This is a genomic window from Mesorhizobium atlanticum, assembly GCF_003289965.1.
In the GTDB taxonomy this organism is placed as follows: Bacteria; Pseudomonadota; Alphaproteobacteria; order Rhizobiales; family Rhizobiaceae; genus Mesorhizobium; species Mesorhizobium atlanticum.
The window spans coordinates 943209-1000879 of sequence record NZ_QMBQ01000001.1 but is presented as its reverse complement, the minus strand read 5'-3'; the positions used below and the strand labels follow the sequence as shown (position 1 = coordinate 1000879).

Below are 57671 nucleotides of genomic sequence, written 5' to 3'. Positions count from 1 at the left end.
TTCGACCTGCCGTGGTCGCCGATCTATATCGGGGTCATCTTCCTTCTGCATCCCTGGCTTGGTTTCTTCGCGCTTGGCTCGTCGCTGATCCTCATCGCCATGGCGGTGCTCAACGAGTATATGGTCAGGGTGCCTCTGAAGCAGGCCAACGACCTCGCCACCGCCAACTATAATTTCACCGAAATGAGCCTGAGGAATGCGGAAGTCATCCGCGCCATGGGCATGATCGAGGGCCTCGTCCGTCGCTGGGGGCGCGACCGCGGCATGGCGCTCCGCCGACAGGGACAGGCCAGCGACCGGGCGGCACTGATGTCCGGGATGATTCGCTTCCTGCGCCTCACCATGCAGTCGCTGATCCTCGGCCTCGGCGCCTATCTGGTCATCGAGCGGCAGATCACCGGAGGCTCGATGTTTGCGGCCAGCCTTCTATTGGGCAGGGGGCTGCAGCCGGTCGAGCAGATCGTCGGACTTTGGCGCAGCCTTGTCCTGGCACGGGCCGCGCTCGGGAGGGTCGAGAAGCTGCTTGACGGCGGCGCGCAAGGGGAACGCTCGTTCAACCTTCCCAAGCCCACAGGCAAGATTGCCGTCGAACAGCTTACCTTCGCCATTCCGAACCTGCAGAAGGTGCTGTTGCGCGATATCTCGTTTAAGCTCGAGGCCGGCGAGGCGCTCGGCATCGTCGGCCCTTCCGGCGCCGGCAAGTCGACGCTGGCGCGTCACCTCGCCGGCATCATGCAGCCGAGCCGCGGCACGGTGCGGCTCGATGGCGCCGACATGACGCAATGGGGCAGGGAGGCGCTCGGCGACCATATCGGCTATCTGCCGCAGGACATCGAGCTGTTTTCCGACAGCGTGGCTGCCAATATCGGCCGCTTCAAAACCGACGTTGACCGCGAGGTGATCGAGGCCGCCCGGCTCGCCGGCGTGCATGAGATGATCATCCGCTTGCCGCAAGGCTATGAGACGCAGATCGGCGAGGGCGGCGCGGTGCTGTCGGGCGGTTACCGGCAGCGCATCGCGCTTGCGCGCGCCGTCTTCGGAACGCCGAACCTCATCGTGCTCGATGAGCCGAGCTCCAATCTCGACTCCGACGGTGACCGCGCGCTGGCCGAATGCGCGCTGGAGCTCAAGCGTCGCGGCAGCACCGTGATCATCGTGTCGCACCGGCCCTCGACCCTGGCCAATGTCGACAAGATCCTGCTCCTGAGAGACGGAGGGGTCGAGGCCTTCGGGATGAGGAACGAGATTGTCGCGCTGCTCAACCAGCGCGCCGCGCCGATAGCGGTGACAACCCAATGACCGATGTCGCCGCCACGTATCGCAGTCTGCCCGGCGTCGTCGAAGCGGGCGCCGACTCGGACTCAATCCGGGGTCCGGTCTGGGTCGGTTTGCTCATCATCGTCGCCTTCTTCGGCGTATTCGGCGGCTGGGCGGCGATCGCGCCGCTCAACGGCGCCGTGCTTGCCGACGCGATGGTGAAGGTCGAGGGCAACCGAAAGAGCGTCCAGCATTTCGATGGCGGCACGGTGAAGAAAATCCGCGTGAAGGACGGCGACATCGTCAAGGCAGGCGATGTGCTGGTCGTGCTTGACGACACGCGTGCCCGTTCTGAGTTCAACCTCTACTCCCAGCAATATGCCCTACTGCGCGCAACGGATGCCCGCATTCGTGCCGAGCTTGACGGTAGCGCGGCGGTGGCCTTCCCCAAGGATATTTCCGCTGAGCACCAGGGTTATCTGCAGGACGCGATGGCCAACCAGATCGCCGACCTTGAGAGCCAGCGCGCCTCGATGGCAGGTGCTACGAAGATCCTGCAAAAGCGGATCGCCGAGCTCGAAGAGCAGATCGAGGGCAAGGAGGCGCGCGTAGAATCCTATCGCGCACAACTCAAGTCGACCGTGGACGAGAAGGCGGGTCTGAACAAGCTGCTGAAGGCCGGCTTGACGACGCGCACGCGCATCCTGGAACTCGACCGCTCCGCCTCCGACTTGCAGGGCCTCATCGACCAGGCGCTCGGTGAGATTGCCGGCAACCGTCAGAGCAAGGCCGAGCTCGAAAGCCAGATCGCACAGCTCACCAACGAGCGTCGCGCAAAACTGTCGGCCATGTTGATCGACACGCAGTCGAACCTTGCCGATCTGGTGCCAAAGATGTTTGCCGCGCAGGCCACCGTCGACCGCACCGAAGTGCGCGCGCCCTACGATGGGCAGGTGATGGACTTGACGGTCTTCTCGACCGGCGCAGTCGTCACCCCCGGTCAGACCATCCTAGACATCGTTCCGGCCAGGAATTCGCTGATCGTGCAAGCGCAGATCCGCGTCGAGGACATATCCAGCCTCCGCGCCGACATGACGGCCGAAATCCGCTTTACCTCCTACAAGCAGCGCACGACGCCGGTCATCCACGGCCGTGTCACCCGCATCTCGGCGGACCGTGTGACCGACGCCAAGACTGGCTTTCCCTATTATGTCGCCGACATAGCGGTGGATCAGCAGGAACTCGCCGCGGCACCACAGATCCAGCTCTATCCAGGTATGCCGGCGCAGGTCATGATCGTCACGGAGGAACGCACCGCGTTGGATTACATTGTGGGGCCGCTGACGGCTTCGCTGCACACGGCGTTCCGGCAGAAGTAGACCTTGCTAACGTGACCTGAGGGTGTTGGCCCTTGCCGAACATCCGCTTCTGGAAGGTGTCTACTGAAAACAGACCATCCGCTTCCGGCCCCAAATGGAACATCTGTCCCACGAGTCGAACTGCGTAGAAGGGGTGGCAGCAGGTTACCGATTGGTTTGTCCACTTCGCTCGGATCGTCCGGGATGTTTATGGTAGTCGATCTTGCGGCGAAAAAGTGCAGCTATCTGGAGCGGCGACGGTACTTTTCGAGATCAGCTGTGGCGGGGTCGAAAACCACAAAGTGGGAAAAGTTGACCGATTGGCCGCGATAGTTGGTGAAACCGCAAAATTTTTTTGTGGCAATTTTCCCTTTAAAATCAGAAGGCTAACTTTTTGCCGGGCCGTGCGCCGGCTGGCTGTTCTGCAAACAAGGAAAAACCCAGCTAGATCAATGCCTAGCTGGGTTGAAGATAATAGAGTGGGAATGTTGACGGACGCCGCTCTTAATCGTTGAAACCAAAAGAGAAAATCTACGAGGTTGCCGACCGTGACGGCATGTATGTTCGCGTCATGCCCAGTGGAGCGATCTCGTTTCGCCTGGATTACAGGCTCAACGGACGGCGGGAGACGGTTCTATCTGGGCAGGTACGGACGGACGGAATCCCGCTTGCTCGGGCCCGAGAGAAGTGTCTCGACGCGAGGCGCGCCGTCGGCGAGGGACGATCGCCGGCGATCGAGAAGCAACGGGAGAAACGTCGCCTGAAGGGCTCGTGCAGCGTACCGCGCTGGATTATACTCTGGGGCCGCTGACGACGTCCTGGTACACGGCGTGCAACGCGGTGCCAGTAAAGCTGACCTCATCAAGATAAATCAGCGTAAGAAGCCGACGACCGTGCCGAAGTGCTAGCCTCGATCTAGAATGGAAGCCTTGCCTTTGAAGGTGTAGAGCGTCGGCAAGCCGCAGTTGTCAGTCAAAAAGCAACCCCGGCTGCAGAGGTTGGGTGTGACACTGGCAGCCGAGGTCAAATGAGTTTTTCAAAAAATGTGGCCCCGTTTCCGCCAAATCGCAACGTTCCGCTTTTGGGTCGAGATGAGCACGCTCTCGTCCGTTCGATGTAATATAGCGCGTATGCAATTTTAAGTTGTTGTACTTTCGGATATATTAGCCACCTAAGATATAATTACCAAATTGTTAACCGGGATTAATGCGTATTTTCCACAGGATCGTAGGATGCAATCCAGGCTGGGCTACCTCAATGGAGCGGGGATGCCATACGTCGGTGCGTTGGGCCGGCGTATGTCATTACTCCTTGAAGCTATTCTTTTTCAGATAACCTCCAAGCAGCCTGATGGATGAGCGTATCAGTTCATGCTTCTGACTGGCTTTGCAAGGGCGAGCAAGACAAAGGGGGAAGAAAGCAAAGCAAGCGGTGGAGAAGGAGTAAGTAGGGCGATGGGGCATTCTCAAATTTCCGGTTTTTGGAATGACGCTACGGGACCAGTACACAATGGGCATCTGCCGGACCCGACCGGCCTCGGCAGGTCCGAACTTGAGGAAGGGCAATCAAGCGAAGGCCTGGTCGTAATCGTCGATAAGCGAGCACTTGAGCGCGAATGCCTTGCTCGTGGCCTTGTCGAACACAATCCCACTTTGCGCGTTAGTGCCGTGGGGTCGCTCGACGAGATCCGGCGTATTGCCGGCGAGGCGGGTCCAGCTGCGATTCTCGTCATTCTGGGCGCCAAAAAAGTCACCGACCAGAGTGTTCGAGAGGAACTTGTGCGCTTCATTTCCGAAGTTGGCGCCACACCGGTGATCGTCGTCGTGGACTCCGACGAGCCAGGGGAAATACTCGCGGCTCTCGAATGCGGCGTTCGAGGCTACATTCCGACCAGTGTGAAGGTAAAGGTCGCTGCCGAGGCCATTGGTCTCGCCCGCGCCGGAGGGGTTTTTGTACCCGCCAGCTGCGTGTTGGCACTTCGCGAAATCATCCATTCGACCGCAAACGGCACGCGTCCGCCCGCGGGCATGTTCACCGCACGCGAGGCCGCGGTTGTGGAGGCGCTCCGGAAAGGCAAGGCAAACAAGATAATTGCCTACGAGCTCAACCTCTGCGAGAGCACCGTCAAGGTCCACATCCGTAATATTATGAAAAAACTGAAGGCTACGAACCGAACAGAGGTGGCGTACAAGCTTAGACAGATGATGCTTTGAAGGGCTGCCTCGACCGGCCCAAGGAATATAACTGCTTGGCACTATTGCCTTTGCGGGCGTCGGGCCTCGATGAGGTCCGCCGCTCCTTGGCTCAGAGGTTGGATGTCTCCTGCGGGTCCTTGTCGGGAGATGGATACGCCCGGCCGGGCTCGGATCCCGCTGTCACGAGAAATCCGACATTGTTTCCTCCTAGGTCCGCGTCACGGTACGCGGCTTCCGCAGCCTTCAGCCCTCCTATCAGTCTACGGATCTCAGGAGCCGCACCGAGCACGTCAAGTGGCAGGCCCAACTGGCCGCGGCTGGGCCGCTTTGGCGGCCACACGCTGAGGCCGAAGTAGCTGGCGGCCGAGCGGTCGATCCCGCCGCTGAACTGCACCAACTTTGCCCGGCGAGAGTTCCTGGCAATACGACCCAAGCTGTTGATGTCCATTGGCGGTTTGTCGGAGGGCCGCATCGCGACCAGGATCACATCCCATGCATCGTCGGTCAGCAGCGACGGGTGCGAAAAGACGCTTATCCTGGCCCCACGCTCGCGCAGCATTTGCTCGAGGATCGCAGCGCAGGGCGTGTCGCAGACAATGGCGATCCTCGCCGCACGTTGATCGACACCTGCATCGCCGAGCAAGGCGCAGCACAACCGCGCGAACTCCGGCAGCAGGTCTATGGCCGGGTGGCTGAGATTGGGAGCGGCAACTTTGATGCCAGCCTCGTCACAGGCGTCGAAGTCGACAACGCCTGGCTGAAGCTCCCATGGTTCAGCCATCAATGAAACAACCGCATGAGAGGGCAAGAGCTCCGTGAGCGATCTCGAGATGGGCCCAACCTGGAGGCAGTATGTGACGATGTCGACGTCATGCCATTTGTGGCTATCGATGCGGTTCGCCACTTCCACGCGTTCGGCGACATCGGCGTATTTGGCAAATGCCAACGTCGCGTCCGAGGCTGCCGCCGGATGTCTATAGGATGTGCGTGTGAGGGCCACGACACGGCCGGCATTGGCGAGCGCCGCGGCCGCCGCGGTTATCGCTTGGTATCCTGTCGCGGCTCCGACGACCACGGTGAGACCGGAAAGATCAAGATCGAGCAAGGCTATTTGCCTGCGGACGATAGCAAGTGCTTCCCCGCAGTCAATCTCGGGAACATGACGAGCAAACGGCGTTGAGGGGAAATCACCTGATGAAGGCATCGGATTGGGCACTTTCCACTACCAGATAGGCCGGCATACCTATTTTGACGCGGAGCACCTGTGCTGCTCTATCTCGTCCGGGCGCGACGCGCGTGCACTTCACGCAGTGCGTTGACGAATGCCTTTGCGGGCGTGCGCACTCCGCAAGCTTGGTTTCTGACATTCGCTCAATGTCCTCGCCAAGAGAGTGGCGGCCTGAATTTGGCTGGCACTCTCGACCGTCCCTGCACGCGGACCGGTCAATGCATCGTTCTCGCAATACAGCCGAACCGGCCGGGAGTGCTACAGCAGCAAACGGATGCTCGGTGATACGCCATTTGATCGGAAGGCTTATCGACACAACGCCAGCAACGCTCGGATCAGGCTAAGGGGGTAATCGACGCCACGTGGGAGGCTACCTCCTTTGCGGCTCTTGCCGACAATGACCCGCCGCTGTGAAGTTGAGTACTGAAACCACCAGCGTTCCTCGGCGAAACTCGTGACAATCAGCGCATTTGACATAAAGCCCCACGGATCCGGCGTCCGCGCCGACCAAAGCCGTCGTCCACTTGGAGGCCGGTCCAAGAGGATGATGGACGTGACGGTTGCCTTGATCGCGCTCGTCCTCACCGCGCCGGTTATGCTGGCGGTTGCCTTTCTGATATTGGTGACTGACGGCGCGCCGGTGATATTCTTCCACACCCGGGTCGGCTTCAACGGCAAGCGTTTCGCCTGCTACAAGTTCAGGACCATGGTCGCCAACTCCGAGAAGGTTCTGGCCGACTACCTTGCGAGCAATCCCACGGCCGCCAAGGAGTGGGAGGAGAACTGGAAATTCAAGAACGACCCGCGCATCACATTCCTGGGGCACATTCTCAGGAAGTCGAGTCTGGATGAGTTGCCTCAGCTCATCAACGTGATGCGCGGCGAGATGAGTTGCGTCGGCCCTCGACCGGTCGTTCCCGACGAACTGCAACGCTACGGTACCTGTGCCACGGACTATCTTCAAACCCGGCCGGGGCTTACCGGCCTGTGGCAGGTGGCGGGCAGAGACGCAATGGACTATCCCAGCCGCGTCTCTCTCGACAGCCGTTACGTGCGAAACTGGTCCATATGGGCCGATATAGTCATTCTCTGCCGGACGATCTTCGCCGTGATGAAATTCGACCGGGCATCTTGAGCCAAGGCATATTCCGTCGACGGATCCGGATGACGCACTTTGAGGGTCATCGCTCACGGGTCGCGGTTCGGCGCCAGATGAGGCCAACGAAGAGGCCCACCAAATAGGCACATTGCAGCGTTACGACCAGAAGCAGGATCGAAAGTAGGCGATGCCGATCAAACAAGCCGTTCGTATTGCCTATGACGGCCCCGGCCACGACGATCACCGCTGTCGCAACGATAAGCGCGGGGGCGCGAACGCTAAATCCCAGCAGGATGCCGATCACGCCGGCTGCGACAAGGCTCCAAAGCACGGCGATCTCCTATGGTCTGGAAGAATCAGTGTGCCGCACCCCAAGTCTCCCACGTCCGCAACACCGTACCAACGCCTGACAGCAGGCCTTTGATCATTTTTTTGACCACTTGCCGTTTGTGGTTCGCGTGGTTCGTGGGGGCCCGGAACCCTTCGCACAAAAGGCGTAGGGCGACCTGTCCCAATGGCACCCTTCCGCTCATTTTCTTATCCGCCGGCTGAGCTTACGCTGTTTGTTGAATAGGCACGCGGAGTATTCACCCGCCGTGCGGCAGCATGCCTTGAATCGCCCCGCGCGTTAGCGCCGGGCGCCTGTCTCCCGGCATCCGACAACCCATTCACAGCCCCGCCGGGAAGCACAAAGTGGCCGCCCTCGGCGGCACAATCCAAGACCATCCCAATGCTACAAGCATCCATTCTTCTGCTTATCCTGTCGACCTGGTTCCCAGGCGCCGCTCGGATTGGCGGAGCTGACGGCTCGATTTCCTTCTTGCTGGCCTTGTTCTGTGCTTTGGTAAGCGTCACCTCCTACAGCGAGATAGCAAGACGCCTTCATCGGACTGAAGCGGCCTTGGCAACCGCTGTGCTGACGACATCTGCCCTAATCATTGTATTTTCCCTGCTATCGATGACCTACGCCGAGGATCCGATCAGGACCGGACGCGCGGTTTTCGCGCAGGTGTTTGGTTTCGCCGCTATCCCGGCCGTGACGGCGGTCTCCGTGAGGCCTAAGGGTCCCGAGGCGGTTGAAAGGATCATAACGGCGATGATCATCATGAGCGTCGTAACCTCTTGCCTCGTGACGGTCGGCCTGGGCGGTGCCAAGTTCCACGACAGGGCCGAAGGGTATTTCAAGCATTCGAACCAACTGGGAATTGCCCTCTCGGCCGGTCTGCCGCTTGTCGCCGCGAGATTGACCGTTTCCCGCAGGCACCGGATTCTTCTCTTAGGCTGCCTCATGGCCGTGCTCTTGGGTCTGGTGAAATCAGGTTCAAAGACCAATTTCGTGGTTGGTGTGGTTGGTCTTGGGGTATTCTTTGTTCTATACAGTATATATCTTATAAGGAGAAAGAAGAATTCAATATCAATAATTGCAGGGATATTTTTGGCTCCGATATTGTTTCTTACGTGTTTGCGGACATTGCAGCATTTCAATCCACGGGCTTACAGCCTGCTTTTCGACCAGCTCTCGGGGAGCGATACGCATTCCATGATATCACGGCAAATCCTGTGGTCGATTTCGATCAATCTGGGCTTGGCCCATCCGTTCCTCGGGGTGGGGGCGGGGCAGTGGATAGGCGACATAGCCCCCCACAGCCACAACCTGTTCATCGACTATTTCAGGACGCTCGGAGTGCCCGGTCTCGCGTTGGTAACGATCGTCGTCTTGCTCGTCACGGGGTATCTGATCAGCGCTGTCATTCACACGTTGATCGGCGGCGATGCGAGTGAATCGGCGACAAAGACGGATGTGATGGTGCTTGGTACATCGGTTTCCGTGTGGAATTACCTCGTCGCCAATCAGATGAGCGATTCCTTCGGTCCGTCAACCGCGCCCTTCTTCTGGCTGCCTTTGGCGATGCTCATGTTCTACCGCGGCATGCAGCGGCAGCCGCAAGCCGAGCGTGCCGACAATACAACGCGCTACGCCGGCGCTGCGTTGCCGGTATTCCAACACTAGGGAGCTCTGGAAGAGCGAGAGCTTTTTTCTGCTCTCTTGGTCTTCCGATCGCTATCTCCGTCAGCCGATGCCATGACTTCTCATACGGTTCGTGACCTCGTGGTAGGCCTCCAGCCGTCCGAAGCGCGGGCGCTTCAGACCGACATTCGATTTGTCGAATTCTTTGGTCTCCCCGGCATTGGCAAGACGACCGCCTCAAACCTGATGGCGAAGAGCTTGCAAGGGTGCGGCCCGCTGATTGGCGATGTGAGGATAGCGGGGCAGACACGAACATTCATCAGCAGGCAGATTCACAGGATCGGCATCGTCATCCCGCGATTCAGACAGACCGAGTTCCGTTCATTGGTCAGGCGGATTGCGCGCTTCGTGATCCAAAGCGGGCAGGTGTCGCTTGTCGATGCGTTTAAAGTCACCTGGAACCTTTGTTCTTTAGTGGCATACATAGAAGATGAGAGAGGAAGAAATAATTCGATCATCATAATGGATCAGGGATTGCTTCAGGGATTCTGGTCTGTATTTCTGAAAAGCAAAAACCGGGAAACGTCCGAAAGATGGTTTGATATATTGTCTTCCATTGGTCTCCACGACATGATTTTTCTCTATTTGCGCGGCGGCGTCGACGTTGCACGAGATCGACTCCAGGTGAGAGGCGATCGGTCCTCGCGGATGCAAAGAACATCCCTGGACAGCTACCGTGATCTCTGGTCGACGGCGGATCGGGCTTGCCGCGAGATGGTGGCTGACCTCGAAAGAGAAATGCGAAGAGAAGACCATTCCTGCGTATTGGCGGCGGTCGAGGTGGACAGGCTGGCGTCGCCCGAAGACGTGGCGGAACAAGCGCTCGAGGCGGTCCTACTGGCATGTCTCGACAGGCACCGGCTATGCGATTCGGCAACACAATGAGCATGAAAATGGACCGCCGTTCATTCATGAGCCTTGCCGGCTCCTCGGTATTCGCGCTGTTGCCCGGTTGGCAAGAGGCGCAAGGTGGCCAGGCGCCACTCCCGGCGATCGACAGCGGCAAAGGCCAGCCGATCGTGCTGAATGGCGAGTACGGCTACGAGCAACAATCATTTCGGGATCTGCCGGAGGGAGCGACAATCGATGCCCGGAATGCTTCCTTCCTGGTTGCCAACAGCAGGAACAGCGAACCGAGTGCCATGATGGGCTGCGATGAGGGGACGCTGCCGGTCAATCGCTATCCGCTCGTCATACGCGACTGCCCTGGCGTTCGGTTCATCGGCGGGCGCTTCAACGGCCAGGTGCCGCAGACGTCCGACTGGCGGGACACCTACTGCAACAGCGCGGCCGTTCTTGTCAGAGGTGAAACCGCCAATGCGACGATAGAGGGCGTCCGCGCACGCCGCTGCTGGGACGGCATTCGTTTCACCGAGGGGGCCGGCGGCTTTCATCTGAAAGGGAGCTGGCTCAGCGAGATCCGGGACGACGCGGTGGAGAACGATTATCTGCTGAGCGGCACCGTCGAAGATTGCCTGTTCGACGGATGCTTTTCGGGGATCAGCGTGGATCCCGCCAAAAACGACCGGGACGGAACAAACGAGGTCGTGCACATTGATGGATCGCTCATCCACATGCACGCCTATCTGGCCAAAGGTGAGATTACCCATCAGACGCCGGTCAAGGCGGTTGACCAGTCACCCAGGTTGCGGATCACGGGGTCGGTTTTCGCCCTGGCCGCAGCGAACATGCGTGGGTTTCATCGTCTGGAACGGACGTGGCGGCTGGCGATCGAATGCCGAGACAACATGCTGCTGTGGTTGCCCGACGAGCCGATGCCTTTCGAATTCCCGATGCCGCCGTCAGGTTTCAGGGTGCTGAAGGGTATCGACGCGCGTCGATACTGGGATAAGGCGCGTCTCCATTGGATCACCGCGCATCAGGACGTGGCCCGGTTTACCGACGAAGCGCTGTGAGAAGCCGCCGGCCGGCGGCTCCTTCCTTTCCATAGCCGCGACGATGGCAATCCATCGACCTCAACGCGCAAACCGCCTCGATGCCGGCGGTCGCGTCCCTTTCAGCAGGATCGTCGGTCGGATCAGACGATCAGCCATTCATCGCACGAACCGCGCAAACACGAAACGGAGATGGGAGCAATGAAAGCCAGGGAAGTCGAGTTGCTATGCACGCTGGGTCCGGCGTCGCTGAACGACAAGGTCATCCATTGGCTGGAGCGTGTCGGCACCTCGCTGCTGCGTGTCAATCTCTCGCACACGAAGATCGAGGATCTCGAGCGGATCATCACCTTCATCCAGAAACGGACGCGTATTCCGATTTGCCTCGATACCGAAGGCGCGCAGGTTCGAACCGGCCCGCTGGCCGACGGCAAGGTGACGGTGCGCGAGAATCGGTTCCTGACTGCCCGGGCGCGGCCAGTGGCGGGCGACCAGTTCAGCATCAGTTTCTACCCCGCCTATATCATCGACAAGCTTCAGGTCGGCGACTTCATCAGCATCGACTTCAATGCGGTCCTCACCCAGGTCGTGGAGAAGAACAACGACGCAGTCATCCTACGGGTCCTGAACGGCGGAGAGCTGGGCCAGAACAAGGCTGTAACGGTGCAGCGCGCGCTCGATATGCCGCCTCTGACCGAAAAGGACTTGGCAGCCATCGCGATCGGCCGCCGCATGGGTATCCGCCATTTCGCGCTTTCCTTCGCGCATCGTGCTTCGGATGTCGACGGCATCCGGGCAAAGGCCGGCGCCGGCGCGGTCATTATCTCGAAGATCGAGTGCCTGAGCGGCCTGCGCCATCTCGCGCCCATTGCCGACAAGTCGGACGCGATCCTGATCGATCGCGGCGACCTGTCTCGCGAAGTTCCGATCGAGCAGATTCCGGCAATCCAGAAGATGATCATCCGCACCGCCAAGGCGCATGGCGCCAAGGTCTATGTCGCAACCAACCTGCTGGAATCGATGACGAGCGCGCCAACGCCAACCCGGGCCGAAGTCAACGACGTCTACAATACCTTGGCGGACGGCGCCGACGGTCTCGTCCTGGCGGCCGAAACAGCCATCGGCCAGTATCCGGTGAACTGCGCCAGGATGGTCGTCAAGGTTGCCGAGCAATTCAAGCGCAATTGGAGCAGCGCAGCGCACACCGCCCGCGTGCGTCCTTCATCGCTGCTGGGCGACATCGAGCCGCACGGCGGGCGCCTGGTCAGCCGCACACTGGGACCGGCGGAAGAGCTGGAGACAGAGGGCCTGCCGGTGGTCACGGTCGGCGATGACGACTTGACCGACATCGAACAGATCGCCCGCGGCACCTTCTCGCCGCTGGATGGTTTCATGGACAGGGCGTGCCTGGAAAGCGTGCTTGAATACAATCGGCTTCCCTCCGGCCTGGCATGGACCATGCCGGTCGTCCTGGCTGTTCCCAAGGAGATCGCGGGCCGATTTTTGAAGAGCGATCGCGTGCTGCTTTCCAGCAAAAGCGGACTGCCGCACTCGGTACTCGACGTTTCCGAAGCCTTTGAGTTCGAGCCGGAACTGCTTGCGCGCAAATGGTTCGGCACGGATTCGCGCGAACATCCAGGTGTCGCCCGCGTGCTTGCGCGCGGCGGCCACTTCCTGGCCGGCGGCATCACGCTCATCCAGCCGCTGCCTTTGCCGTACCGGCGCTACGACCTGACTCCGGCCCAGCTGCGCATGGTCTTCGCGCATAAGGGCTGGAGCCGGGTCGTGGCCTTCCACAGCCGCAACATGGTCCACCGCGTCCATGAGTTGATCCAGATGGCTGCTCTGGAGCGCACCTACGCCGACGGCCTGCTGATCAACCCCGTCGTGGGACTTGCCAAGCGCGGAGATTTCATGCCGCATCTCATCCTCGACGGCTACCAGGCCATGCTCGACTACGGCATTTACCCGCCGGGCAAGGTGGTGCTCGCAAGCTTCATCACCTACCCGCGATTTGCGGGCCCTCGCGAAGCCGTTTTCACGGCGCTGTGCCGCAAGAACATGGGCTGCAGCCATTTCATCATCGGGCGCGACCACTCGGGCGTCGGCGGTTTCTACGGTGCCAACGCGAGCAGGGAGCTGTTCGATGAGCTCGGCGACGTGGGCATCGAACCGATCTTCTTCGATGCCATCGGCTACGACACCCAGTCCGAAAGCTATGTCGATCTGAGCGCCTGCAAGGCCGCTACGCCCATCAGCGGTTCGGAGATCAGGCGCGCCTTGAGGGCGGGAGAGGCGCTGCCGAACTGGATGATGCGATCCGAGGTGCAGGACGTCGTGCGCGCCGAGATGATGGTGCAGCACGCGCTGTTCCAAGAATAGGGCGCGAGCCGGGGATGAAAGATGGTCAATGGAACGAAACATTTCGGGTTGATGTCCCGGCAGGATTGGGGGCATCCGCAGCCGGGAACAGTATTGTGGCTGCTGGGGCCGACCTCGGCCGGCAAGACGACGCTGGCGATGCGCGTCGTTGCCGATTTGCGACGGCATGGCGTTCCGGCCATTATCTTCGATGGCGATGAGGTTCGCGGATTCTTTGGCGCCGATCTCGGCTTTGGCGCGGACAGCCGTTTGCGGGTGGTCTCGGTCCTGGTGCATCTGGCCAACAAGGCGGCCGACGCCGGCCTGCACGTGGTGGTCGCTGCGCTCACCGCCGGGCAGGATGCACGCCAGTATGTCCGCGAGAATGTCACGAACCTGACGATCGGCTATGTCGCCTGCTCCGTCCAGACCTGTGCGCAGAGGGATCCGAAGGGGCTGTATCGTAAGGCGATGAGCGGCGAGATCGATACCCTCATCGGTTACAACAGCGAATATCGGCCACCGGCCGATCCGGACCTTGTTCTCGATACCGAGGCGCATTCCGTGGATGAACTCGCGGCGCGGATTGTTGCCTCTTATATTCGGAATTGAGCGGGGAGCATGCGTGACTCCTCGACGAAATCGCGGGTTCACCTTCCGAGCGCGTCAATCAAGGTGGAGCCATGACCGATTCTGAACTCGCGCGTTTCTTTCTATCCTTCGTCGTGCTGCTCGTCGGCGCGCTGGGCGGTGGACATTTGTTCGAGCGGCTGAGGCTGCCGCGCGTGATTGGCGAGATCGCGGGCGGAATTGCGCTCGGGCCGTCCGTGCTGGGGCTCGTTTCGCCCGAAGCGCACAAATGGCTGTTTACCGGGTTTGCCGCCCAAGGTGCCTTGCTCTCGGCCTTTTACTGGCTGGGCCTCGTCTTGCTGATGTTCACCGCCGGCTTCAAGATGCAGACGGAAGCCATAGCGGGATCGGGCCGCATCATACCGGCGCTGGTGATCGGCGCGCTCGTGGTTCCGTTCGCATTTGGCTATCTTGGCGCGCCGCTGTTCGCGGACGCACAGAAGGGCGATGCCTTTGCGTTCAAGCTGGTGATGGGTATCGCCGCGGGCGTCACATCGATCCCGGTCATCTCGCGCCTCTTTCTCGATCTCGGCCTGATGAACAGCGCGTTCGCCCGCAACATTATCGGCGCAGCGACCATCCAGGATCTCATTCTTTGGTGCATGCTTGCCATCGCCACGGCGGCGCAGCATGGCGACGCTGCCGACGCGGGAAGCATCGGGCGGGTGATCGCCGTCAACCTCGCCTTCGTGCTCGTCTCGCTCTTTGTCGCGCCGGCCGTCGCGCGAGAGACTCGTCAAAGGGTCTTCGGCAAGTTTAGCGAGGCATCTTTGACCGGCTACACGATGCTATTGTGCCTTGTCTTCGTCGCGGCCGCGAGCCTTTTGAACGTGAACATTGTCTTCGCCGCGCTTCTCGCGGGTCTCGTAATGACGCGTTTTCCCTCGAGGCATCTCGCTCCGGTGAAACAGCATATCGCCGACATCTCGATATGGTTCTTCGTGCCGATCTATTTCGCGCTGGTGGGGCTGCGGCTCGATCTGGCGCATCAGTTCGACGGTTCGCTCATCCTCTTCTTCATCATCGCCAGCACGGCCATCAAGTTGGTGAGCTGCACTATTGCCGCCAGGATAGCAGGTTCGGACTGGGCCAGGGCTTTCGACTATGGCGTCGCCATGAACACGCGCGGCGGGCCTGGCATCGTGCTGGCGAGCGTGGCCTACGCGGCCGGCATCATCGATGAACGCATGTTCACCGCGCTGGTGCTCGCGTCGATACTGACTTCCCTCGCGACAGGGTTCTGGTTGCGCTTGCGGCTGGCGCATGATCCTCAGGTGTTTGTCGAAGTGGCACGGCCGCCCGACCCGGCATCGGCGATCAAGGAGTACCTGGTCCGGGCTGCCCGACCCCCGTCAAGCCGAACCCAGAACGCGGCTGCCAAGCGCGCAGGTGCAGCGTCGGCTGGGAATGAGAAAGAGCAGTCCGCTGCGCCCATCGAAGGCGCCGGCTCTGCAACGATAGCTCGGACCGCCGCGGCGTATTGGTGGAGGGCGACTATTCGATGAAGCAGAGCGAGGCGATGACCGCGCGAAACGCGATCGATTGCGGCCCGGCCACATTCGTGGTCCAGGCTCGCTTGGCGCGCGTCAGGGGGCAGAACCTCCTGTTCAGCCCATCCCAGCAGGCTATCTTTGCCGTCAACGATACTGCAGCCGATATCTGGCGCTCGCTGGAAGAAGGCATGCCACCGCAGGCCATCTCGGTCGAGATTGCACGCGGCGGCGTCGATAGCCGCGAGGCAAACCAGCATGTCGAGACCGCGCTTCGGGATTGGCAACGGCTGAATCTCGTACGGCCCCGCGCGGCGGCGTCTCCATCATCGGCCCAAGTGAGCCAGGTGATCGCCATTGCCGGCCTTTTCATACGCATCCTGTATCCGGCGACCTGCGCCTTTCCCGCTATCCGCATCTTTCGGCATATCGAGGTCCGAAGGGAGACTGCAGACATTCTGCTGCGGGTGGTTCAGCACCGGGAACGGATCCATCTGTTCCGGGATGACGAGTGGGTTCTGTCCTGCTCCCCCGACGAACTTCCAGTCATGCTGAAAGGGCAGTTGCTGACCGAGGTTCTCGACTACGGCGCCTATGAACTTGCTGTCCACGCGGCCGCGGTTCTTAGAAATGAACGCATCGTTCTTCTTTGCGGCAATCCGGGCGCGGGCAAGACAACGCTGACCATGGCGTTGGTCCATGCGGGGTTCGGCTTCGCATCTGACGATGTGACGCTGCTGGACTCCAGTGGGCGTGGCGTGGGGCTTCCGTTTGCCCCTGCGGTCAAGGCAGGGGCATGGCCGCTCCTGGCCGAATACTGCCCCGATCTCGATGCCGTTCCGGTCAGTCGTCGCCCGGACCGTAGGCGGGTTCGGTTTGCCATGCCCAGCGAGTTCGTGCCCTTGCCACCTTTCCCGGTGCCAATCGCCTGTGTGGTCTTGCTCCGTCGAGGTCGCGACTTGAAGGCTGGCCTGGAGCCGGTCGAGCCGGCCGGCGCGTTGCGCGGCTTGCTCAACGGCGCATTTTCACCTGGCCGAGAATTGAGCAGCGCCGCGTTTGACGTGCTGACCCAAGTCATCGAATCGGCGGAGACCTATCGCCTGACCTATTCGAGGCTGGATGATGCGGTGGAGCTGATCGCGAGCGCGTGCCAATGATGCGCAGGAGCAATGCCCTCGAGGCGTTGATCGCCGGACTTCGCGGCTGCCCGACCGACAGGGCCGACTGGCAGGCAGTGATTGCCCTGGCCAATCACACTCTGCTCACACCCGACTTGTTCTCGTCGCTTTTGCTCGCCGGCCAGACCGACCGACTGCCGCGGGACGTGCGCGAGTATCTTCGGTTCGTTCACGACTGCAACCGGGAACGGAACCTGCGCTTGCAAGCTCAACTGGGCGAAGCTGTTGGGGCCCTCAACCGCCGCGGCATCGTTCCGCTCCTCCTAAAGGGGGCCGTTCCCTTGTTCCTTTCCCCGGCTGGCCGGGTTCCCAGCAGGATGACCAGTGACCTCGATCTGGCCGTGGAACCGGCCGAGGAGGGGCCCGCTCGCGCCTGCCTTGAAGAGCTGGGTTATGTCGAGGTGGCGGGCGCTCGAGGCATGGCCCGCCAGCAGGACGCCGGAATGCTGGAGGTTCGGCCGAGCCGGGCGAACGGCTTTGAGCCGCCCAAGCTCGTCCAGCAAGACGGTCTTTTGGCGAACATTCCGCCTGCGCAGTCACGAGCCTTGCACTGGATGGAGCACGACCTCGTCAAGGAAGGGGATTACTGGCGCGGAAGGATTGATCTCAGGCATCTTCACGATCTGGCGCAATTGGCGCAAAGCGACGATGTGGATTGGACGGCGCTGCAGGCATCCGTGTCGGACCAGGGTGCCCGTAATGCGTTCGACACTCAACTCCTGACTCTGCGGCATTTCTTCGGGACCCGGATCCCAGCGAATTGCGCGCAGCGGCCCCTGGTCCGTTTCCAGCACTGGAGGCGCGTCTTCACCGCGAGACACCCCATTATTGGCGCCCCGATGCGTCTGGCCGGCAATCTGGCGTGGGGCATATGGCGGTTTTCACGCGCCGATGGTTTGGCCCGACGCGGACCCTCCGACGTCGCGCGTCGCATCGCTCGCAAATTCCTGGGCGGTCGCACGAAAATCTAAGCCTTTTGGAGAACTAGTACTCCGTGTCAGAAAATATAAAGTAAAATCTCTGGATTTGGGAAATTTATGGGGGGTTTGACATGTCGACTGAAAGCACAAAACGCTCACGGCAGACGTCGGAGACCTTGATCTCTGAATCTCAGGCCCGCCGAGACTTTCTCAAGAAGGCGGGGCGTTTTGCGGCGGTGACTCCGCCGGCCATAACACTTTTGCTCGGCACAAGCTTGAACTCCAAGGCGATTGCCAAATCGGGAGGATCACGCCCGGGCCACGGCTGGGGGGACAAGAACAAAATTCACCTCGGTCCTCCCGGCCAGGTGGGTAAGTTCTTCGATCCGCCTGGTCACGGTCACGGAAAATAAGCGTTTCGAGAGCGTAGAGTACTAGACCGGTTTGTACAGCCCGGACCGCGCGTGGCACACCAGAGTGCCACGCGCGATCCGGGCTTTTCCTTTGCCGCGTACAGGCTCACGCTTGCTATCTGCCGCATGCGGCAGACCTTCCCGGGAAGCGCCAGCTGGTCGCCGCTGCATGTTCCTGACGGAAAACCGCTACGCGCTTTTCCTGGAATTGCTCTAAGCCAGCAGCAGACTGCTCACGAAATTGTCGTTGTGGAATTGCTCCACGTGAACACCGGTCAGCGTAATCTGATCCCCACCGCCCAGGGTCGCCACGACATTCGAGCCTTGGTTCGTTGCCACCTGCAGGAACTGGCTGGCGTTGTAGATGCCGAAGGCTCTGAGGTCGAGGACGTCGCCGGTGCCGGCGCCGGGCAGGAAATTCATGACCGTGTCCTGACCGTCGCCGTGGGCGAACACGAACAGATTGTGCTGGTTGCCGGCGACCAGCGTGTCGTTTCCGCGCCCCCCGATCAGCGTGTCGTTGCCGCCTAGACCCCACAGATAGTCCGCACCGGTCGTGCCGTTCAGGACGTAACCGCCATTGACGATGGTGGGCGTGCGGCCGGCGGGCGTCGGCACAAAGTAGGAATCCGTCAGCACGGGGGTTGCGGTTGTCCCGTTGAAGCTGCTCACCTTGTAGAACTCGATCAGCATGCCCTGGTCCGTCACCGTCACCAGGTTGGCGCCGACGTCGGGGACGGTTTTGCCGGCGCCGCCGAGGCCGGTGGTCGTGTAAGGAAGAAAGACGCCGTCGCCATTGTCGTCGCGGTTCTCCCGGTAGTAGTTGTGCTCGTGGCCGGCAAAGACCGCATTTACACCCCATTGCTCGAAGGGCCATTGCATGGTGGCGGTGAAGCCAGCTGGATTGTATGGCGTGTGATGGAAGTAGGCGACGTTGAAGCTCGCGTCGGAAGTCGCGAGAAGGTTTTGCAGCCAATGGCCCTGAACCGAGGTGGAGCTACGGCCATCCGGCTCCTGCTTGTTGCTGTTGAGGGCGAAGAAATGCACCGGCCCGATCTGGAAGTCGTAATAGCGCTCGTTGTCGGGCAGCGTGAAATAGTTCAGGTAGTTGGTAACGTTGTTTTCGTTGTATTCGTGATTGCCTAGTGTCGGGAAGAAGCGGTTGATGCTGCTGCCGCTTCCATACGCGCCCTGATAGTTGCCGATATAGTCGTGGTATTGCTGGCCGACTGCGGCGTCCATTGCCTGCGGCGCGTAGACATTGTCGCCCACGGTGAGGATGAAATCGACGTTCCAGGCATGCACCATCGCCGACACCGCCTTCTCGCCGGAGAGATCGGTATCGCCGTAGTCACCAAAGACCGCGTATCGGTATAGCACCTGCGGCGCCGTCACCGGCACGACGCTGAGGCTATAGTCCTGTCCCGCGGTGCTCCCGTCGGAGGAGGTTGCGGTGACGTGGAGGTTAATGGACGGCTCGGTTGCCGCGTTGAGGGTTCCCGTGCCTGAGCGCGTGATGACGCCCGTGTTGGCATCGATGGCGAAGCGAGAGTCGTTGATGCTGTAGGTAACCTTGTCGGCTACATCGGGATCCTTGGCCGACGCCGTGATGTGGACCAGAGTGCCTGCGGCTGCGTTTTGGACGATCTGGTTGGCGGCGGAGTCGGCATCCTGCGGATGCTTGAAGCTAACCGGGCCGGTCGTCGGCACGTAGTACTCGATATGCAGCAGCGGGGCGCCGGCGGCGCTGCCGTCGAAGGAATAGGCGCTGCGCGTGCCGCTGCTGCCACTGACGACGAATGCCATGTCGTTGAGCTGCAAATAACCCGGCTGGTTGATGATCTCCTGCACGATCGCCGAAAGGTTGGGGGTGCGTTCGGCGAGGCCGGCTTCATTGATCACGGTCCAGTCGGGTGGCGTCCACGTCACCGACGCATTGGTCATCGGGCGCGAGGTGACGTCGTTTATCTCACTCTCGAAGGGGGTGGCTTCGTCGCTTTCGCCGCGGATCAGGAGCGACATGGCGCCCGTACCGGTATTCTGGGCCTGGAACTGGATGTAGGCATTGGTGATGACGGCGTCGTAGGGAATGTCGACGCTGGTGAAGCGCATTCCAACCGTCTCGACCTTGGTGCCCGAAACGACCATGTCGAGATGGGTGCTGATGAGGTCCATCCCGCCCGTGGGACCCTGTTCAACGTCGTCCGCGCTGGACCCGATCCTTGCTTGGAAGACCGGCCCAGTGGTCACACCGAGCGCGTAGTCTTGCGCGGCGGTGCTCCCATCGGACGAAGTTGCGGTGACGTGGAGGTTGATTGTCGGCTCGGTCGTGGCATTAAGCGTGCCGGTGCCCGAGCGCGTGATGACGCCCGTGCTGGGATTGATGGCAAACCGCGGGTCGTTGATGCTGTAGGTCACCGTCGACCCGGCATCGGGATCCTTGGCAGAGGCCGTAATCCCGACGGCCGTGCCGGCGACGGCGTTCTGGGTGATCTGGTTCGCGGTCGTGTCGGCGTCGGGCGGCGTGTTGAATGCGACCGGTTCCGGGCTGTCCAGGACGGCGAGGGTAAAGGTCTGGTTGGCGGTGCTGCCGTCCGACGAGGTTGCCGTCACCGTCAGGTTGATCGACGATTGGGTTTCGAAGTCGAGCGTGCCGGTGCCCGAGCGCGTGATGACGCCGGTGCTGGAATTGATGGCGAAGCGTGCATCGTCGAGGCTGTAGGCAACGGTCGAGCCCACGTCGGGATCCGTGGCCGAAGCCGTGATGCCGATGGCCGTACCGGCGGCGGCGAGCTCGGCGATCTGGTTGGTGGCGGTGTCGGCGTCGGGTGGGGTGTTGAAGGCGACCGGACCGCCGGCCGGACCGGGCAGAGTATATTCAATGTGGAGCAGGGGAGCGCTGGCCGGATTGTACTCATAGGAATCCGCCGTACGCGTGCCCGTGCCGGTGATCAAAAAAGCCATGTGGTTGAGTGCCGCCCAGCCGGAACGGTTCACGATTTCCTGAACGATTGCCGTGAGGTCTGGTGTGCGCTCCGCAAGGCCATGCTCGCCCACCGTTGTCCATGGAGCAGGCGTCCAGGCGACGGATGCCGTCGTCCGGGGAAGCGAGGACACGTTGAATTTGACGTTGGTGAAGGCGCTCGCGTCGTCGACATTGTCGCCCTGGATCAGCAGCGACGTCGCGCCGGTCTTCACCTCATTGGCCTGGAACTGGATATAGGCATTGGTGATGACGGCGCCCTTGGGAATGTTGATTCCTGCGAAACGAAGGCCATCAGTCTGGGCGGTGCTGCCGTCATAACCCAGCTCCAGGTCTGTGACGTTGGTCGACATCGCGCCGGAGTTCTTTTGCTCGACATCGTCGCCGGCGGTCGCCACCCTTGTCTCGAAGATCACTGGCGTGCTGCTCGTCCCGGAAACGGCGACGCTGTAAGCGTGGGTATCGGTGCTGCCGTCGGACGAGGTTGCGGTAACGGTGAGGTTGATCGTCGGCTCGGTCGTCGCATTGAGCGTGCCGGTGCCTGAACGCGTGATGACGCCGGTGCTGGAATTGATGGCGAAGCGCGAGTCGTTGATGCTGTAGGTCACCGTCGATCCGGCATCGGGATCCCTAGCCGAGGCGGTGATCCCGACCGCCGTGCCTGCGGCAGCGCTTTGGGCGATCTGGTTGGCGGCGTTGTCCGTATCCGCCGGCGTGTTGAAGGCGACGGGCTCCGGGCTGTCGAGGACGGAGAGAGCGAAGCTCTGATTGGCGGTGCTTCCGTCGGACGAGGTTGCCGTCACCGTCAGGTTGATCGACGACTGGGTTTCGAAGTCCAGAGTGCCGGTGCCCGAGCGGGTTATGACGCCGGTGCTGGAATCGATGGCGAAGCGCGTGTCGTTGAGACTGTAGGTGACGGTCGAGCCGGCGTCGGGATCGGTGGCCGAAGCCGTGATGCCGATCGCCGTGCCCGCGGCGGCGAGCTCCGCGATCTGGTTGGTGTTGGGATCGGCGTCGGGCGGCGTGTTGAAGGCGATGGGCTCCGGGCTGTCGATGACGGAGAGAGCGAAGCTCTGATTGGCGGTGCTGCCGTCGGAGGAGGTTGCCGTCACCGTCAGGTCGATCGACGGCTGGGTCTCGAAGTCGAGCGTGCCGGTGGCCGAGCGCGTGATGACGCCGGTGCTGGAATCGATGGCGAAGCGCGTGTCGTTGAGACTGTAGGTGACGGTCGAGCCGGCGTCGGGATCGGTGGCCGAGGCGGTGATGCCGATCGCCGTGCCCACCGCGGCGAACTCGGCGATCTGGTTGGTGGTGGGGTCTGCATCCGGCGGCGCGTTGAAAGCCACCGGCAACTGGCTGGCCGTGACGGCGACGTCGAAGGCGTGGGTATCGATGCTGCCGTCGGAGGAGGTTGCTGTGACGGTGAGGGTGACCGACGGCTCGTTCGTCGCATTGAGCGTACCCGTGGCGGAGCGCGTTATGACGCCGGTGGTGGAATTGATGGCGAAGCGCGGGTCATCGATGGTGTAGGTGACCGTCGAACCGGTGTCGGGATCTCTGGCCGACGCCGTGATTCCGATCGCCGCGCCCGCGGCGGCGTTCTGGGCGATCTGGTTGGTAGCGGTGTCGGCGTCCGGCGGGGTGTTGAACGCGACCGGCTCCGGGCTGTCCAGGACGGCGAGGGTATAGGTCTGGTTGGCGGTGCTGCCGTCGGAGGAGGTTGCCGTCACCGTCAGGTTGATCGAAGACTGGGTCTCGAAGTCGAGGGTGCCGGTGCCCGAGCGGGTGATGACGCCGGTGCTGGAATCGATGGCGAAGCGCGTGTCGTTGATGCTGTAGGTGACGGTCGAGCCGGCGTCGGGATCGGTGGCCGAAGCCGTGATGCCGATCGCCGTGCCCGAAGCGGCAAGCTCGGCGATCTGGTTGACGGTGGGGTCGGTATCCGGCGGGGTGTTGAAGGCGACGGGCTCCGGGCTGTCGAGGACGGCGAGGGTGTAGGTCTGGTTGGCGGTGCTGCCGTCGGAGGAGGTCGCCGTCACCGTCAGGTTTATCGACGACTGTGTCTCGAAGTCGAGCGTACCCGTGGCTGAGCGCATGATGACGCCGGTGCTGGAATTGATGGCGAAGCGCGCATCGTTAAGGCTGTAGGTAACGGTCGAGCCGGCGTCGGGATCCGTGGCCGAGGCGGTGATGCCGATGGCCGTGCCCACTGCGGCGAGCTCTGCGATCTGGTTGGCGGCGGTGTCGGCGTCGGGCGGGGTGTTGAACGCCACCGGAGAGCCGGCCGGCAGAAGATACTCGACATGCAGCAGCGGCGCGCTGGCTGGGTTATATTCGTAGGAGTCGGCCGTGCGCGTGCCGGTCCCGGTGATGATGAAGGCCATGTGGTTGAGAGCCGACCAGCCTGAGCGGTTTACGATCTCCTGAACGATCGCCGTGAGGTCCGGCGTGCGCTCGGCAAGGCCGTGATCGCCAACCGCTGTCCATGGGTCCGGCGTCCAGGCCGTGGATGCCGTCGTCCTGGGAAGCGAGGATACATTGAAGCTGGCAGCGGTGAAGGGGTTGGCGTCGTCGGTATTGTCACCCTGGATCAGCAGCGACGTCGCGCCGGTCTTGACCTCGTTGGCCTGGAATTGGATGTAGGCGCTGGTGATGATGGCGCCCTTGGGGATGTCCACGCCGGTGAAGCGGATGCCGACGGTCTGGCGCGTGGTGCCGTCATAGCCCAGTTCCAGGTCGTTGATGTTGCTTGAGATCGAACCGGACCCCTTCTCCTCGACATCGTCGCCGGCCGCCGCCACCCTCGTTTCAAAGATAGGATCGGCGCCAAGCGCGCTGCTGATGGTGAGCGAGGTCGCCGTTGGTGTCGCGCTGGTGCTGGCAACGGCATCGGTGTGTGTGGCACTCCCGTCCGCATTGGTCGTTGGAGGATCCGGCCAGAAGCCGGAAACTCTCGCCGCCACGCTGTTGAGGAAGGTGCCGTCGAGATGACCATCAAGTCTGGATGCCGCCTCGGCGAGGCCAGTGAGTTTGAGCCCGCCATCGCCCTCTTGGTTTGGAGTGATCCCCTGCGCGGAGATGAGGCTGTCGATCTTGATCGAGGCTTGATCCGCGCCGTCATTGCCAGGGCCAGCGGTGAGGCTGTCGCCATGCCGGGACCTCACAACGTTCGGATCGTCGGTTGCGAACGGAATCGGGCTATCGTCGAGCGGGTGAAAGCTTTTGAGGGACGTCGCGCCGAGCTCGGTCATAAGTGGTCCGCTCGCGCTATCGATGTCCGTATTTCGAGCTGATTTGGACATTTCAGAGATCCTTTGCCGCTATTTTCCGGACCTGGGCCTTGATAGCCTCGGAGGTGGATGCTCTGGCCGGCTCCGGTCTATCGCATCGGGATCGCGCCGGAGACGGGAGCAGGTCGCCATCGCCGCAGACAACCCGACAGGGGCGTCAGTGGCGACCTCGAATCGAGCATGGCGATGGTTGGGTGGCGCGTGAGGCCGTGGCCGGAAATCCACGACCGGGCGCGTCGAGTTATGTCATTGATCAGCCTGCGCCTTCTTCAGTCCGGGCCAGGCTGGCACCACCGCGGCGAGCAAGCGCAGCAGTGATATCCCCTCGCGCCCAAGGAACAGAGACGGCAGAATCCAGCACAACAGCAAGCTCCCGGCGGACGCCAGCAACGCTGTATCGACGAGCAGGGTAAGAGGCGGCAGCCGCAGTTCGCGCAGCCATTCCACCAACGTCCAGGTGCCCATGCCGAGGGCGGCCGCGAGCGCAAGGCCGGGCACGTGCGCCATGGCGAATTCCCACCACGTCATCGCCGTCACGCGCAGGCTCAGTTGTGCCATGAGGAAGAAATTGACACCGAATGCCAGGCCGACACCGAACGCTACCCCTTCCACGCCCCAGAATTGGCCTGTGATTGCACCGACAAAGACACCGATGGTGAAAACTGCCTGGCGCCATGCTCGGGCGTACACCGTTCCGGTTGCCCGCGAGACGGAGTCGCTAAGCTTGTAGCTCGTCCGGAACAGCATGCTGAATGCCAGCACCTGGAGCGGAACGACGACTGACTCCCATCCCTTTCCAAGAACAACCCGAACCAGTTCGGGCGCTACGATCGCCACGACCGCGCTGGCCGGCAGAACGAGCAAGGCGCAACCGGCGACTGCTCCGCGATAGGCGCGGGCAAGCCTCACGGGCTCTTCCTGGACCAGCGCCATGGTGGGGAACAGCACGCGATCGAGAACTTGGCCGACGATGACCGCTGGCGTCGTCATAAGTTGCGACGACAGCCCATAGACGCCGAGCGCATCGGCCCCCAGGTATCGGCCCACGACAAGCCTGTCCACCTGAGTGGCGAGGTAGTTGAAGACCCGGGCAATTGTGAAGCCGCCGCCAAAATAGAGCAGCTCGACGATGGCGCTGCGTTCCAGCAGCGGCCTCATCGGGTGTGGCTGGCCGGCGAGCAGCACGATGGTGCGGAACAATTGCTGGACCAAGAGCGCGGCGACAAGAGCCCATACGCCGAAGCCGAACCAAGCCAGCACCGGGCCGACAATCGCGTAGCCGACCGCAAACGCGATTGCGTCGACGAGCGCGAGCCAGCGGAACCGCAGCGCGCGCTGGGCCGAGGCCAGCGCCACCATGGAAGCACCCTGGAAAAGGAAGATGAAGCAGATCGCGCGCACGATCGCAGTGAGATCGGGGAGACGAAGGAGGCCGGCTATGGCGGGCGCCATCGCCCAGACAAGCGCGGACACGGCCAGGCCGAGGATGAGCGACAAGGTGTACCCGACCCGAAGATGCCGCTCCTCCAGCACCGGTCGCTGGACGATTGCAGGCGTAATGCCTAGCCCCTGGAAGATGGCCGAAAATTTGATGACGATTAGCGCGGCGGAGTAGAGGCCGAACTCGTTGGGCGAGAGCAGCCGGGCCAGGAGGAGGAGGGCGACAAGCTCCGCAACTGCCAGGGCGCCCATGGACAGGCCCGTCCAGAACATACCCACAATACTGCGTTTTGCCAGTCCGCGCCGAATGTCGCCCACGCCAATCTCCACTTGCTTGGTTACTCGACCGACCAAGGCGGCGGGCAAAGCCCTTTCCGGCAGGCCGCTTAGCCAGACGACGGAATACCCGGGTGGCCATGCCGAAACGCCAACGGAGCCCGCGTTGGCCGCGGGCCATGCTCAACGAGAAGGGACTGCGGGATCTCGTAGCGATAGAACTCCATCTCATCCCGGATCTCCGGTATGATCGCCGTCAGTTCCTTCCGGTCGAGGCGGAGCCACTTCTGCTGACGGCCGGGATCGATCATCTCCTTGGCCGTGCGAACGATATCGTCGGTGCAGCGCAGGCCGCAATGTTCATAGATGCGTCGTAACACCGGCTCGGGATCCTCCATCAGATCCTCATAGCGAAACGAGAGCACGCGGCCGGTTCCCAACCTGGCGAGATCTTCCCGCGCCTTTCGATTGCCGCGCGCCCATTGGCGCGCGATCACCGTCAGCTTGTCGTTCTCCTTCAGGTCCCGGTCTATCCCCTTGTAGCGCGGCCCGTAGATCGGTGTGTATTTCCTCTTCAGCACCTTCTTGGAAATCATCTGCCTTATGAGATCTTTGGCGTAGTAGTGAAGTTGCGTCACCGGAGTGACCGCCAAAGTTCTCCGAAGACCTTTGAGGGTCTTTGTTCTCTGCCATTTAAGCTCCATGGAACTTATGCAAGAGAATGGATTTCGCGTGATGTATAGAAAAATGGCTTCCGGAAAAACCTCGTGAACGAACGGCACGCGCAGCACATTTGACGGGGTGTTCTCCATGATCTGTCGGCCACCGTGCCGCGACTGGTATTCCAGGAACCGGCCACGAATGTAACGGACGACCTTTGCGGTCGCGTCGGTTTTGCCAAACTCGTCATGGCGCCGGGCCGGATCGGCATAGAGCCACAACGTCCGTGGTTCATACCAGGTGACGATGTCGGGATGCAGCCCAATCAATTTCTGCGCGATGGTGGTGCCCGACCGATAGTTGCCTATCAGGAAAATCGGAGGTTTCAGCTCAGTCGTCATGGCGACAAATCCCTGTTCGATGCGGGTGGACGGCCCGAAACGTCAACCCGCGCGGAATTCAGCTACTGATCCCGGAACGCTCGCATCATCTGGTCCGTCAAAGGCTTCATCAGATAGGAGATCACCTTGCGATCTCCGGTTCTTATGAATGCCTCCACCGGCATGCCGGGAATGAGCGATACCGGCCCGAGTTTCTTCAGATCGTTCGGTTCGGGTTTGATGCGCACCAAATAGTAGGCTTCATTGGTACGTGGGTCGCGCGTCACATCAGCCGCGATCATGGATACAACGCCCTCCGTTTCGGGCGTCGTGCGCACGTTGAAGGCGGTGAAGCGAAGGCGCGCGCTTTGGCCGATCAACAACTGGTCGATGTCTTGCGGAGCGGCCTTCACCTCGACGGTGAGAGCGTCGGTGTCGGGCACTATCAGCATGATAGGCTCCCCCGCACTGATCACGCCGCCCACGGTGTGGACGGTCGATTGATGCACCGTGCCGCTGGCGGGAGCGCGGATGTCGATGCGTGACAGCTGGTCCTGCGCCGTGACCTTCCGCTCCTCGAACTCGTCGATCTTGGCCTCGACCTCGCGCAACTCGCCTCCGGTCTGGCTGGCGAACTCCTTGTCCAATTGCAGTATCTGCAACTCGACTTCGGCGATGGCTCCCCTAGCCTGGGCCATGTTCGCCACAAGCTGCGCCCGCTCACCCTCGATGCGAGTCGCCTCGCGTTCATATTCGGTCAACTTCGATTTGAGGACGAGCTTCATTTCAACCAGGCTGCGGATGTCGGCAAGTTCGTCGTTGATCAGCTCGATCTCCCTGGCCTTTGCCGATTCCTGAGATGAATAGCCTTCGATCTGTTTGCGGAGCTGCTCTATGCGCTCGCCCAAGCGCGCCTTGTTGCCAGACAGCTCGACCCGACGAAGCTCGAACAACCGTTGTTCGCTGGCCACCGTGGCCGCAATCTCGGGGTCATTCATTCGCACGGCAAGCGTCGGATCAAGCACGATCCGCTCGCTGCCGTCGCGCTCGGCCTCGAGGCGGGACTTTCGCGCAAGCAGCTCGTCCAGGTTATTCGTCACATAGGCCAGATTGGCGCGCGGAATGGTGTCGCTCAGCTGGACCAAAATGTCTCCGGCCCGGACGCGGTCGCCGTCGCGCACGAAGATCTTGCCGATGACGCCGCCGGTCGGATGCTGCACCTTCTTTTCGCTGGTCTCGACCACCACCGTGCCATGCGTGATCACTGCTCCTGAAATGTCGACCGTCCCGGCCCAGACTCCCATTCCGCCGACGAGCAGCACCACGACGGTCATTCCGCCAAGCAGATTGCGGCGAATGGATCGCCGGTTGGCAAGCAACCGGTTCAGGGCGACCGCCGTCATTGCCGTTTCCTGTGTCCTGGACGCCGTCAATTCGAAAGTCGGGGCGAGGCCGAGAAGGGCCGCAGACTTTCGGCCTTGACCTGTGGCGCCGGAAAGAGTTTCGGGAGCACGCTCTCCCGCATGCCGAACATCTGCATCTGTCCCTCTTTCATCACCAGCAAGAAATCCACCGCGGCGAGGATGTTCGGCCGATGCGCCACGATCGCTACGATGCCGCCGCGCGCCTTGATTCCGAGAATGGATTCGGCAAGCGCCATTTCGCCATCGACGTCGAGATTGGAGTTGGGCTCATCGAGGACGACCAGGAACGGATCGCGATAGAGCGCGCGCGCCAGGGCAATGCGCTGGCGCTGCCCGGCTGAAAGCGCGGTTCCGCCTTCTCCGATATGCGTCTGGTAGCCGTCGGGAAGATCGGTGATCAATTGATGCACACCCGCCGCTCGGGCGGCGGCGACAATAGCCTCCGGGTCCGATCCAGGATCGAAGCGGGCGATATTGGCGGCAACCGTTCCAGCGAATAGTTCGACGTCCTGCGGAAGGTAGCCTATGTAGCGGCCAAGGCGCTCCGACGACCACTGGTCGAGCGCGGCGCCATCCAGCTTGATGCGACCCGCCAGCGGTCGCCACGCGCCGACCAGCCCACGAACGAGGCTCGATTTGCCGGAGCCGCTTGGTCCTATGATGCCCAGTACCGAGCCGGCGTCGAGGCTGAATTCGACATCTTGCACGATGATGCGTTGCGTGCCCGGCGCGCCGATCGCGATACGCTCCACGGTCAAATTCGAACTGGGCACAGGAAGGGCCATCGGCTGAGCGCCTGGCGGCAATCGGGCGAGCAACTTGCTCAGCCTGTTCCAGCTCTGGCGCGCGGCAACGAAGTTGCGCCAATGGGCGATGGCGAGATCGATAGGCGCCAGCGCACGGCCGGCGAGGATGGAGCCGGCAATGATGACCCCGGACGTCGCCTCCCCCTGGATCACCAGCCAGGCCCCCACACCCAGCATTGTCGACTGGAGCATCAACCGCAGGGCGCGGGCTAAGCTGCCGAAGCCGCCGACGATATCGCTGACACGCTGTTGTTGCGTAAGATGTTCGCGGCTTGCTTCACGCCAAAGGTCGTGCAGTCGCTGGCCCATGCCCATCGCCGCAAGCACCTCCGCGTTGCGGCGACTGGCCTCGGCGAAGCCGTTGCGCCGCACACCGGTCAGAACCGCGGCACCCAGGGGTTTGCGGGTAAAGACCTCGGTCGCGGCGGTCAGCGTCATCAATACGATCGCGCCGCAAATAGCGGTGATGCCGAGGATCGGATGAAGGCTCCAGATGATCGCCATGTAGAAGGGCAGCCATGGAAAGTCGAAGAGCGTGCTGGGCCCGGGGCTCGACAGGAATGCGCGGATGTTGTCGAGATCGCGCTGCGGCTGAAGCCCGTCGCCTTGCAGGCCGATGTGCAAAGGCAACCTGGAGACGGCGGTGAATACGCGCCCGCCGACCGCTTCATCCAGTTCCGTGCCGATCCGAACCATGACGCGGCTGCGCACGAGGTCGATGACTGCCTGCCCGACAAACAGAACCGCCGCCAATATCGCCATCGCTATCAGAGTCGGAACGCTGCGGCTCGGCAGCACGCGATCATAGACCTGCAACATGAACACGGCGCCGGTCAGCATGAGAATGTTGCTGACGCCACTGAAAGCCGCGACGCCCGCGAACGCTACCTTGCAGGAGCGCAACGCACAGGCCAGTTCCGAACCAGGCACCGGCTGGGTGTCGCCCACCAGGGATTGAGTACTTGCACTCGCCAATATGATCGGCGAGCCCCCCCTCCGCTTCCGTCTTGTTCTGTAGGCGGCCGCCGCCAGCGATCCCAGAGCGACAACCGCCAGCCAGACCGGGAGAGCGTCCAGACCGGCCAGCGAGGCCAGTGGACGCCCATCGGCAAAGTCGAGCCCATCAGGTACCAGATCGACCCAACGTCGCGCCATCGCGGCCAGCCGGCCGGAATCAAGGTTCGGGAGAGACGCGCCTCCAGCCAGGGCGATAGCGAGGCAGATCAGGATGACACGGGGAATGCGCGAACGCACCTTGGGGGGGCGCCGCGGGGTGCGACGTGGCGTCTTACGGCGTGCCGGCGCGTGAAGAAAGCTCAGCCGCCTTTGCTCTCTTTTGGCATGGATATGCAGCCTGCGCAGATGCCTCCCCAAGGCGATCAGTGCTGCGCCCAGGGCTGCCATCGAAATTCCGACGATGAAGTCATGCCCACCAAGACCTGTTGCCAGCCCGATAGAGGCAAGCCGACCGGAAAGATCGACGTTCGAAGGTTTCAATGGCGTACCGGCTGAGCCGAATGTTTCGAAAATGTTCCGGTGGATGGACCAGGTCAGCCCACTCAGAAGCGCAATGAACCCCAGGGCCTTGCAGAACGTCGGCAGCAAGCCTGAAGCGAAGCTCTGCCTGGGATAGCGGGGCATGCGGTAGCGCCTATTGGCCGACGATGCTGGGCTGAACCGAAGCTTGCCCAGGTGGCAGCATTGTTGTTCCGGACGTGTCCGGCGCGTAGAAGCCCTTGTTGGCTACAATCGAAACCTCGATGACATCGCCCGCTCTTACTTCGGTATTTTCGTCGGCGGCGATATCGTGAGCTGCCTTCTGGTCGCGCCTGAAGATCGAGATCTTCACGGACCCATGCAAGTCGTCGAAGGTCCTCTGGTCGCCATATGTGAAGATAAAAAGAAGCTTATCGGCGACGTATCTTATCTGGCTTTGAATCTTCCCCAATTCGACTTCGGTGTCCTGGGTTTGCGTGATGAGGTCCATTTCATGAGTTTGATGCTTCTTTCGCAATTCACTTTCCGCGTTCAGCATCTCCTGCTGCACCTGTGACTGCTGAACCTCGGTCTGCGCAAGTTCGGCGCGGTAGCTGGTATGTGCCCTTTCAGCCGTCTCGACATTTGAGTTCGTGATCAATCCTTTTTGCCGCAGTGCTCGCGCGGATTGCAGTTCATCAAATTGGAGACTGGCTGTTTTTTCTCGTTCTTTGCGCGTTGCGGCAACCATGTCTGCCTGCTTCCTGGCACGGCCGAGCGAGGCCTCAAGGAAGGAAACATCGTCTCGGTAGGCGGCAAGGCGCGCATCCAGCTGCGCCTGTTCGGCCGCTATGATGTCGGCAATCAGGTGTCCGCCAAACTCGATCGGTGGATCCGGCGGGGCTGTAAAGGTTGTGTCCTGTCGACTTTCCGCCTGCAGGCGGGCGAGCCGAACCTTGAGCCGATACTCGTCAATCGCCAGGTTCGAGCGCGTGCTGCGCAGGTCGGCTATCTGTAGGGCCGGTTCGGTATTTCCCGCGATCGTGGCCCGGAAGCCGCCTGCAATGGCGAGTGCGTGGCGAACAGTTATGCCGGGTTGAAAGGGATACGATCCGGGACGAGCCACCGTTCCCGAAATGAAGAAGGGCCGGTACTGGCCGACATCCACTTTGACGAACGGCTCGAGGATGAGCTTCTGCTGCCGAAATGCGTCCCGAATGGCCTGGGAAAGGGCAACCGTGGTGAGGCCTCGCGCCTGAATATCCCCAAGCAGGGGAAGCGATATCGAGCCACGATCATCGACAGTCACTTCCAGCGGATAGGTGGCCTCGCCGACCACTGACACGCGCAGGACGTCGCCGGTATCCAGAGCATATCCATCCGCATGGGATGCAGCTGAAGTGAGCAGAATAAAGGCAATGGCGAGGCTACCAATCATTGCGAGCGCGCGGCCAGCCATGGCTAAGAATCCTGGAAATGGACGTCGGCTCCAACCCCTTCCTGTGAGAGGCTTCGGCGGACATTGTTGGTCGGAACGCAAACGCATCGTCGGTACTCCGGTTGTCTTGCCTGCCGTCAGGATCAATCGACATTCGTCGACAGGAGCGAGACTGAAGGGCAATCGTGGATTCGAGAAAAGGAAGCCTTGGAACGTCGCGCGATCCGTCGGCGGAGTGGACGCTCGTCAAAATCCGTGCAGCCCCAAGGGTTGCTTGGCCAGGCTGTCGCGAATTCGGGTATCGTTTGGCCGGGCAGCTATAGGAGCTTGCTCCAGCACGGACCGATAAACCTGCTCAACGCTTTCGCACATGGCATCCAGTCCCCAGGACGAAAGGTCGGTTAGTCTCGCGCCGCCAGCCAGTCGATCGCGATAGGGCTCATTCTCGAGGAGATCGGCGACGGCGGTCGCTGCGGCGCCCACGTCTTCGGCTGGCGCAACGATTCCGTTGACGCCATGCTTCACGACCTCTTCCACTCCCGGCAGATGCGACACCACGCTCGCTCGGCCGCCGGCCAGATACTGCATCATGACGCGGGGCAATCCTTCTCGCATCGACGCCAGCACACACACATCCGCCAGGCTGATCAGTCGTTCGGGTTCGTGATGGTAGCCGATCATGCGAATGTTGTTTGCGAACGGGGATCGTTCAATCGCCGATTCGACGGCGGGCCGCGCCGGCCCTTCGCCTGCCAGCAGCAGTCTTACGTTCGGAATTCGCTCGACCACCTGCCCAAACGCTTCAATGAACTCGACGTGGCGTTTTCTCGGTTCAAGTGCGGCCAGCATCAGCACCACCGGCGGCTTTGGCTCTCCGGCAGCAGTTCCAAGCAGCAGATGCGGTTCCTGTGGCCATCGCGCATTCGCGAAGCGCGCCAGATCGAAGCCGGAGTGAACGACATGGTGCTGATCGGGGCTGCCCAAATGATTGGCGAGGCAGATCTCGCGCATGCCTTGGCTGACATCGATAAAGGCGCGGGTGAACTTCGCAGCGAGGCGTTCGGCCGTCAGATACATCAGCCTCTGCGCGCTGCCAACGTGCACAAAAGGCAATATGTGCACGCCATGTATGATGGCTGGGATATTGGCTTGCCTTGCGGCAAGGCGGCCGACGATGCCGGCTTTGCTTTGATGCGTGTGCACGATGTCTGGTTGCCAATCGCGCATGAGGCGGACGAGCTGCCCGAATGCAAAAACGTCACGGGGCGGCGAAATCGAGTTGATGAGCTTTTCCAGCGTCACGACCCGGAGGGCTCCGGCAACGGAGGCTCGCAAGCCCGGGTCGAATTCCTCGCCATGAACCAACAGCACTTCATGGCCATGCCGTGCCTGCGCGAGACAACAGGCCAATGTGTTTTCTTCGGAACCTGCCCGAAGCAGTCGGGTAAGCACATGAACGATCTTCATTGCCAATACCTCAGGGAGATGAAATCCGGCGGAAGGGCGCTTAGGCAGGCATTCGGACTTGGGAGTGCCTTCGGCCTACCCACGCGTGGCCGCGATCGCCCAAGCCTGGGCGAGCTCGGAAAGGGCTGGTGGTTCGCGTTAGTAGTGGTGGATGAGGTGCCGGCGGTCTGAGCCGCCCGTTCCGTCCCTAAAGAGACAGCCAGATATGCCTGAACAATTCCTGGTTGACCGCCTCCAGGCTGCCGTTTGCGTCAACCGTTCGAATGTCTTTGTCCTGTGCTCGCAACTCAGCCATCAGCGACAGGCGCGCATCGAACGCCTCTCTCTTGATTTCTCCAGGCTTCCGCAGCGCGGAGACGGCAAAGTCGGAAACCAGGTGCAAAACAAGGTGTGGCCGGCATCCCGCCATTTTTTCATAGAGTTTCCGCTCAAGCCGGGCGAGAGCCGACAGGCCCGGTATGGAGAATAAGTGCGGCGGGATGGTCGGACCGTCTAAATATCCGCTGCGCTGCGCCTGTGGCCACCTGTCGCAAATGACGATCAGGCCGCGCGTTGCCCATCGATGCGAACGCTTCACGACGGCATATCGTTCAAACGCAATCAAGACCGCCCACAACGCCAACGCCGTAGCGGCAACTCCTCCTTTGGCCCGATCTCGACGGGATGAATCCCTGCCGTCGTCATGAGCCAAGGACTTCAGGCGGCGCCTGTGAGGAAAAACCAGATTCTGCAGCCCCTTGCGCAACCACCATCCGCTGCCATCGCCGATCCCGACATAGGCTTGCGCACAACCGAATTTCCATCGAAGTATCTGTGTCAACCGGCGAGCCTGAGTGCTCTTACCCACGCCGTCAGGACCTATCAGCGCCACCACAAGCCCGCCGGCCATAGGCCGTCTTTTTGGCGGAAAGCTGCCGGGCATCAGCCGCTGAAGGAGCCTCAGGGCGAGATATGAGCTCTTGCGCACAAGATGGACGGCGCCATCGGCGACCCCATATCGCCCGGTGAAGCCATCCTTTTCCCGAATCGAACGGCGCAGACTGGCAAGATCGCCTCGATGGGCGACCAAAGTGTCGGCGGTTTGCCGGAACCGGCAGATGACCGTTCTGCCGCCGCCAAATGGATACTCCACGACATGCAGGCCTTGCCCGTCGGACGCAAAAGGCAGGCGTGCCAATTGGTCCTTCCAACGATCGCCGACGATGACCCATCGCCTCCACGTGAGCGTCCAGGCCCGAAAGGCGAGCCGGGCAATTGCTATTCGAATCTCGTCTTCTGCAGAGACGACGGGAACGGGCACGCCGTCGACATGAATCGGTTCCCATCGCGCGATCGCCGCATAATCGAATGCCAGATAGCGCTTACGAAACTCCCGGCCGACCCGCACACCGATATGCATGTCGAGATGGAGATAGCGGCCACACGAGAAGTCAGGCAGGAACCAGTCTTCCCGGCCTGCGCATACATTGTCGTAACAGGACAGGCTCACGCTGCGACGGCCGTGCAACTGACTGACAATCGAGCAGAAGACCGAGTAGTCGCTTTTGTCCAAAAGGACGTCGAGATCGTCTCGGCCGGCAAGTCCGTCCGGCAGGGATGAGAGATCCTGAATTATTCCGTACTTCAGGCCGGCTTCATTGAGTGCTCGAAAAAAGGCCGCCGCAATCGGCAGGGCCGCCACCGTCTCGAACGGACGTAAGTGGGCCATTCCGTCCGTTTGAGACGGCCCTGTATTCGACGAGCCTAGGCCAGGCGCCCTGGCCGGCGCCGAGGCATCCGCCCACGGCGCCAACGCGTCAGCCGTCATTCTTGCCTTGGCTCCCAAGGATCCGGGACGATATTGCCGCGGCTGCGGGCCAGCCCGAAGCTCTGCGGCTCCCACCGGGCAGTCGCCGCCTGGTTTGGATTTGGTTGAAGGTTGCAAGAGGTTTCCCGTAGTTGATTGCCGCGATCGTCGTTCACCGGCCATTCCCAACGCCGGTCATCAAGCCCGGATAAAGCCTTTCAAGCTGCCGCACCGAGGGTGAATTGAGCGCCAACTCATCACTCCCTGCCGGATGGTTTCGGCGTCTTTCGTATGAAAATAAATAGTAAATGAAAACAATATATAAAACTAAGAAACTACTGACAGATTTTCTTGATCAATAACGATTGGAATTGAACTATTCATAATGTCAAGAAGAATTCTCACCGCACCAGATTTTCCAACTCGGTCTAGGATACCAAGTTGATCCGCAAACGGCCCTCGGACGATCCTGATCGTCTGACCTGGAATCAACAATATGTCCGGATGCAAGATTCCGTCGTTGTCGGTTGCCGATATCAATGATTCCACGACACCGTGGGGTGCCGGTATCGGCAATCCGTTGCTCATGATCAGCCTTCGGACGCCGACGGTTGAATTGATCGGGTACCATCTCTGCTGACGAACAGCCAACGAGACGAACAGATAGCAGTCGAAATATGCACTGCAGACAGTCCTGACACTGCGCGCGTGCCGCACAGTCTGCTTTCGCTTGGGCAAATAGGTTCGAAAGTTCTGCGATTGCAAGTGCCGCTCGGCCAGGTTCTCGGAATGCTGGTGTGTCTGAACCACAAACCATCGCGCGGATTCACCGTTGTGAATTCTTGGTGCTGGCGCCGGAGGCGGTTCGCGATGTAATTCAGAGTTTATCATGTTATAATATTTCTTCTCTTCTAATTTAGATAGTAACTATCCGAGACGCTGCTTTCGAGCGACGTATAACGGCCATATTTCGGCAGCTTTGGCTCGTCCACCATTGTAAGAGCGATACCCGCAATCTTGGACCGGCCGCCAAGATGTCGAATTCCCTCGGCAACGGCCTCGCGTGAGGTTTCACGCCACTTCACGACAAAGACGACTTTGTCGACATGTCTGGACAGGATCGAGGCGTCGGCCGCCGGTCCAACAGGCGGCGCGTCAATGATCACCGTGTCGAATTTTCCTCGAAGTTCATCGAGGATCGAGCCCATGCGCGCCGAAGCAAGAAGCGCAGGCGGGTTGCGGGTCTTGGCGCCGGCGGGCAGCAGCGAGATCCCTGAGCGTTCATCCCGGTGAATTGCGTCGGCGGTCTTGACCGGCAAAGTCAGCAGGTCGACCAGTCCGACCTTTTCCGTCATGCCGAAGAAGGTCGTGGCGGCTCCAAGGCGCAAGTCCGCATCGATGACCAGAACCCGTTCGCCGTCGGCCGCGGCAGAGCAGGCCAGGCTTAACACCAAAGTTGTCTTTCCTTCGCCGGGCATCGCCGATGTCACCAGCATGAGTCGCGGTGAATGGTCCTCTTCCGGGGTGGCCTCGACGCCCAGGCGGAGCCGTCGCATTGCCTCGCTGTATCTGGATAGCGGTTTGCGTTCGAGATAGGCCACGGGTTGGGCTTGGGACTGTGCGTCTCTCGACCAACCCGACATTTTTGGCACGGAGGCGAGAACCGGAACGGCCAGCTCCTCCTCTATCTGCTTCTTTGCCATGAAGCCGGAAGCGAAAAGTTCACGAAGAACGGCGCCGGCGCCTCCGAACAAGACGCCAAGTACCAAACCCAGAGCCGCAAAAAGCGTCCTGTTCGGGAAGCTTGGCCCAAGAGGAGGAGATGCGTTGGTGATCACGTGTACGCCGCTATTGAGGAGAGTGGACTTTTCCTCGGTGAGCTTGGCGCGTGACAGGAAGGTTTCAAAAAGGTTCTGGTTCGCGGCGGCGATCCTCTCCAGATCGCGCAACTGGACGCCGACCTGACCTTCGGCCTCGGACTGGTTGGATACCGAACCCAAAGCCCGAGCCAGCGCTGCCTCACGGGCCTCGGCGGAGTCGACTTCGTTCTTCAGATTACCGATAAGCCGCTGGACCTCGGCTGCAATCTGTCCCTCGATATCTCGCCGCTCCGCCTCTGCCGATGAGACGTCGGGATGTCGTTCGCCGTATTTCAACCGCAGGTCGGCTTCCCGCCGGCTCACCACGGAGAGCTGAGCACGAAGTGCGTTGACCACAACGGATTGCAACACGTCGGGCATCGATTGAATGTCGCCTCCGCTGCTCAGCAATTTGTCGACTTGCTGGTACTGCGCCCGCTTCGCGGACAATTCGGCACGCGCGTTTATCAGCGCGATATTCAGTTCGGACAGCTGCTGATCGGTCAGACTGCCAGCCTGAGTCGTCAGCAAATTGTGATCGGCCCGGAATTTCTGGACGGCTTCTTCCGAACGGCTGAGCTCCGCCCGCAGGTACGCGGCCCGGTCGCTGAGCCATGTCGAGGCCTTCTGGACCCCTTCATAGCGGGACTTCATCCGATCAGCGACATAGGCCTGGGCGATTGCATTCGCGAGGGTTGCCGCCTTTTGCGGGCTGTACATGGTCACGTCGATCTCAATGACGTTCCCAAGCCCGACACGAGAGACTACCAGCGCTCCTTGCAGCCATGTCAAAGCCGCCGGCCCGATCTTGGGATCTTCCGTCAGTTTCTCGCTATCGACGACCTGCTGAAGAAGCGAGGCCGATCTCAGGACTGCAAGCTGGCTTTCGATGAATGTTGGATTGTCTGAAAAATCGGAATTGGAATAGTCCTGAGGGGTCATGTAGTCGCTCGGGGCGTCAAGCAAGATTTGAGCGACGCCCGTATACGAGGTGGGAAGCGTATAGGCGGCAACTATGAATAGACCTAACGTGGCTGCTCCAATGGCGCAGCCAAACTTCCATCTCCGCAGAAAGAAGTCGAGGATCTCCCTGACGTCGAGCGGTATCAATTCTCGGGTCATGGTCGGATTGTCGGTTGAACTAGCCATTCCAAATCCTTGCGAATCGGCAATGCAACTCCCGCCCTTTCAGCGTCGGCTGAATGGCCTTCATTTCAAATTGTTCGGGCAGTTAGTTGTTCAGCGCGCTCTCAAGTGCCTGAAACGCAAAGGTTCGTGCCCCGCCGTCCGGCATGTCCAAATCGCTCTTCCCACTTGCCCACGGATATCGCCGCCATTCGCAAACATATCAGCTTCGCGGACACACCCGCCATTACCATTATTGAGTAGTAACTCGGCTAAAGGTCGATCTGGTCTACCCGATAGATTTCCAGAGGTTTTTGGGACGTGAGCCAACACCTTCCGGGCTCACCCCGGGAGGTCTACAACAGCGCTGGCGGCATACGGGCAGGGAGGGCGTGCGCGTCTCGAGAGCGAGAAAGCGGACAGCTTCGTTTGTCTCGGCGAGTCTGAGGTCGATATGGACACGTACGGCGAATTCGGTTTGGGTCTTCTGGATTGGATGGCGAATAGGTCGGGAGCCCTTCTGGTGCTGTTGGCGACCTTGCCATTGACGCTTCTTCTGAAGCAGGGCCGGTTGCTGGGCTACAGTGCCCTTGCCGTATTTGGCGGAGCTGTGACGTTGATTTTGCTCGGGGTCGAGAGCCTCGCAGGAGCATTCATTGTCAATCTGGCGAATACCTTGCTGCTTTCCATTGCCTTGCATTCCACCCGAAAGCGATTGACGCAAATGGAGGTCAGCCTGGCGTCGGTTGTTGCGACCGTCGGCGAGCTGGAGACCGCCGAGGAGAGACGACAAACTTACAGCGCCAAGCGTTCCTCTACCTCACGGGTTCACCAGCGCCGGAAGCCGGATGCCGGAACAGTGGAGCAAATTGGCGCAACGGCGAGTCTCGCAAGAGAGGCGCCGATGGTCCCCGGTCCGCCTTGGCAAGAACTGCAAGTGCTCGATTTGCGGCAAGACTCGGCGGTTCTAAATGCTGTTCGCCCCGCAAGCCGCAATCCCGCCTCCAGAAAGAACCTGCGCAGGAGTTGACGGTTGGAATTGGTTCGAGCCGGCCGCAAAAGGTCGCGGCGACGGTATGGGCGTAGCTAGCCCCGAAGGACAAGATCGAGGGCGGCGACTATTTGCCTTGTGGTTTGCCCTAGGCGAACCACGGGCAAGGCCCGGTCAAGCTCGCCCCAGTCGATCGGGAAGGAGCGTCGATCGGGAAGGAGCGTTGTCGGGCCGGCATGGCCGGCGATACTTGAGCCTCGGTCCACCACGATCTGGGCAAATGTCTTGGATGCGGTCTTTCGAATGTGACAGCCCTGGAGCGGAGTTGAGGCGAATGCGGCCGCCCATCTGCCGGTCGAAGACCGGTCGCGAGGCGATGATATTTCGAGAACCACCGGTGGCCGGCACTGGCCGTCTGCTCGGCTCATCATCCTCAGGATGGCAGGACCCTATCCAAAAGTGGTAGAGTGCGACAGCGCTTGGAAGATATCTTTGATGGAACTTTCGGCGTAGTTGTTGTACATCTACAGCTTCAGGTTGATCGGGTGAGTTGTTTCGTGGATGGGCTTATCAAGGCAGGTCGCTGGATTTGAGCGGAGACCCACGCTTGCTGATGCAAGTTGGGAAAGGGTAGTGTCGGAGTTACCGGGAGCTGTGCGCCGCTCGTACCCGGCCAATGCAACGATCGCGCGCGAGTATGTGGCGAGATCCTCCATTCTGGTCATAACTGCCGGCTGGGCGGCATTTGCCAAGATGCTGCCGAGCGGCTCGCGCCTGATCGTCGATTTCGCGCTCCCTCACGAAATTGCCTTGATCGAATTCGGCGGAGAAGTGAGCGAGACCGTAACGGCCCTGTCTGAGGTAAAAACGATCGAACTGGCGGGTCCTATTCGGTCTTTTTTCTCGTCCTATCCGCAGCCCATTTGCGAAGCGGTGCAGCAGGCTCAGGCAAGTCGATATTCGAGGGTTGCGGAACACCTTGCAGGGGTCAGCCGCAGAGGAACCGTTGAGCGAACGGCCCACCTTCTTCTCGAACTGGCCTGCCGCGCACATCGATCGGCAACGAGTTTTCCGGACCGCTTCGAATGCCCGCTGAACCAGGCCGAACTTGCCGACGCGTTGGGACTTTCGGCTGTGCATGTGAGCCGCGTGTTGAAGGAATTGCGTGAGAGGGGGCTGGCTTCATTCCGCAATGGCGTGGTCGAGTTGCATGACCATGTGGGACTTATCGAAACAGCCGGATTTGATCGGTCCTACATTTCGAGCTGACGTCCATGAAGCTGCGCCGGAGCCCACGCCCGGGCCGCTGCGGCCGAGCTAGCAGCCATCTCCAGAGACGCGCGTTCGAACCAATCAGCGGCGAGATGATCCGGGACGATAGGGGAAATTCGGCCCACAAAAATACCAATGGATTCAATATCTCGTCGACATCCCTCCGGACTTCGAGTTTCTTAGGGTTGCATCCTGGCAAAGGGCCGCGGCCCCCCCCCACTTTCAAAATTATTCCCGTGCGGAATCAATACTTACGTTGCGATCAGGGTGTGACGCTGCAGATCGACGACGGCGTCGTGCTTCCGCCGCTCCGGTTCCGCACTTGTCTCCCAGGGGCTGTGTCGTCGACCTGAGCGTCGACAGCGGGACTCTGGCGGCTCTGCGCAAGGGCAGCAGCTTGAAGGTCAAGGTGGTAGCGGACGGCGGCAAGGAGACGAATCTGGCACTCTCGTTGAAAGGGTTCCCAAGCGCGCTCGACAAGACCACGGCGCTCCTTCAGTAGACATTTGCAAGGCAGATCTCCCGTGAGGTCCAAGCGTCGCGTTAAGTTGTGGCCGGCTTCGTCGAGGCGGCGATCGGCAAGCCCGCGGTGACCAGCAACCAGGCCCTGGCCTGGAGCGCGCTTCGAATGGCGGGGAACACGCGAACCGTACGCGGTGCGGGGCGCCTTTGGTTGAAGTAGCGGCGACTCTGTTCCGCTTCAAACAGGAGAAAGTCATGACAGACAAGAACGAACGCCCGGACTCCAGAGCCGCCATGGACGGCGAGATCGGCATTCTCGCGCGGCGCAGGATCGAGGCGGGCATCATCGCGCCGATTTATAAGGAAATGCGCGAGCAGATCGGCGAGGAAAAGGCTCAGTCCATCCTGGATAGCGCCATTCGCAAAGCCGCGATCAAGGCCGGCAAGGATTTTGCTGCCAAGACGCCCGGTGGTACGTCGCTGCGCACCTTCGAGGAATTGCAGGATCTGTGGACGCAGGATGATGCCCTGGTGATTGATGTGACCAAGGCGACGGACGAGGAGTTCCACTATACCGTCAAGCGCTGCCGCTACGCCGAGAGCTATCACGAGATGGGTCTCGGCCATATCGGTCACCTGCTGTCTTGCAACCGCGACGGCGTCTTCTGCACCGGTTACGACCCGCGCATCACGCTGGAGCGCACCCAGACGATCATGGAGGGCGCGTCCCATTGCGATTTCAAGTATCGTTTCCACAAGTCCCCGCAAGGGAACGCCGAATGACCAACGCTTTGCAATCGATCGAAGCCGTGTGTTCACTCTCCATCGATGCCGACCGCCTATGGTCGGATATACTCGGCACCGCGCGTTTCGGCGCCTTTGGCGAGACGGGCATGAACCGCTTGGCGCTGAGCCTGTCCGACGGGCAGGTGCGCGGCTGGTTCGAGGCGGAATGCCGGGCATTCGGCTGCACCGTCGAGATCGATCGCATTGGCAATATTTTTGCGACCTTGCCTGGTTCGGAGCCGAACCTCGCCTCAATTGCTGTCGGTAGCCATCTCGACACTCAACCGGGTGGCGGGCGCTTTGACGGCATTCTCGGCGTGCTTGCGGGAGTCGAGATCCTGCGGGTGTTGAAGACCTCGGGTAAGCAACTGCGCCACCCCCTCACGATCGTCAACTGGACCAACGAGGAGGGTTCCCGCTTCTCCCCTGCCATGATGGGATCGGGTGTGTTCTGCGGCGTGCATGATATCGAAGTCGCCTACGCCCGCATGGACAAGGATGGGGTGACGGTAGACGAGGCACTGGAGGCGATAGGTTATCGCGGTGAGCATGCGCCTGGCTATCTGCCGATGGCGGCCTACCTGGAACTGCATATCGAGCAGGGGCCCGTTCTGGAAGCCGATGGAAGTGCCGTCGGCATCGTCACAGGCGTACAGGGCCTGCGCTGGCTGGATATCCGCATAGGCGGTACGGAGGCTCATGCTGGCGCGTTCCCGATGCCACTGCGCAAAGATGCGCTGGTCCCGGCGGCGAAGGTGATTCTCGCCTGCGAAAGCGTGGCCTTGAGGCATACGCCTGGCGTCGCCACTGTCGGCTATGCCCATGTCGCCCCCAATTCGCGCAACGTCGTTCCCGGTGAAGTCCGGCTTGAGGTCGACATGCGCCATCCCGAAGAGAGTGGACTGGCGGCGATGGAGAGAGACCTGACGGAGGAGATCGAGCGGCTTGCGCCGGGCGCGGAGGTTTCCGTCGTTTGGCGCAAGGCGCCGGTCGTGTTCGATGCGGCGCTGCGTGGAGTGATCCGCCGAGCGGCCGCGGAGCTTTCGCTGTCCGCTCTGGATATGGTCTCCGGCGCCGGCCACGATGCGGCTCACCTCGCTGGCAAGGTGCCAACGGCGATGATTTTTGTCCCGTCGCGCGAGGGGCTGTCCCACAACGAGCGCGAATATTCTACGCCGCAACAATGCGCCGATGGTGCAAACCTGTTGTTGCGTAGCATGCTTCACGCTGACGAGCTTTTCGATATTCAGCCCGAAATGGACTCCAACGATGTCTTCTGATCCTATGGGCCTCGTGGCGGCGGCCGAGCTCAACGCCGGTCCCGACGGTCGATGCACAAGCTGCTGCCGGCTGCGCCCGCATCCTGTCCGGCTCGCGCCGCTTTGAGGTATCCGGTTGGCGGAAGCACGAGTGGGGGGAAATCGAAGCGTCCATTGCGCCTGGGAGAGCTTGAGGTATGAGCACGACTGCGACTCCGCTGCAGCTGGAACCGATAATCTCGCTTGATTGCGCCGAAAGAGCCTGGGCCCGCAACGCAGTCGGTATTCTCGAAGGCGACGCCCGGCGCTCGGCGGACACACACCTCCTCACCCCTGTCTTCAAAGGGCTGAAGGGCATCTCCGTTTATCTGAAGGACGAGAGCACGCACCCTACCGGTAGCCTGAAACACCGGCTGGCGCGTTCCCTCTTCCTATACGGCATCTGTAATGGACGGATCCGCAAAGGCACCACACTTGTGGCAGCTTCCTCGGGATCGACCGCCGTCTCCGAAGCGTATTTCGCCGACTTGCTCGGGCTGCCGTTCATCGCGGTTATGCCGCGCAGCACCAGCCAGACGAAAATCGGAGTCATCGAGCGTTTCGGCGGCCGCTGCGCCTTTGTCGACAGCCCGGCGGAAGTCTATGAAACGGCCGCCCGCATTGCCGCCGAGACGAACGGCCATTATCTCGACCAGTTCACCAACGCCGAGCGCGCCACCGACTGGCGCGGCAACAACAACATCGCCGAAAGCATTTTCGGACAAATGGAGGGCGAAGCCCACCCGGTGCCCGCCTGGGTGATCATGAGTGCGGGCACCGGCGGTACTTCCGCAACGATCGGCCGCTACATCCGCTACCGCAATTTCGCGACCCGGCTTTGTGTGACGGATGTGGAGCATTCGGTTTTTTACGATGCCTGGAAGAACGCTGACGCCGATGCGACCTGCGCCGTTCCCTCCCGTATCGAAGGGGTGGGCAGGCCGCGCGTCGAACCCTCTTTTATTCCGACGGTCATCGACCACATGATCAAGGTGCCGGACGCCGCCTCGATCGCCGCCGCGCATGTTCTCTCCGACCGCCTGTTCCGCCGCGTTGGCGCCTCGACCGGAACGAACTTCTTCGGGCTGCTCTCCATCGCTGACAGCATGATCAAGGAGGGGCACCAGGGCTCGCTCGTCACCCTGGTCTGCGATAGCGGCGACCGTTATGACGGCACTTACTTCAACCCGGATTGGCTCGCCCAGAACGGCATCGACATCGCTCCCTGGTGTCGCGCGATCGAGACCTTCCTGGATACCGGAGCGTTCAACGTGCCCTGATCTCTACGGCTTCTGTTTGATGAAGCACCCCTGAAACGGTTTCGTGTCGTGGCCGTCGTCGCGGCTATCGGCGGCGTATCCAGCATATCGAAGGCGCTGAGAACGTTTAGATCATCCACGATGTGAATGGTTGTAGATCGTGAATATCAGGCACAAGCATGTCATATGCGCCGCGACGGCTTTGCTTCGCTGAATGCACCTTGCCCAAGAATGTTCGATTCTTTCGGTCACTAGCACGCGTCGCATCTGGCAGACGCGATCTGCGGCCACATCCCGGATCGAGTAAGGTGCTTTCGAATGGCGCGAGCGCTGTGGCGTAGAACGGCGTGCACAAAGGCGTGTCTGCCTATGTCGGCCGCTGCGGTAGGCTCTGGCGTTTTTTGAAACGGTCACTGCCAGTGGCCTGGGGACGCCAATCGCAATCGATCGCTTCGTCAGGCTGCGGGTGCGAAGCGATCGATCCTGAAATCGTCGAGCGGCGTTTCGCAGCGGCCGGTCGTCATTAGTTCCGCCATGGCGTCGCCCACGCCCGGTCCGAGCTGGAAGCCGTGCCCGCAGAAGCCGAAAGCGTGGAAGAGGCCCGGCGTCGTCGCCGAGCCTCCCATGACCGGCAGCATGTCGCGCACATAGCCCTCGCAGCCGGACCAGGTGCGGATGACCGCGACCTTTGCGATCGTCGGCAACAGCCGCGCTACGGCGCGCAATTGCACCGGAAGGCGCATGGGATCGGCCTTCGCATGGCCTGGATCAAGGTCCACCGGCACTCTTTCGGCCGCGCCGCCAAAGACGATGTTGCCGCGCTCGACCTGACGCAGATAGGCGCCGTAACCCTTGTCGCGTGTCCAGATGCCGACCACGGGCAGGATCCGGTGCGGCAGCGGCTCGGTCACGCCCATTTGCGGGCCGCGTGCGTCGAGCGGCACCGTTTCGCCGAATTGCGCGGCGACGCGCGCGCCCCAGGCGCCGGCGGTGTTGAGCAGGCATTCGGCGGCGAACGAGCCTTTCGAGGTGGTGACAAGGAAGCCGGAGCCGGTCTGCTTGATCGTCTCGACTTCGGCGTTCTCGACGATCCCCGCGCCCAGCTTGCGGGCGGCGTCGGCAAAGGCCGGCGCGATCAGCCGCGGATTGCCGCTGCCGTCATCCGGCGAGAACGACGCCGCGATCGCTTCAGGACCGAGGCCGGGAAACCGGGAGCGGATTTCGCGCGAGCCAAGTTCCTCCAGCTCGAGCCCCCAGGGCCTGGCGGCTTGAGCGTAGGCCCGCATGTCGGCAAGACTTCCCTCATCGAAGATCAGTCGGATGTGGCCGGTGGCGCGGAATTCGACGTCGCGGCCAAGCATCTTTTCAGCCTCGCCCCACAGGCTGAGCGAGCGGTGGGCGAGCGGAAGCTGCGACAGATGACGCCCGGTGCGCCGGATGTTGCCGAAGGAGGCGACTGTCGCGCCGGCGCCGATCCGATTGCGCTCGATCAGCGTCACGCGCGCGCCGCGCTTGGCGAGGAAATAAGCCGAAGCCGTCCCCATCAGGCCGCCGCCCAGCACGATCACATCCATAGTCGTTCCTTGATCCTTGAATGCATCCATCTTGTCGGCGCCGCGGCATTGCGTCAAAGATGGGTTTTGGCAAGACCCATAAGCTTTACCTATGGAGTGGCAATGCGGGCCCGGCAGCTCGAAGTGTTCATCGCCGTCATGCGCGCCGGCACGGTGACTGCCGCGGCGCGCATGCTGAACATCTCCCAGCCTGCGCTCAGCCAGATATTGCTCCACACCGAGGACGAGCTAGGCTTCACGCTGTTCGAGCGCGTGAAGGGGCGGCTGCGGCCAACCCCGGAGGCGCTTGAACTCTTTGCCGATGCCGAAAGGCTGTCGGCGGGGCTCGACGGCCTCCGCCGCAAGACCACCGACCTCAGGCTGGGTCGGACCGGACTGGTGCGCGTGGCGGCTTCGCCGCCACCGGCCATGGCGATCTTGCCGCGCGCCTTCACCGCATTCCGGGCGCAGCATCCCAATATTCTGCTGCGTTCCCATAGCGCGCCGATCGCCGCGATCGTCGACATGCTGCGTGCCGGCGATGCCAGCCTCGGCGTGGCCTTGGACGACCGTCTGCCGCCCGATATCGAGGCTGAGGTGATAGGCAGCGTCGGTTTCGCCTGCCTGCTGCCCGCCGGGCATCCGCTGCAGAGGAAAACCGAGCTGACGCTGGCCGACCTCGTCGGCGAGGAGCTGATATCCTACCGCGGCAACACGCGTCCCGCCGACGAACTGGCCCATGCGGCCCGCGCGCAAGGTGTTGCGCTTTCGCCATCGCTGGAGATCGATGTCTCCATCTCCGCGGTTGGTTTCGTCCAGGCTGGCCTCGGCATTGGTCTGGTCGACGCGCTGCTGCCTTGGCAAAAGTTCTCCGGGCTGAGCGTCAGGCCGCTGGCCGCCGGGCCGGAATTCCCCATCGCCTTGCTCATGTCGCGCGCCCGGGCCCTTTCGCGAGCCGACGAGATCATGCGCGACGAAATCCGCACGGCCTGCTCCGATTTGCTTGGGGAGCATCGCGCTAAGGTATAAGCAAGACTTATATCCTTGCCCCTCATCCATCTTGGACCCTGACTACCCGCTCGTGCCAGCTTTGGTCGGCAGACAGGAAGGGACGCATTATGGACGGTGCCATCACGGTGGACGAGGCGCGCAGCGAGGCCGATTGGAAGATCGGCGTCGACATCGGCGGGACCTTCATCGATTTCTGCGCGCTCGAAGCGCGTTCCGGCCGCCTGGCGTCGCTGAAGGTGCTGACGACGCCGGACGATCCGGGCGCCGAGCTAATGACGGGCCTCACGCTTCTCGCTGAACGCGAGGGCTTCGATCCCACCCACATGACCCGTTTCGTGCACGGCACGACCGTCGGTATCAACACTATCATCCAGCGCAAGGGCGCGCCGCTCGCGCTGTTCACCAATGCCGGCTTCGAGGACGTCATCGAACTGGCGCGGCTGCGCATGCCGGACATGTATTCACTGTTCTGCTCACGCCCGGATCCGCTGATCTCGCGCGATATGGTGTTCGGTATTCCGGCCCGGATGCGTCCCGACGGCAGCGAGTCCCAGGCGCCGGATATGGCGGCGGTGGAAAGGTCGGTGGCAGCGGCGAAAGCCAACGGCGCGCAAGGGATCATCGTTTCCTTCCTCCACGCCTGGCGCAACGGCGCGCAGGAAGCATCGGTGAAGTCGGCGATCGCTCGCCTTGCGCCCGAGCTCTTCGTCTTCACCTCGGCCGAGGTCTGGCCGGTCATCCGCGAATATGAGCGCAGCTCGACCGCCATTCTCAACGGCTATGTCCATCCGCGCGTCTCGGGCTATCTGACGGCGCTGGAGGAGCGGTTGAAAGGCCGCGGCGTGCCGGCCCGGCCGATGCTGACGAAATCGAATGGCGGGCTGATGAACGCCGCCGAAGGCAAGCGCGCTTGCGTCAACATGCTGTTATCCGGAACGGCTTCCGGCGTCATCGGCGCCTCGTGGCTGGCGCGTCAGGCCGGTGAGGACAAGATCCTTACCCTCGACATCGGCGGGACCTCTGCCGACTTCGCGCTCATCATCGGCGGCGAGGCCCAGTTCGGCACGGGTGAACTGATCGGCGAGTTTCCGCTGCATATCCCATCGGTGTCGGTGAGCTCGATCGGGGTCGGCGGCGGCTCGATCGCCAGCGTCGATACGCAAGGGGTGCTGCGCGTCGGGCCGGAGTCGGCGGGCTCGACGCCGGGACCGTCATGTTACGGTCGCGGCGGCACGCAGGCGACAGTAACGGACGCGATGGTCGTCTGCGGATGGCTCGGTCACAGCGAGATGGCCTATGGTCAGCTCACGATCGACGCCGGACTGGCGCATCGCGCCGTTGGCGAACTCGCCGCCAGGCTAGGGCGCACGGTCGAGCAGACCGCGCAGGCGATCCTAGACATCGCGGTGTCGGAAATGTTCGTCGAGGTCGAGAAGCTCGCCTCGAGGGCCGGCGTGGACCTGCGCGATTTCACGCTGATGCCCTTCGGCGGCGGCGGCCCGATGCTGGGCGCCTTCCTTGCCCGCGAGCTCGGCATGAAGCGCGTCATGGCGCCGCGCCGCCCGGGAGTGGTCTCGGCGCTCGGTGGGCTGGTGGCGGACCTGCGTGGCGACTTCATCCGCACGATCTTCAGTCCGCTGTCGGCAGCGTCGCTCCCCGCCGTGCGCGAGGCCTTCGAGGCGCTCGCGCGAGAGGGCCGCGACTGGCTTGCAGCCCAGGGGCATGATGCCGCCGCTGAACTCAATTTCTCCTGCGATATGCGCTACATCGGGCAGAGTTATGAGATCGAGGTCGTGCTGTCTCCAGAATGGCTGGGGGAGGGCGGCGCGGAGGCAATCGAGCAAGCCTTTCACCGCACCCACGAGCAGCTCTACGACTTCCACGATCCCCAAGGCGAAATCGAGCTTGTGAATGTCCGCCTGTCGGCGATAGGCGCGGGGCCGGTGCTCTCCTTCCCGGAAGCCGACGAGATAAACGCTCAGGCCAGTCCGGCGCGCCGGCTCTCGGTCTACACCGGCCGAGCCGTTGAGACCGTCGACCTCTACGACCGGCAGACCTTGGTGCCCGGCAGTACGTTCCTTGGGCCCGCCGTGGTGGTGCAGGAAGACACGACCCTCGCCATCCCCGCCGGAACGCGGGCGCGCGTCGACCGCCACCTCAACCTCCTTCTGACCTTCGCGGAGTGACGCCCTTGTTCGATCGCACGAACCTTCAGGTCCTGGCCAACCATGCCCGCGCGGCGGCCGAGAACATGGCGCACACCCTGCACCGAACCGCCCATTCGGCCTTCGTCAAGGAGACGCAGGACTTCACCGTGATGCTGATGGACCGTTCGGGCGCGACCTTCGCCGTGCCGATGGAACTCGGCGCCACCTGGTATCCGGGCCTTTCCTATCACCGCGCGATCGCGATGGTGGATGATTATCGGCCGGGCGACGTCGCCTTCACCAACGATCCCTATTCAGGCCATGTCGCCACGCACGCGCCCGACACTCATCTTTGGAAGCCGGTGTTCGTCGACGGGGAGATCATCGCCTGGACCGGCGGCCATATCCACAACACCGATATGGGTGGTGCGGTGCCGGCTTCGCTCAGCCGCGCACTGACCGAGATTCATCAGGAAGGCATCCGCTTTCCGCCGATGAAGCTGGTGCGCGAGGGCGTCTTCGACGACGCGATCCTGCGGATCATGAGCACCAATGTGCGCAAGCCCGACCTCAATATCGGCGACATCAAGGCGCTGGTCGGCGCGCTCAACACCGGCGAGCGTAAGATCCAGGCGATGGTGAAAAAGTTCGGCACGGCCGGCTTCGTCGAAGGCGTCGCCGCGCTTCTCGATCACGCAGAGGCGCAGGCGCGCGAGGTGTTGCGCGCCATGCCCGACGGCACCTGGGAGTTCGCCGACTATGCCGACGAGGATTCGGTCGAAGCCAACCCATGCCGGCTGAAGCTGAGGCTGACGATCAAGGACGACGAGGCGGTGCTCGACTTCACCGGCTCCGATCCGCAGCTCGGCTCCTCGCTCAACGTCCCTTCGGGCGGCGATCCGCGCCACACCATGCTGCTCGTCGGCGTCTACTACGTGCTTTACACGCTGAACCCGAAGATCCTGCTCAACACGGGCCTTACCCGACCATTTACCTGCATCACGCCGCAAGGGTCGGTGCTCAACCCGGTCCATCCCGCCGCCGTCGGCATGCGCTCGCTCACCTGCGCGCGATTGCGGTCCGTCATCTTCGGGGCCTTCTCGCAAGCGGTACCCGAACGCCTGCCGGCGGCGCCTGCGGGCAACAACTGCATCGTCAATGTCATGACCACCGACGAGCGCACCAGCCGCAGCGTCATCGCGGCGGTGAACCCTGTTGTGGGCGGCGGCGGCGCGATGCCGCATCGAGATGGCACCAATGGATCGGGCGCCGATGCCGCCTATCTGAAGAACACGCCGATCGAGATCACCGAGACCGAGACGCCGGTCGAATTCGTGAAATACGGGCTCGCCCGGGACAGCGGCGGCGCGGGCCGCTGGCGCGGCGGGCTTGCGACCGAGATGGCCTTCCGCGTCTTTGCGCCGGACTCACGGATCACGGCGCGCAACCGCGATCGCAGCTTCTTCCGCCCGTGGGGCGTGCTGGGCGGCAAGGCGGCCGGCTTGTCCGACATGGTCATCAATCCGGGAACCGAGCACGAGCGGCGGCTGGGAAACATCGACACGGCGGTGCTGCAGCCGGGCGACGTGCTCGAGATCCGCTCCGCCGGTGGCGGCGGGCGCGGCGATCCGCATCAGCGCGAGCCTTGGCGGGTCGCGCAGGACGTGCGGCGTGGCTATCTCACGCCGGCAGCGGCAGAGCGAGACTACGGCGTCGTCTTTTGCGACGGCGAGGTTGACGAGCAGGCGACGAACGAATTGCGCGCACGGCGCAAGCCGGCCGCCGGTCATTTTCATTTTGGCCCGGAGCGCGAAGGCTACGAAGCGCAGTGGACGCCGGCAGCCTATGACCGGCTCCACGCCGTGCTGGATGCTTTGCCGATCCACTGGCGGTTCTTCGCCAAGACGGAGATTTTTCGGCGCATGAAAGGGCGCACCGGGCCGGAGGGTGTCCAGGCCGCCTTTGATGCGGTCTGCGAACGCTTTCCCGAACTGCCGCGTCCGAAACCGGTGCGAGAGGCCGCGGAATGATCACCGCCGGTCGCATCGTCCGGCTGGCCGAGCGCGACCGGGCGGAGGTACAGTTCTTTCTCGACGGCGAGAAGCGCTCAGCACTTGCCGGCGATACGGTGCTGACCGCGATGCTGGCTTCAGGACACGCATTGCGGAGTTCCGAGTTCGGACCTGAGCTGCGCGCCGGCTTTTGTCTAATGGGAGCCTGCCAGGATTGCTGGGTGTGGCAGGAGGAGGGACCACGCCTGCGGGCGTGTTCCACGCCTGTCACTGAGGGCATGTGGTTGCGCACGACGCCCCCGGAGAGCTGGCCGTGAGTAGGCCCTCATCGCCGAAAATCGTGATCGTCGGGGCCGGTCCCGCCGGCATAAGGGCAGCAGCAACGCTGGTCGCAGCCGGACTCCATCCGGTGGTGATCGACGAAGGCCATCGCGCCGGTGGGCAGATCTATCGCCGCCCGCCGGACGGGTTCGTCCGCACGCCGGAACAGCTCTATGGGTCGGAGGCAGTGAAGGCGCAAGAACTGCATGCGCTCTTTGACCGGCTGACCGAAGAGCGACAGCTCACTTATCAAGCACACAGCTCCGTCATTGCCGTGCATCAGGGGCGGCTGCATGTGCTGGGCGAGGGCGGGGTGCAGGTGATCAGCTACGACCGCCTGGTTCTTGCCACCGGCGCGTCCGATCGCATCGCTCCGGTCCCAGGCTGGCAGAACGCCGGCGTCTACAGCCTCGGCGCGGCGCAGATCGCGCTCAAGGCGCAGGGCGTGGCGCTCGGACGGCGCGTCGTTCTCATCGGATCGGGACCTTTGCTGACGCTGGTCGGCGCGCAACTCCTCAAGGCCGGAGCCGACGTGGCGGCGGTGCTGGATACATCCTCGTGGCGCCGGCAGATGAGGGGATTCCCTGGACTCGCGGCCCGGCCGATCGTTGCGTTGCGCGGTCTGGCCCTAAGGGCGCGGCTCGGTGGCCGCTATCATGCGGGCGTGACGCTGGAGCGCATCGAGGCGAACGCGTCGGGCGTCATTGCGATGCGCTGGCGCGATGCCGGCGGATGGCAGCGCATCACCCCATGCGACATGGTCGGCATGGGCTGGCACTTGCGGGCGGAGACGCATCTGGCCGATCTGGTCGGATGCGTCTTTGCCTATGACGAGCAGTGGCAACAATGGCTGCCGCAGACCGACGCGATGGGGCGGGCCGGCAACGGAGTCTACCTTGCAGGTGACGGGGCTCGTCTCATCGGCGCGGATGGGGCGGAGATCGCGGGGCGTCTCGCGGCCGTGGCATGCCTCAAGGATCTCGGGCATGCGGCATCTCCCGTCCAAGCTGACCTGCGCAAGCTGACGCGACTCAAGCGTTTTGCCTACGGCCTGGCTCGTGCCTTTCCCTGGCCGGCCGAGATGGTGCGAACAATGCCCGACGACGCGATCGTCTGCCGCTGCGAAAATATCACTGCCGCAGCCGTGCGCGAGGGTGCGGATTTCGGCGGCGGCGAGGCCAACAGGCTGAAGTCGCTTTCACGCGTCGGCATGGGGCGCTGCCAAGGGCGCTATTGCCACTTGGCGGCCGTCGAGCTCGTCGCGGCGCAATCCGGATGCGCGTCAAGGGATGTCGGTCGGTTTCGCGGGCAGGCGCCTGTTCGGCCGGCGCCCGTCGGCGCCTTTCTTCGGGAGGACTGATGCTAGAAGTCGGCGACCTTGCCCCAGGACGAAGCGTCGAAGCGCCGTGGATCATAGGATTTCGGATCGACGATCGGCTTCGCCCCGGTCACCAGGTCGGCGACGAGGTGCCCGGCGCCGGGGCCGATGCCGAAGCCGTGTCCCGAAAATCCGGCAGCCAGGAAAAAGCCTGGGACGCAATCGATCGCGCCGATGGCCGGCACGCCGTCCGGCGTGCTGTCGATATAGCCTGCCCAGGCAGCACTGATCCTGGTCTTTCTGAGATCGGGCAGAAGTTCGAGCGCGCGGGCATGCGTCAGGCGGATGGTCGACTGATCCGGAGTTGGATCGAGGATGCGCATGCGCTCCATCGGCGTCGGCCGGTCGAGGCGCCAGCGTTTCAGCGTTTCGTGGCCCGAAAGCGCGCCTTGCAGGCCGCCGGGCGCGAGGCTGCGCCACCGCTTCAGGAACATAGGCAAAAATTGCGAAGAGAAGCGCAGTTGCTGCGGCGTCACGTCGACGCGCCCGCGTCCGCTGATCGCGAGCGTATAGCCGCCGTCGCCGCGGCGCGTGACCGAGATCTTCGCCGTGTGCAGCGCATCCGGCAGGCCTTCGGCGCCCGGCGAGACCGACATGATCGAAGAGCGGATCGACGCTTGCGGAAAGCGGAAGCCGAACTGCCGGCAAAAGGAGGACGCCCAGGCGCCGCCGGCCATCACCGCCAATTTCGTCCGGATGGTTCCGCTTTCGGTGACCACGCCACTCAGGCGCCCGCCCTCGGTCTCGATGCCACGCGCGGCGCAATTCTGGTGCACGGTGCCGCCGAGCTTCAGAATGGCGCGGGCGACCGCGGGCGCGGCCCGCGACGGGTCGGCGGTGCCGTCGGTCGGCGAGAAGACGCCGCCCTTCCAGGTTCGGCCCGTGGCGCGGCCCCGCTCAGTGGCCTCGGTCGTGTCCAGCATATGCGTGGTGACACCGGCGGTTCTGGCGAAGTCGCGCCAGCGCGCCCAACCGGCCACTTCCGCCTCGTCATTGCTGAGGTAGAGCAGGCCGCAGCGGCGAAAACCGGTGTCCTCGCCGGTCTCCGTCGAAAAGCGCTCCCACAGATCGAGGCTATGGGTCGCCATCGGCAGCTCGCGGGCGTCGCGGTTCTGCTGGCGGCACCATCCCCAGTTCCTCGAGGACTGCTCGGCGCCGATGCGCCCCTTTTCGACGAGCGCCACCTTCATGCCGCGGCGCGCCAGGCAATAGGCCGCGAAGACGCCGACGATACCGCCGCCGATGATCACCGCATCGGCGGATTGCGGCAGTTCGCCAGATGTCTCGATTTGCTGCAGCGGCGCGCGCATGATCCTCTCTGCCTTGAAGCGCCAGTTTATCGCGTCGCGCAGGCAGCCGCTGCCGCAGTTGAGGCACAAGCAGAATTTTGTTCCGGCAATCCCATTGAAATCGCCAGTCCCTGCGTTTCAAAGCGGTGTCGGCTCGGATGGACAGGCCAGCGGGCTATGGTAGTCTCGGCGGTCACCAGCATGGCAGCATTTTGTGCTGTAGCACTCTTCCTCGGAGACAGCCCATGAAACTGGATCGGATCGACATCAAGATTCTGCACGAACTGCAGAAGAACGGCCGCATCACCAATGTCGAACTGGCCGAGCTGGTGCATCTGTCGCCGAGCCCGTGCCTGATGCGGGTCAAGAAGCTGCAGTCGGAAGGCTACATCGAGGGCTACTCCGCGCAGGTCAATATCGGCAAGCTTGGCCAGACTCTGACCGTGTTCACCGAGATTACTCTCAAGAACCACCGCCAGGTCGACTTTGCGCGCTTTCTCGCCGTGGTAGAGAAGATCGACCAGGTTATCGAATGTCACCTTGTCTCGGGCGGCTACGACTATCTGATGAAATTCATGACCGCCGGGATCGGCGAATACCAGACGATCATGGAGCGGCTGACCGATATGGATATCGGCATCGACAAGTATTTCAGTTTCGTGGTGCTGAAGTCGCCCATCGTCAAGGCGCATATGCCGCTGCCCAGCCTGTTTCCGATGTAAGGCGGAGCCGCCGCTTTCACCGATGGCCGTACTGGCTGACGAGTTCCGGATCGCGGACGAGGCCGTCAAGCCAGGTCGGGTCAAGCTTTGGCACGGAGGAGAACAGAAGCTTCGAATAGGGGTGGCTGGGCGCCTTCACCTTGTCGGGCGTGATCTGCTCCACCCGCTCGCCATTGTACATGACCATGATCTGGTCGCAGATCGCCTCGACGACGGAGAGGTCGTGGCTGATGAAAATGTAGGACAGACCCAACTCGCGTTGCAACTCCTTGAGCAGCTCGATCACGGCGGACGCCACCACCGTGTCGAGAGCCGAGGTGATCTCGTCGCAGATGATGAGCTTGGGGTCGGCGGCAAGAGCGCGCGCGAAATTCACGCGCTGCTTCTGGCCGCCGGAGAGTTCCGACGGATGGCGATAGCGCAGCGCCCTCGGCAGGCGCACCATGTCGAGCAGTTCGTCGACGCGTTTTGAGCGCGCCCGCTTGTCGAGCCCGTGATAGAAGGCTAGCGGCCGAGCGATGATGTCCGCCACCGGCTTAGCCGGATTGAGCGCGGTGTCGGCGTATTGGAACACGATCTGCATCTCACGCAACTGGTCTTGGCTGCGTTTGCCTGCCGCCCGCTGCAACTGCTTGCCGTCGAAGACGATGTCGCCCGCCGCCGCCGGATGGATGCCGGCGATGACCCGCGCCAGCGTGGATTTTCCGCAACCGGATTCGCCGATGACGCCGAGATTGCGCCCCTTCTCGACAACCAGGCTGACGGAATCGACAGCGCGAATGAGGGGCAGTCCGTCGCTCCCTACCGCGCCGTAGCCTGCCGTGACATTGTCGATGCGCAGCAATTGATTGGTCGCTGCCTCCCCATCCGCATTCGCTTGCCGGGGCTTGGGTTCGAAGGCAGCCAGCAACTCGCGCGTATAGGGATGCTTGGCGGCTGAAAGGATTTCGGCCGTGGTGCCGGTCTCCTGCACTTCGCCGCCCTTCAACACCACGATGCGGTCGGCGATCTGGGCGACGACCGCGAGGTCGTGAGACACATAGACACCCGCGATCCCGCCCGCCCGCATCACCGACTTGAAGGCCTTCAGCACGTCGATCTGCGTCGTCACGTCGAGCGCCGTCGTCGGCTCATCGAAGATGACCAGCTTGGGATCGCCGATCAGCGCCATGGCCGCCGCAAGCCGCTGCAATTGCCCGCCCGAAACCTGGTGTGGATAGCGGGCACCGATCCCTTCCGGGTCCGGCAGCGACAGGGACCTGAACAGTTCGACCGCTCGCTTGCGCGCCTGCTCCGGCGGCATCAGCCTATGGATGCGCGTGACCTCGATCACCTGCTCCATGATGGTAGACGAGGGGTTGAAGGAGGCGGCGGCACTTTGCGGAACATAGGCGATGTCGGTGCCCCGAAGTTTTGCCCGTTCCTTTTCGGAAAGAGCGGCCATGTCCTTGCCGTTGACGTTGATCTCACCACCGGTGATCCGGCAGCCGGGCCGAGCATGGCCCATGAGCGAGAGCGCCACAGTCGTCTTGCCGGAGCCGCTCTCGCCGATCAGCGCAACGATCTCGCCGTCGGCGATGTCGAGGCTGACGCCCCTGATGATTTCGACGACGCGTCCGGCGTCGGTCGTCGCCTCGATCCTCAGCTTCCTGACCTCGACGAGATTGGTCATGCGTCGCGGTCCCTGATCTTGTGCGGCAGGTTGTCGATCAGCAGGTTGACGCTGATGGTGAGGCTGGCGATGGCTAGCGAGGGCACGATGACGGCGGGCGCGGCAAAGGGCAAGCCGCCGATGTTCTCACGCACAAGCGCGCCCCAGTCGGCCAAAGGCGGCTGCAGGCCAAGCCCGAGGAAGGACAGGCCGGAAAGCAGGAGCACGATGAAGACGAAGCGCAGCCCGAAATCGGCAAGCACCGGGCGGATGATGTTTGGCAGGATCTCGGACCCGATGAGATAGGCCGTGCTTTCGCCGCGGACGCGAGCGACGGTCATGAAGTCCATCGTGTTGATGTTGACGGCGAGCGCCCGCGCGAAGCGATAGGCGCCCGGGACGTAGATGACGGCGAGCGTCAGGATCAGTACCGGGATCGACGAGCCGACCGCGGCGACGACCACAAGGCCGAACAGCTTGCTGGGGATGGAGTTCATCGCGTCCAGGAAGCGGCTGAGGCATGTGTCGAACCAGCCGCCGGTGACGGCCGCAGCCATGCCCAGCACGACACCCGAAAAGCAGGCGATGGAGACCGCGGCGAGCGATATGCCGACGGTATAGCGTGCACCCATCAGAACCCGCGAAAGCATGTCGCGGCCCAGATAGTCGGAGCCGAGCCACAACCCCTGACGCATCGGGCCGAAATAGTCGTCGTCGACGATGTCGCCGATCGGATGGGGAATGATGTAGGGCGCGAAGATCGCGACGAGCGTCCACGCCAGGATGACCAGCGCGGCCACGACGCCGACGAGGTTATAGCTGTGGCCCAGGAAGGACCGCCGGGAGGCTACCGCGCGCGCCATCGTCATCTGAGCCTCGGGTTGGACATGATGGCCACGATATCTGCGGCCGTGATCAGCAGGAGATACCCGAGGCAGAAGATCATCGCGCAGCTCTGGATCAGCGGCAGGTCGCGGGTCGCGACGGCGTCCACCATCAGCTTTGCGATGCCGGGATAGTTGAAGATCGTCTCGACGATGATGACGCCGCCGACAA

At 62.1% G+C, this 57671-nt stretch carries 41 protein-coding genes and 1 pseudogene (2 of these 42 cut by a window edge); 25 read left to right on the top strand and 17 right to left on the bottom strand.

The features are described from left to right. From DPM35_RS05020 to DPM35_RS05005, 4 genes and pseudogenes are all read left to right on the top strand, one after another. A protein-coding gene (locus DPM35_RS05020) for a type I secretion system permease/ATPase (protein WP_112126167.1) crosses the window boundary here: on the top strand, window positions 1-1299 show its 3' portion. It extends 402 nt beyond the left edge of the window; only the last 1299 of its 1701 coding nucleotides appear in the window; its start codon lies off the left edge, out of view; it ends in the stop codon at window positions 1297-1299. Next, complete coding sequence (locus DPM35_RS05015) at window positions 1296-2636, top strand: HlyD family type I secretion periplasmic adaptor subunit (RefSeq protein WP_112126166.1); 1341 nt, start codon at window positions 1296-1298, stop codon at window positions 2634-2636. Before DPM35_RS05020 ends, DPM35_RS05015 begins: the two co-directional genes overlap by 4 nt. A 464-nt stretch (window positions 2637-3100) precedes the next feature. Beyond that, a pseudogene (locus tag DPM35_RS05010) lies at window positions 3101-3381 on the top strand (Arm DNA-binding domain-containing protein); the annotation flags it as partial. A gap of 688 nt (window positions 3382-4069) precedes the next feature. After that, a complete protein-coding gene (locus DPM35_RS05005; protein WP_112126165.1) occupies window positions 4070-4828 on the top strand; it encodes a LuxR C-terminal-related transcriptional regulator in 759 nt (252 codons plus the stop codon). Window positions 4829-4919: 91 nt separating this feature from the next. Here the strand turns inward: DPM35_RS05005 and DPM35_RS05000 are convergent, their stop codons facing one another. Further along, window positions 4920-5915 (bottom strand): hypothetical protein, encoded by a 996-nt coding sequence (locus tag DPM35_RS05000; RefSeq protein ID WP_112126164.1) that lies wholly within the window; start codon window positions 5913-5915, stop codon window positions 4920-4922. A gap of 667 nt (window positions 5916-6582) precedes the next feature. Here DPM35_RS05000 and DPM35_RS04995 point away from each other — a divergent pair. Further along, window positions 6583-7173 carry a sugar transferase gene (locus tag DPM35_RS04995; RefSeq protein WP_112126163.1) on the top strand — a complete coding sequence of 197 codons (591 nt, stop codon included), beginning with the start codon at window positions 6583-6585 and terminating at the stop codon, window positions 7171-7173. A 46-nt stretch (window positions 7174-7219) separates the two neighbouring features. Here DPM35_RS04995 and DPM35_RS04990 read toward each other — a convergent pair whose 3' ends face one another. Next, entirely contained in the window at window positions 7220-7468 is a 249-nt protein-coding gene (locus tag DPM35_RS04990; protein WP_112126162.1) for a hypothetical protein, read from the bottom strand. 399 nt (window positions 7469-7867) lie between these two features. Between DPM35_RS04990 and DPM35_RS04985 the strand changes: the two genes are divergently transcribed. The 8 genes from DPM35_RS04985 to DPM35_RS04950 all read left to right on the top strand — a co-directional run bounded on the left by DPM35_RS04985 (window position 7868) and on the right by DPM35_RS04950 (window position 17691). After that, the gene (locus tag DPM35_RS04985; protein WP_112126161.1) at window positions 7868-9148 is read left to right on the top strand and encodes an O-antigen ligase family protein; all 1281 of its coding nucleotides are present in this window, start codon (window positions 7868-7870) and stop codon (window positions 9146-9148) included. Window positions 9149-9220: 72 nt separating this feature from the next. Then, window positions 9221-10051 (top strand): AAA family ATPase, encoded by an 831-nt coding sequence (locus DPM35_RS04980; RefSeq protein WP_112126160.1) that lies wholly within the window; start codon window positions 9221-9223, stop codon window positions 10049-10051. Then, window positions 10048-11082 (top strand): hypothetical protein, encoded by a 1035-nt coding sequence (locus DPM35_RS04975; RefSeq protein WP_245431428.1) that lies wholly within the window; start codon window positions 10048-10050, stop codon window positions 11080-11082. Before DPM35_RS04980 ends, DPM35_RS04975 begins: the two co-directional genes overlap by 4 nt. A gap of 180 nt (window positions 11083-11262) precedes the next feature. Then, window positions 11263-13443 carry a pyruvate kinase gene (locus DPM35_RS04970; RefSeq protein ID WP_112126159.1) on the top strand — a complete coding sequence of 727 codons (2181 nt, stop codon included), beginning with the start codon at window positions 11263-11265 and terminating at the stop codon, window positions 13441-13443. Window positions 13444-13464: 21 nt separating this feature from the next. After that, window positions 13465-14034 (top strand): adenylyl-sulfate kinase, encoded by a 570-nt coding sequence (locus tag DPM35_RS04965; protein WP_112126158.1) that lies wholly within the window; start codon window positions 13465-13467, stop codon window positions 14032-14034. 71 nt (window positions 14035-14105) lie between these two features. After that, window positions 14106-15557: a cation:proton antiporter gene (locus DPM35_RS04960; RefSeq protein WP_112126157.1), complete on the top strand. Its 1452-nt coding sequence runs from the start codon at window positions 14106-14108 to the stop codon at window positions 15555-15557. Further along, window positions 15554-16699, top strand: coding sequence for a PqqD family peptide modification chaperone (locus DPM35_RS04955; protein ID WP_112126156.1), 1146 nt, complete (start codon window positions 15554-15556; stop codon window positions 16697-16699). Before DPM35_RS04960 ends, DPM35_RS04955 begins: the two co-directional genes overlap by 4 nt. Next, window positions 16696-17691 (top strand): nucleotidyltransferase family protein, encoded by a 996-nt coding sequence (locus DPM35_RS04950; protein ID WP_112126155.1) that lies wholly within the window; start codon window positions 16696-16698, stop codon window positions 17689-17691. Before DPM35_RS04955 ends, DPM35_RS04950 begins: the two co-directional genes overlap by 4 nt. 575 nt (window positions 17692-18266) lie before the next feature. On the opposite strand, the gene DPM35_RS32770 is transcribed toward DPM35_RS04950, so the two are convergent. The 10 genes from DPM35_RS32770 to DPM35_RS04890 form a co-directional block, all read right to left on the bottom strand. Then, window positions 18267-24287, bottom strand: coding sequence for a metallophosphoesterase (locus DPM35_RS32770; RefSeq protein WP_245431427.1), 6021 nt, complete (start codon window positions 24285-24287; stop codon window positions 18267-18269). Between the two features lie 285 nt (window positions 24288-24572). After that, window positions 24573-26084, bottom strand: coding sequence for a lipopolysaccharide biosynthesis protein (locus DPM35_RS04930; protein ID WP_245431426.1), 1512 nt, complete (start codon window positions 26082-26084; stop codon window positions 24573-24575). A gap of 68 nt (window positions 26085-26152) precedes the next feature. Beyond that, a complete protein-coding gene (locus DPM35_RS04925; protein ID WP_112126152.1) occupies window positions 26153-27103 on the bottom strand; it encodes a sulfotransferase family protein in 951 nt (316 codons plus the stop codon). Window positions 27104-27165: 62 nt separating this feature from the next. After that, window positions 27166-28485, bottom strand: coding sequence for an HlyD family type I secretion periplasmic adaptor subunit (locus DPM35_RS04920; RefSeq protein WP_112126151.1), 1320 nt, complete (start codon window positions 28483-28485; stop codon window positions 27166-27168). Window positions 28486-28511: 26 nt separating this feature from the next. Next, window positions 28512-30260: a type I secretion system permease/ATPase gene (locus DPM35_RS04915; protein ID WP_181591932.1), complete on the bottom strand. Its 1749-nt coding sequence runs from the start codon at window positions 30258-30260 to the stop codon at window positions 28512-28514. Window positions 30261-30963: 703 nt separating this feature from the next. Next, the gene (locus DPM35_RS04910; protein ID WP_112126150.1) at window positions 30964-32247 is read right to left on the bottom strand and encodes a polysaccharide biosynthesis/export family protein; all 1284 of its coding nucleotides are present in this window, start codon (window positions 32245-32247) and stop codon (window positions 30964-30966) included. 225 nt (window positions 32248-32472) lie between these two features. Further along, a complete protein-coding gene (locus DPM35_RS04905) occupies window positions 32473-33693 on the bottom strand; it encodes a glycosyltransferase (protein WP_112126149.1) in 1221 nt (406 codons plus the stop codon). 187 nt (window positions 33694-33880) lie between these two features. Beyond that, the gene (locus DPM35_RS04900) at window positions 33881-35500 is read right to left on the bottom strand and encodes a nucleoside/nucleotide kinase family protein (RefSeq protein ID WP_112126148.1); all 1620 of its coding nucleotides are present in this window, start codon (window positions 35498-35500) and stop codon (window positions 33881-33883) included. A 306-nt stretch (window positions 35501-35806) separates the two neighbouring features. Further along, window positions 35807-36370 (bottom strand): transcription termination/antitermination protein NusG, encoded by a 564-nt coding sequence (nusG, locus tag DPM35_RS04895; RefSeq protein WP_112126147.1) that lies wholly within the window; start codon window positions 36368-36370, stop codon window positions 35807-35809. A gap of 20 nt (window positions 36371-36390) precedes the next feature. Then, entirely contained in the window at window positions 36391-38487 is a 2097-nt protein-coding gene (locus DPM35_RS04890) for a GumC family protein (protein WP_112126146.1), read from the bottom strand. A gap of 430 nt (window positions 38488-38917) precedes the next feature. Between DPM35_RS04890 and DPM35_RS04885 the strand changes: the two genes are divergently transcribed. From DPM35_RS04885 to DPM35_RS04855, 6 genes are all read left to right on the top strand, one after another. Continuing rightward, window positions 38918-39493 (top strand): hypothetical protein, encoded by a 576-nt coding sequence (locus DPM35_RS04885; RefSeq protein ID WP_112126145.1) that lies wholly within the window; start codon window positions 38918-38920, stop codon window positions 39491-39493. Between the two features lie 594 nt (window positions 39494-40087). Further along, a complete protein-coding gene (locus DPM35_RS04880; RefSeq protein ID WP_181591919.1) occupies window positions 40088-40723 on the top strand; it encodes a Crp/Fnr family transcriptional regulator in 636 nt (211 codons plus the stop codon). A 259-nt stretch (window positions 40724-40982) separates the two neighbouring features. Beyond that, window positions 40983-41228, top strand: a complete 246-nt coding sequence (locus DPM35_RS33265) for an invasion associated locus B family protein (RefSeq protein WP_425373341.1) — start codon at window positions 40983-40985, stop codon at window positions 41226-41228. A gap of 215 nt (window positions 41229-41443) precedes the next feature. Continuing rightward, the gene (locus DPM35_RS04865) at window positions 41444-41971 is read left to right on the top strand and encodes an L-2-amino-thiazoline-4-carboxylic acid hydrolase (protein WP_112126142.1); all 528 of its coding nucleotides are present in this window, start codon (window positions 41444-41446) and stop codon (window positions 41969-41971) included. Then, window positions 41968-43254 carry a Zn-dependent hydrolase gene (locus tag DPM35_RS04860; RefSeq protein ID WP_112126141.1) on the top strand — a complete coding sequence of 429 codons (1287 nt, stop codon included), beginning with the start codon at window positions 41968-41970 and terminating at the stop codon, window positions 43252-43254. Before DPM35_RS04865 ends, DPM35_RS04860 begins: the two co-directional genes overlap by 4 nt. A gap of 176 nt (window positions 43255-43430) precedes the next feature. Beyond that, window positions 43431-44552, top strand: coding sequence for a PLP-dependent cysteine synthase family protein (locus tag DPM35_RS04855; protein WP_112126140.1), 1122 nt, complete (start codon window positions 43431-43433; stop codon window positions 44550-44552). 434 nt (window positions 44553-44986) lie between these two features. Here DPM35_RS04855 and DPM35_RS04850 read toward each other — a convergent pair whose 3' ends face one another. Then, complete coding sequence (locus tag DPM35_RS04850) at window positions 44987-46105, bottom strand: NAD(P)/FAD-dependent oxidoreductase (RefSeq protein WP_112126139.1); 1119 nt, start codon at window positions 46103-46105, stop codon at window positions 44987-44989. Window positions 46106-46207: 102 nt separating this feature from the next. Between DPM35_RS04850 and DPM35_RS04845 the strand changes: the two genes are divergently transcribed. The 5 genes from DPM35_RS04845 to DPM35_RS04825 all read left to right on the top strand — a co-directional run bounded on the left by DPM35_RS04845 (window position 46208) and on the right by DPM35_RS04825 (window position 52935). Further along, window positions 46208-47113 (top strand): LysR family transcriptional regulator, encoded by a 906-nt coding sequence (locus DPM35_RS04845; protein ID WP_112126138.1) that lies wholly within the window; start codon window positions 46208-46210, stop codon window positions 47111-47113. 89 nt (window positions 47114-47202) lie between these two features. Next, a complete protein-coding gene (locus DPM35_RS04840; RefSeq protein WP_112126137.1) occupies window positions 47203-49281 on the top strand; it encodes a hydantoinase/oxoprolinase family protein in 2079 nt (692 codons plus the stop codon). Window positions 49282-49286: 5 nt separating this feature from the next. Next, window positions 49287-51272, top strand: a complete 1986-nt coding sequence (locus DPM35_RS04835; protein WP_112126136.1) for a hydantoinase B/oxoprolinase family protein — start codon at window positions 49287-49289, stop codon at window positions 51270-51272. Further along, a complete protein-coding gene (locus tag DPM35_RS04830) occupies window positions 51269-51571 on the top strand; it encodes a (2Fe-2S)-binding protein (protein ID WP_112126135.1) in 303 nt (100 codons plus the stop codon). The genes DPM35_RS04835 and DPM35_RS04830 overlap by 4 nt, the downstream gene beginning before the upstream one ends. Then, window positions 51568-52935, top strand: a complete 1368-nt coding sequence (locus tag DPM35_RS04825; protein ID WP_112126134.1) for an FAD/NAD(P)-dependent oxidoreductase — start codon at window positions 51568-51570, stop codon at window positions 52933-52935. The genes DPM35_RS04830 and DPM35_RS04825 overlap by 4 nt, the downstream gene beginning before the upstream one ends. A gap of 2 nt (window positions 52936-52937) precedes the next feature. Here the strand turns inward: DPM35_RS04825 and DPM35_RS04820 are convergent, their stop codons facing one another. Further along, the gene (locus DPM35_RS04820) at window positions 52938-54263 is read right to left on the bottom strand and encodes an NAD(P)/FAD-dependent oxidoreductase (RefSeq protein WP_112126254.1); all 1326 of its coding nucleotides are present in this window, start codon (window positions 54261-54263) and stop codon (window positions 52938-52940) included. A gap of 224 nt (window positions 54264-54487) precedes the next feature. Here DPM35_RS04820 and DPM35_RS04815 point away from each other — a divergent pair, with 224 nt between their 5' ends. Next, window positions 54488-54964 carry an Lrp/AsnC family transcriptional regulator gene (locus tag DPM35_RS04815; RefSeq protein WP_112126133.1) on the top strand — a complete coding sequence of 159 codons (477 nt, stop codon included), beginning with the start codon at window positions 54488-54490 and terminating at the stop codon, window positions 54962-54964. A 16-nt stretch (window positions 54965-54980) separates the two neighbouring features. On the opposite strand, the gene DPM35_RS04810 is transcribed toward DPM35_RS04815, so the two are convergent. The 3 genes in view from DPM35_RS04810 to DPM35_RS04800 are tightly spaced (each overlapping or abutting the next) and all read right to left on the bottom strand, a layout consistent with a single transcriptional unit that may run on beyond the window. Further along, entirely contained in the window at window positions 54981-56636 is a 1656-nt protein-coding gene (locus tag DPM35_RS04810) for an ABC transporter ATP-binding protein (protein ID WP_112126132.1), read from the bottom strand. Beyond that, entirely contained in the window at window positions 56633-57484 is an 852-nt protein-coding gene (locus tag DPM35_RS04805; RefSeq protein ID WP_112126131.1) for an ABC transporter permease, read from the bottom strand. The genes DPM35_RS04810 and DPM35_RS04805 overlap by 4 nt, the downstream gene beginning before the upstream one ends. After that, window positions 57481-57671, bottom strand: partial view of an ABC transporter permease gene (locus DPM35_RS04800; RefSeq protein WP_112126130.1) — the 3' end only. It continues 760 nt past the right edge of the window; only the last 191 of its 951 coding nucleotides appear in the window; the start codon falls outside the window, past its right edge — the gene reads right to left on this strand; the stop codon is at window positions 57481-57483. The genes DPM35_RS04805 and DPM35_RS04800 overlap by 4 nt, the downstream gene beginning before the upstream one ends.

What these genes read in the sequence shown, in the direction of transcription:
- DPM35_RS05015 (WP_112126166.1), top strand. Translation starts at nt 1,296, where the DNA reads ATGACCGATGTCGCCGCCACGTATCGCAGTCTGCCCGGCGTCGTCGAA.
- DPM35_RS05005 (WP_112126165.1), top strand. Translation starts at nt 4,070, where the DNA reads ATGGGGCATTCTCAAATTTCCGGTTTTTGGAATGACGCTACGGGACCA.
- DPM35_RS04995 (WP_112126163.1), top strand. Translation starts at nt 6,583, where the DNA reads ATGATGGACGTGACGGTTGCCTTGATCGCGCTCGTCCTCACCGCGCCG.
- DPM35_RS04985 (WP_112126161.1), top strand. Translation starts at nt 7,868, where the DNA reads ATGCTACAAGCATCCATTCTTCTGCTTATCCTGTCGACCTGGTTCCCA.
- DPM35_RS04980 (WP_112126160.1), top strand. Translation starts at nt 9,221, where the DNA reads ATGACTTCTCATACGGTTCGTGACCTCGTGGTAGGCCTCCAGCCGTCC.
- DPM35_RS04975 (WP_245431428.1), top strand. Translation starts at nt 10,048, where the DNA reads ATGAGCATGAAAATGGACCGCCGTTCATTCATGAGCCTTGCCGGCTCC.
- DPM35_RS04970 (WP_112126159.1), top strand. Translation starts at nt 11,263, where the DNA reads ATGAAAGCCAGGGAAGTCGAGTTGCTATGCACGCTGGGTCCGGCGTCG.
- DPM35_RS04965 (WP_112126158.1), top strand. Translation starts at nt 13,465, where the DNA reads ATGGTCAATGGAACGAAACATTTCGGGTTGATGTCCCGGCAGGATTGG.
- DPM35_RS04960 (WP_112126157.1), top strand. Translation starts at nt 14,106, where the DNA reads ATGACCGATTCTGAACTCGCGCGTTTCTTTCTATCCTTCGTCGTGCTG.
- DPM35_RS04955 (WP_112126156.1), top strand. Translation starts at nt 15,554, where the DNA reads ATGAAGCAGAGCGAGGCGATGACCGCGCGAAACGCGATCGATTGCGGC.
- DPM35_RS04950 (WP_112126155.1), top strand. Translation starts at nt 16,696, where the DNA reads ATGATGCGCAGGAGCAATGCCCTCGAGGCGTTGATCGCCGGACTTCGC.
- DPM35_RS32770 (WP_245431427.1), bottom strand. Translation starts at nt 24,287, where the DNA reads ATGACCGAGCTCGGCGCGACGTCCCTCAAAAGCTTTCACCCGCTCGAC.
- DPM35_RS04925 (WP_112126152.1), bottom strand. Translation starts at nt 27,103, where the DNA reads ATGACGACTGAGCTGAAACCTCCGATTTTCCTGATAGGCAACTATCGG.
- DPM35_RS04920 (WP_112126151.1), bottom strand. Translation starts at nt 28,485, where the DNA reads ATGACGGCGGTCGCCCTGAACCGGTTGCTTGCCAACCGGCGATCCATT.
- DPM35_RS04910 (WP_112126150.1), bottom strand. Translation starts at nt 32,247, where the DNA reads ATGGCTGGCCGCGCGCTCGCAATGATTGGTAGCCTCGCCATTGCCTTT.
- DPM35_RS04905 (WP_112126149.1), bottom strand. Translation starts at nt 33,693, where the DNA reads ATGAAGATCGTTCATGTGCTTACCCGACTGCTTCGGGCAGGTTCCGAA.
- DPM35_RS04900 (WP_112126148.1), bottom strand. Translation starts at nt 35,500, where the DNA reads ATGACGGCTGACGCGTTGGCGCCGTGGGCGGATGCCTCGGCGCCGGCC.
- nusG (WP_112126147.1), bottom strand. Translation starts at nt 36,370, where the DNA reads ATGATAAACTCTGAATTACATCGCGAACCGCCTCCGGCGCCAGCACCA.
- DPM35_RS04890 (WP_112126146.1), bottom strand. Translation starts at nt 38,487, where the DNA reads ATGGCTAGTTCAACCGACAATCCGACCATGACCCGAGAATTGATACCG.
- DPM35_RS04885 (WP_112126145.1), top strand. Translation starts at nt 38,918, where the DNA reads ATGGACACGTACGGCGAATTCGGTTTGGGTCTTCTGGATTGGATGGCG.
- DPM35_RS04865 (WP_112126142.1), top strand. Translation starts at nt 41,444, where the DNA reads ATGACAGACAAGAACGAACGCCCGGACTCCAGAGCCGCCATGGACGGC.
- DPM35_RS04860 (WP_112126141.1), top strand. Translation starts at nt 41,968, where the DNA reads ATGACCAACGCTTTGCAATCGATCGAAGCCGTGTGTTCACTCTCCATC.
- DPM35_RS04855 (WP_112126140.1), top strand. Translation starts at nt 43,431, where the DNA reads ATGAGCACGACTGCGACTCCGCTGCAGCTGGAACCGATAATCTCGCTT.
- DPM35_RS04850 (WP_112126139.1), bottom strand. Translation starts at nt 46,105, where the DNA reads ATGGATGTGATCGTGCTGGGCGGCGGCCTGATGGGGACGGCTTCGGCT.
- DPM35_RS04845 (WP_112126138.1), top strand. Translation starts at nt 46,208, where the DNA reads ATGCGGGCCCGGCAGCTCGAAGTGTTCATCGCCGTCATGCGCGCCGGC.
- DPM35_RS04840 (WP_112126137.1), top strand. Translation starts at nt 47,203, where the DNA reads ATGGACGGTGCCATCACGGTGGACGAGGCGCGCAGCGAGGCCGATTGG.
- DPM35_RS04830 (WP_112126135.1), top strand. Translation starts at nt 51,269, where the DNA reads ATGATCACCGCCGGTCGCATCGTCCGGCTGGCCGAGCGCGACCGGGCG.
- DPM35_RS04820 (WP_112126254.1), bottom strand. Translation starts at nt 54,263, where the DNA reads ATGCGCGCGCCGCTGCAGCAAATCGAGACATCTGGCGAACTGCCGCAA.
- DPM35_RS04815 (WP_112126133.1), top strand. Translation starts at nt 54,488, where the DNA reads ATGAAACTGGATCGGATCGACATCAAGATTCTGCACGAACTGCAGAAG.
- DPM35_RS04810 (WP_112126132.1), bottom strand. Translation starts at nt 56,636, where the DNA reads ATGACCAATCTCGTCGAGGTCAGGAAGCTGAGGATCGAGGCGACGACC.
- DPM35_RS04805 (WP_112126131.1), bottom strand. Translation starts at nt 57,484, where the DNA reads ATGACGATGGCGCGCGCGGTAGCCTCCCGGCGGTCCTTCCTGGGCCAC.